A 57,671-nucleotide genomic window follows, 5' to 3' on the forward strand; every position below is an offset into this window, starting at 1 on the left:
GTCGCGCACGTCACGATCGACAACCCGCCGGTCAACGTCCTCAGCGTCGCAGTCATGACCGATGTGCGGCGCCTGCTCACCACGCTGGCCGGCGTCGACACCGTACGCGTGATCGTGTTCGACAGCGCGGACCCGGACTTCTTCCTCGCCCACGTCGACATGACCGCCACCCCGGACGCCCTCGCCGGACTCATGGCCGACCTGCCGGACGGCGTCAACGTCTTCCAGGCCGTCGGGGAGCAGCTACGCCGCCAGCCACAGGTGACCATCGTCAAGCTCGCAGGCAAGGCGCGCGGCGGCGGAGCCGAGTTCGTCGTGGCCGCGGACATGGCGTTCGCGGCGATCGGCAAGGCCGGGCTCGGCCAGATCGAAGCCCTCATGGGCATCGTCCCCGGCGGCGGCGCCACGCAGTACCTCACCGAGCGCGTCGGCCGTAACCGTGCCTTGGAGATCGTGCTCGGCGCCGACCTGATGGACGCCGAGACCGCCGAGCGGTACGGCTGGGTCAACCGAGCCGTCCCCGCCGACCAGCTCGACGAATTCGTCGACCGCCTCGCCGGTAACATCGCCGCGCTGCCCGACGACGTCGTCGCGGCAGCCAAGCGCACCATCGCCCTCCACGATCATTCTGACGGCCTGGCACAGGAGAACGACGCCTGGGCCGGGCTCGTATTCCGCCCCGCCACAGCACAGCTCATGAGCGCCGGGCTGGCCAACGGCGCCCAGACCCGGGACGGCGAACAGGACCTCGAGGGTCTGTTCCGCAATCTCGCCGGGTAGCTGAATGAGCGCCTGTGACAAGTCGAATGCCTTGCTGGTGACAACCAGACTGCTTCGATTGCTCCGCTTTCGCCAGCTCACGTGGCTCCGCAGGTGACGACTTGTGGGCTTCGGCTCAGAGGCCCCGGGGGTGAGCATGAAGAAAGCTCCTGGTAGACGGGTTCACGACCAAGATCACCAGTCCGCCAGGAGCTCTCGTGCTTGTCTACCCGTCCGCCATCGATCTGTCCAGCCGCACCCTGCAGCGTCTCGCCGGTCTCCTCGCGAGTCACCGGCGTCGGATCGGCTCCCGCTGGCGTCGCCTCACCTGCGGCCAGCAGGCCCTGCCCGTCCTGGCGCACCTGCGCTGCGGCGATACATACGCCCGCCTCGCGGCAGGATTCCGCATCGGGATCGCGACGGTCTACCGCTACATACGCGAGGCCGTCGACCTCCTGGCCCTGCTCGCTCCGACGCTGGAGCAGGCCATGCACACGGTCCGCAGAAAGGCGTACGTGATCCTCGACGGCACGCTCCTGCCGACCGACCGCATCACCGCCGACCGCCCGTACTACTTGGGGAAGAAGAAGCATCACGGCATGAACGTGCAGGTTCTCGCCGACCCGGCCGGACGTCTGATCTGGGCATCGGACGCGCTCCCGGGAGCCACGCACGACCTGACCGCGGCCCGGACCCACGACATCCCGGCCACTCTGGCCGCCGACGACATCAAGTGCTGGGCGGACAAGGCGTACCAGGGCGCGAGCCCCACCATCCGCGTTCCGTTCCGCGGCAGAAACCTGCGCGGCTGGCGCCAGCGTCACAACCGGGACCACGCCAGGATCCGCAGCCTCGGCGAACGTGCCATGGCGATGCGGGGAAAGGTGTCAGCGGGTCAGATGGGACTCATGAGAGGAGCCCAGACGATGCCTGCTCCGAGAAAGTATCCGCTGGAGTTGCGTGAGCGTGCGGTGCGGATGTACCGCGCTTCCGAGCCCGAAGCCTGTGATCCGCCGCATGGCCGAGGAGCTCGGCGTGCATCATGAGGCCCTGCGCGGGTGGATCCGTCAGGCCGAGGCGGACGCCGGCGAGCGCGGCGACCTGCTCACCACCGAGGAGAAGGAAGAGCTCGCCCGGCTGCGACGCGAGGCTCACGGTCCCGTCCCGCTACCAACGCCGCCCCTGTCTGCAACCGCAGGGCCTCCTGCACCGACGGCGACAGATGTCGCGCTTCCCTCCACGAGATCGCTCACAAACCACCGTTAAGGCGAATCTTGCATTTGCTTGAGTACGTTGACGGACTCTGTTGTCGGATCGAGACCTTGGCCAGCGTGTCGCTTGCCTGAGGTTCCCTCGTTGCTCGAGAGATGCTGATCAGCTGGTCAGGGCGAGTTGCTGGGGTTTTGGTTCGTTCGTTCGGCCGCTGCCTGCTCGGCATAGTGCTGCTCCTCGAACTCGACGGGCTGAAATAGCCGAGCCGTTTCTGGATGCGCCGACTCGACGTACACCCCTCAAGATTGGGACGACAGCTACTAAAAGATGGTCCATTCAGCGTGCCGGGTCCCGATCGGGTCCCGACCCTGCCTTCCTTCCTCAGCAGCCGAATCCGATGCTCGGCCCATCGTCGACTCTGTTGCTGCGTAGAGAGCGGCCGGGTGGACCCCGCCTAGCGCCACAACCAGATGGCCGTCGGGTCGCACCAATAGCACGGTGTGGGCAGCAGCGCCCGGGTAACTCTCGGCGACCAGCAGCTCGGCGTGGTGGGGCAGCGCCGTCACCGCCGCCGCCAGCCGGGGCATGATCCCGGCGGTCACCCAGTGCTTGCGGTCCCAGACACCCGTACCCGGCGCGATCAGCAGCACCAGCAGTGCCCCGCGCCCGAGCCGGTCGCGCAGCCGTACGAACGTGCCGTCCTCCGCCGTGACCCGCACGTCGGTGACGGGCGCCCCGGGCGGTGTGCCGACGGGCACCTCCCCGGCGAGCTGCCCGGGCGCGAGCGGCGAGTCGGCGTAGGCCCCGGACGCACCCAGCGCTCCACGCCCCAGGTGACCGTCCGCGAGCAGCGCGTCGTTGCCGCGGGACGAGCCGGGGACGTAGGAACGCAGGCCCCCGCCGCCCCGCAGCAGCGGCAGTACCTGGTCGGCGGCGCGCAACCGTGCGGCGATCGCCGTGCGCCGCTCCTGCTCGTAGCTGTCGAGCAGGGCCTCGCGCGGCCCGTGATGCCAGGCCAGGGCAAGTTTCCAGGCGAGGTTGTCGGCGTCCAGCAGCCCCTCCTCGAGCCCCTGCGTGCCCAGCGCGCCCAGCAGATGGGCCGCGTCCCCGGCGAGGAGCACGCGGCCCACCCGCCAGCGGCGGGCCAGCCGGTGGTGGACGGTGTGGACTCCGGTGTCGAGGAGTTCGTACGACGGGGGCGACCCGCCGGCCCAGCCGGTGAGGGTCTCGCGGACCCGGTTGACCAGCAGTTCGGGCGTGACCAGGTCCTTGCCGGGGGGCAGCAGCCAGTCCAGGCGCCACACGCCGTCCGGCAGGGGGCGGCCGACGATCTCGCCCGCCGACGGACCCGACGTACGCCACGGCGGCATCCGGTGGAGCAACGCCTCGTCGGTCCACGGGAGTTCCGTGCGCAGTGCGGCAACGGCGTATCGTTCCACCGCCGTACGGCCGGGGAAGCGGATGTCCTGGAGCTTGCGGACGGTCGAGCGGGGGCCGTCGCAGCCGACCAGGTAACTGCCGCGCCACCAGGTGCCGCTGGGGCCGCGGGTGTGGGCCGTGACGCCGGAGGTCTCCTGTTCGATGCCGTCCAGGCGGCTGCCGGCCGCGATCCTGACGAGCGGCTCGTGGGAGAGCGCCGTGCGCAGGACGCCGGTCAGCTCGTGCTGGGCGATGTGCAGCGGCGCCGGGTCGGTCTCGCCGAAACCGACCTCGCGCGTCACCTGCTTGCGCCGCATCGACCGCCATCCGGCCCAACGGACCCCCGGTCCCGTCAGCGGTGTGCCGGTCAGCCGCTCGACGAGGGCGACGGCGTCCTCGCGCAGGACGACGGTGCGTGCCGGACGCGGTTCGTCCTTGCCGGGCCCCTCGTCGAGGACGACACAGGGCACCTCCTGCCGCGCCAGCGCCAGGGCGAGCGTGAGCCCGACGGGCCCCGCTCCGGCGATGATCACCGGATCCACGGTGCGGTGCCCCCTGCCCGTGGCGGTGTCCCGGGGGACGCAGGTGAACAGGACGTTGGAGCAGGGTGCACGGTCACAGAACGTATGCAACCTATTGCCGCCGCCTGCGTCAAGCGACGGAGGCAGTGGCGATCACGCCACTGCCTCCGTCGATGGTCGTACGAGGTGACCGAGTGTCAAGCGTTTCCGGCGGCGCCGGTCGCGTCGGATCCGGCGACGCCGGCGTCGCCGGCCTTGAGTACCGCACCGGTCGACTTCTTGGCCCGCCGCAGCCGGCGCTCCAGCCAACTCGCGAAACTGGTGAGGAGGAAGTTGAGCGCGATGAAGAGGACGGCGACCACGGTGAAGCTGGCGATCACATTGGCACCGTAGTAGCCGCTCATCGTGTTGGCCGACGCGAGCAGCTCGGGGAAGGTGAGGACCGCACCGCCGAGCGCGGTGTCCTTCAGGATCACGACGAGCTGGCTGACGATGGCCGGCAGCATCGTGGTGACCGCCTGCGGCAGAAGGATGGTCCGCATCAGCTGGCCCTTGCGCAGGCCGATCGCCAGCGCCGCCTCGGACTGCCCCTTGGGCAGGGCGAGAATGCCCGCCCGGACGATCTCCGCGAGGACGGAGGCGTTGTAGAGCACCAGGCCCGTGACCACCGCGTACAGCGGACGGTCGTCCGAGCTGACGTTGGTGTACTCGGCGAAGAGCGCAAGGCCGAAGATCATCAGGACCAGCACGGGGATGGACCGGAAGAACTCGACCACGATCGCGGCCGGCACTCGTACCCACACGTGGTCCGAGAGCCGGGCGATGCCGAGGACCGCGCCGAGCGGCAGCGCGATGATCATCGCGAGGGCAGCCGCCTTCAGCGTGTTCTCCAGGCCCGGCCAGATGTAGGTGGACCACGCCTCGGAGCCGGAGAAGAACGGCTCCCACAGGGCCCACTCCAGCTGGCCCTTGTCCTTGAGTGTGCCGAACACCCACCACAGCAGGGCCGCGAGGGCGACCAGGAAGACGACCGTGAGGACGACGTTACGCCGCTTGGCCCGGGGGCCTGGGGCGTCGTAGAGAACGGAACTCATCGCTTCACCGCCACCTTCTTGCCCACCCAGCCGAGAATCAGGCCGGTCGGCAGCGTCAGAACCACGAAACCGAAGGCGATGACCGCGGAAATCAACAGCAGTTGTGCCTCATTCTCGATCATCTCCTTCATCAGGAGCGCCGCCTCGGCGACACCGATGGCCGCCGCCACCGTCGTGTTCTTGATGAGCGCGATCAACACGTTCGCCAAGGGGACGACGGAAGAGCGGAACGCTTGGGGCAGCACGACGTGCCCCAGCACCTGACCGAAACTGAGCCCGATCGCCCGGGCCGCCTCCGCCTGCCCGACCGGCACTGTGTTGATGCCGGAGCGCAGCGCCTCGCACACGAAGGACGAGCTGTAGAGGATCAGGCCGAGGACGGCGAGGCGGAAGTTGATCGTCTCGACGTCGTTCGCGCCGAGGGACACTCCCAGCGTCTGGTTGAGGCCCAGCGAGGTGAACAGGATGATCACGGTCAGCGGGATGTTCCGTACGATGTTCACGTACGCGGTCCCGAAGCCGCGCATCAACGGCACCGGTCCGACCCGCATGGCGGCCAGTATGGTGCCCCAGATCAGGGAGCCGACGGCCGAGAGTACAGCGAGCTGCACTGTCGTCCAGAAGGCCTCCAGCAGGTCGTAATCCTGAAGAAAGTCGAACACGATCTCCCGCGCTTCCGCGTGTAGGGATGCCCGCCCCGGTGCGCCGCCTTTTCCGGAGGACGGCGCACCCTGTCAGGCCCGGCCTCAGCTCTTGACGTCGCCGATCTTCGGCGCCGGCTCGTTCTTGTAGTTGGCCGGGCCGAAGTTGTCCTTCACGGCCTTCTCCCAGGCACCGTCGGCGAACATGGCCTCGAGCGCGTCGTTGATCTTGGCCTTGAGGTCGCTGCCCTTCTTGACGCCGATGCCGTAGTTCTCGTTGGTCATCTTGAAGCCGGCGAGCTTGAACTTGCCCTTGAACTGGGACTGCGCGGCGTAACCCGCGAGGATCGAGTCGTCGGTGGTCAGCGCGTCGATGGCGCCGTTCTGCAGACCGGGCAGACAGGCCGAGTAGGTCGGGTACGGCTGCAGCTGCGCCTTGGGCGCCAGCTTGTCCTTGACGTTCTGCGCCGACGTCGAGCCGGTGACCGAGCAGAGCTTCGCGTCGTTCAGGTCCTCCGGCGACTTGATCTCGTCGTCGTCGGCGCGGATCAGCACGTCCTGGTGGGCCAGCAGGTAGGGGCCGGCGAAGTCGACCTTCTCCTCGCGCTTGGGAGTGATCGAGTACGTCGCGGCGATGAAGTCGACGTCGCCGCGCTGCAGCATGGTCTCGCGGTCGGCGCTCTTCGACTCCTTCCACTCGATCTGGTCCTCGGTGTAGCCGAGCTTCTTGGCGACGTACGTGGCGACGTCCACGTCGAAGCCCTCGTAACCGTCCGGGGTCTTCTGGCCGAGGCCCGGCTGGTCGAACTTGATACCGATGGTGATCTTCTTGTCGCCGCCACCGGACGAGCCGCTGTCGTCTCCGTCGTCGGAGCCGCACGCGGTGGCGGTCAGGGCGAGGGCGAACACGGCGGCCGAGGCGGCGGTGACCTTGCGGAGCTTCATGGTGAACATCCTTTGGCTGTGATCGAGCTGTGATCGAACTGCGATCGGACGATCAGAGGGATCAAGTGATCGGATGCGGCCGACGGGGGTGGGCCGCCAGGGCGGGCGGCGCAGTACGCCGGGGCCGCGCCGGGAGCGTCAGTGGTGCAGGATCTTCGACAGGAAGTCCTTGGCGCGGTCACTGCGCGGGTTGCTGAAGAACTGGTCCGGCGTGGCCTCTTCGACGATGCGGCCGTCCGCCATGAACACCACGCGGTTGGCCGCCGACCGGGCGAAGCCCATCTCGTGCGTGACCACGATCATGGTCATGCCTTCGCGGGCGAGCTGCTGCATGACCTCCAGCACCTCGTTGATCATCTCGGGGTCGAGAGCCGACGTCGGCTCGTCGAACAGCATGACCTTCGGGTCCATGGCCAGCGCCCGCGCGATGGCGACGCGCTGCTGCTGACCGCCGGAGAGCTGCGCGGGGTACTTGTCCGCCTGGGCGCTCACGCCGACGCGGTCGAGCAGGGCGCGGGCCTTCTCCTCGGCCGTCTTGGCGTCGGCCTTGCGGACCTTGATCTGGCCCAGGGTGACGTTCTCGAGCACGGTCTTGTGCGCGAAGAGATTGAAGGACTGGAAAACCATGCCGACGTCGGCCCGAAGCCTGGCGAGCTCCTTGCCCTCCGCGGGCAGCGGCATGCCGTCGATCGCGATCGATCCTGAGTCGATGGTCTCCAGGCGGTTGATGGTGCGGCACAGGGTGGACTTACCGGACCCGGAGGGCCCGATGACCACGACAACCTCGCCGCGGGTGATCGTCAGGTCGATGTCCTGGAGCACGTGCAACGCGCCGAAGTGCTTGTTGACACTCTTCAGGACGACCAGTTCGCCGGTCGCGGCCACATCTTCCTTGGCCACCGATACTTTGGTCATCGCTCTCGGGCTCCGTCCTCCTCGGTTTCGGAGGACAGTAGTAACGCCGAACGACCTGCGTCTCTACATCTGAGGGGAATCTGAGCATCACGATCCGATAGCAATCGGACACGAGTCGTAGCACTTGTGAGCAGGGTGCATATCGGCCGGATAACTTCGAGCGGCCGCAACCGGAACCCTCTTGACGCCGTCCCCCTCCATCGGCGTCACTGCACAAGGCGCACGCGTGCGTGCATGCGTCTTTCTACCCACGTCAGGCGTACGGCCGATGAACCGAAGGAGGCCCGGATGAGACTGCTGCTCGTCGAGGACGACAACCACGTAGCCGCCGCCCTGTCCGCGATCCTCGCGCGGCACGGCTTCGACGTCACCCACGCGCGCAACGGCGAGGAAGCGCTCCAGGCACTCGTCCCCGAAGGCGACTGCTTCGGCGTCGTCCTGCTCGACCTCGGCCTGCCCGACCAGGACGGCTACGAGGTCTGCGGCAAGATCCGCAAGCGTACGAGCACTCCGGTCATCATGGTCACCGCCCGCGCGGACGTCCGCTCCCGCATCCACGGCCTCAACCTCGGCGCCGACGACTACGTGGTCAAGCCGTACGACACCGGCGAACTGCTCGCCCGCATCCACGCCGTCAGCCGGCGCACCGCCCACGAGGACGCCCCGGGGACCGCCCAGGCCGTGGTCCGCCTCGGAGCGGTGCACATCGAACTGTCGACGCGGCAGGTCAGCGTGGACGGTTCGGTCGTCCAGCTCACCCGCAAGGAGTTCGACCTCCTCGCCCTGCTCGCGCAGCGCCCCGGAGTGGTCTTCCGCCGGGAGCAGATCATCAGCGAGGTCTGGCGCACCAGCTGGGAGGGGACCGGGCGCACGCTGGAGGTGCACGTCGCCTCCCTGCGCGCCAAGCTGCGCATGCCCGCGCTCATCGAGACCGTCCGCGGCGTCGGCTACCGCCTCGTCGCCCCCACCGGATAGCGGGGCCGGGTGAGCACACGTCTGCTCCCGCTGCTCATCGTCCTGATGGCGGCCGTACTGCTCGCACTCGGCGTTCCGCTCGGCGTCAGCGTCGCCCGCGCGGAACAGCAGAAGGTCGTCATCGACCGCATAGACGACACGGCGCGCTTCGCCGCGCTCGCCCAGTTCGTCACCGAGGACGTGCCGGGCGGCTCGCGCCGGACGACCACGGACGAACGCCTGGAGACCCTGCAGACCGAACTCATCAGCTACTACGAGGTCTACGGCATCAAGGCGGGCGTCTTCTACCGCAACCACATCCCGATGGCCAACGCGCCCACGACCTGGTTCCTGCCCCAGGCCGGCGAGGTGCGCGACTCCTTCGACGAGGCGCTGCTCAGCCGCCGCAGCCACGACCCGCAGCAGGTGTGGCCCTGGGAGGACGGCCGGCTCGTCGTCGCCTCGCCGGTCATCCGGGACGGGGACGTGGTCGCGGTCGTCGTCACCGACTCGCCCACCGACTCGATGCGGTCGCGGACCCTGCGCGGCTGGCTGGTCATCGGCGCCGGAGAGATCGCCGCGATGCTGCTCGCCGTCGGCGCCGCGCTCCGGCTGACGGGCTGGGTGCTCAGACCCGTACGCGTCCTGGACGCCACGACCCACGACATCGCCACCGGACGGCTCAAGTCCCGGGTCGCGCCGGCCGGGGGACCGCCGGAGCTCAGACGCCTGGCCCGGTCCTTCAACGAGATGGCGGACCACGTGGAGGACGTGCTGGAGCAACAGCGCGCCTTCGTCGCCGACGCCTCGCACCAGCTGCGCAACCCCCTCGCGGCACTGCTGCTGCGCATCGAACTGCTCGCCCTGGAGCTCCCCGAGGGCAACGAGGAGATCGCCTCCGTCCAGACCGAGGGCAAACGCCTGGCCCGGGTCCTGGACGACCTGCTCGACCTGGCGCTGGCCGAGCACAGCCAGGCCGACCTGAAGGTCACCGACATCGGCGCGCTGGCCGCCGAACGGCTGGCGGCCTGGTCCCCGACGGCCGACGCCAAGGGCGTACGGCTGGTGGGGGACTGCCCGCCGACCACGGGCTGGGCCGACCCCGTGACGCTGTCCAGCGCCCTGGACGCGGTCATCGACAACGCGCTGAAGTTCACGCCGGTCGACGAGACCGTCCGGGTCACGGTGGCGTCCACCGGCAACGCCGCGACCGTCGTCGTCACCGACAACGGCCCCGGGCTGACCGACGAGGAACTCGCGCGCGTGGGTGACCGCTTCTGGCGCAGCGGCCGGCACCAGAACATCAAGGGCTCCGGCCTCGGCCTGTCCATCTGCCGGGCACTGCTCGCGGCGGGCGACGGCTCGATCTCCTTCGGTCACCACGAGCCGCACGGCCTCGAGGTGACGGTCACGGTGCCGAGGTCGGGGCCGGGGTCGGAGCCGGGGCCGGGCGTGCCGAAGGAGCCGGGTGCGCGGAAGGGGCCGGGCATGCGGAAGGGGCCGGAGCAGCCCTACGGCTTCACCGACCGGTAGTAGCGCCGGGCGCCCTCGTGCAGCTCCAGCGGGGCGGTGTAGATCGCGGTACGCAGGTCCACCAGCTGCGCGGAGTGCACGGTCGCCCCGATGCCGTCGCGGCTGTCGAGCACCGTCCTGGTCAGCCACTCGGTGAGCCGCGGATCCATGTCCGCGCGCGTCACCAGCAGGTTGGACACCGCCATCGTGGGCACCACCGCACCGTTCTGCACGGTGGGGTAGGCCGACTCCGGCATGTTGGTGGTGCGGTAGTAGCGGGTCGCGCCGCCGGATTCGTGCAGTTCGGTGACGAGGTCCTCACCGATCGGTACGAACCGGAAGGCGGAGGTCTCCGCGATCTGCCTGAGTCCGTCCGTCGGCACCCCGCCCGACCAGAAGAACGCGTCGAGCTCGTCGCCCAGCCGCCCGGGGCCGGTGTCGATCCCGTCCGCCCGGGGCGTGATGTCCTCCTCCGGGTCGATGCCCACGGCCTTCAGCAGCCGGGTGGCGATCAGCCGTACGCCCGAGTTCGGCAGCCCGATGGCCACTCGCTTGCCGCGCAGGTCGGCGACGGACTGGATGTCCGAGTCGCCCGGCACCACGAGCTGTACGTAGTCGTCGTAGAGACGGGTGACACCGCGCAGTTCCTCGGCGCCGGGACGGCCGTCGATCTTGTACGTCTCCACCGCGTCGGCCGCGGCGATCGTGAAGTCGGCCTCGCCGGACGCCACCCGCTCGACGTTCTCCTGCGAGCCCGCGCTGGTCGTCAGCCGCACCTTCAGACCCGGCATGTCCTTGCGCAGCTCGGTGCGCAGCAGCTCGCCGTACTTCTGGTAGACCCCCGCGCGGGTGCCCGTGCTGAAGGTGATCGTGCCGTCCGGCGGCTCCTCGCCCAGCGGCAGCAGCCACCACAGGAGCAGCCCGAGGGCGACGGCACCGGCGACGGCGCCCCGGACGGCCCGGCGCCTGCCGACACGGGAGAGCAGCGAGGACATGGACGCGATCCTGCCAGTCCGCAAACCCACTGACCAGGGCCGAGCTCACACGGCGACCGTTCGGGCGCGCGGGACCGGTTGTCGGTGGCGCTCGCTACAGTCGTCGACATGAGCTCCTCGCCCGCCGGCCTGGTCCGCGCCTTCCACCTCGCCTTCGGGCTGGACGTACGCACCACTCCGACCGAGGTCTCGCCCGGTCTGGCCGCCCACAGAGCCGAGCTGCTCGCCGAGGAGGCCGCGGAGGTCGCCGAGGTGTCGGTGGCCGGCCCGCTCGACCGGCTCGCGCACGAACTGGCCGACGTGGTCTACGTCGCGTACGGCACGGCTCTCGTCCACGGCATCGACCTCGACGCGGTGATCGCCGAGGTCCACCGTTCCAACATGACCAAGCTGGGCCCCGACGGCCGGGCCGGCCGCCGAGCCGACGGCAAGGTCCTCAAGGGCGAGCACTACGAGGCTCCGGACGTCCCGGGCGTACTGCGCCGGCAGGGGTGGGCACCGGGGACGCCGGAGACACCGGAGACACCTGGCGTCTGACAGGGGCGCGCGGGGCGGTCCGGGGGCCGCGACGTCGTCCCGCGGCCTGCCATGTCGGTACGGCGTCACGTCGTACGGCGGGACAGGGGCGGCGCATCGACGTGGTGGCCGGCCCGCACCGCGCGCCTCCAGGGTGCCCGCCGTGTCGACGTCGCAGTGCGACGACCCCGGCACCTGATGTACCGGGGTCGTGCGGGGTCCGGCGCCTGGGTACCGGGATCGTGTCGGGTCCGGCGCCGAACGCCGGGCCGTGGCGGGGTCAGTCGCCCACCGACGCCTCCGCCCCCGCCGTGCGAGGCGCCCCGCCGGTCCCACCGACTCCGTCGGCAGGGCCGGCGGGGCGGTCGGGATTGTCGCGGCGGCGGAAGAGACGGCTCGCCAGTGGCTCGGTGAAGCGGGCGGTGAGGGGGCCGAGGATGACCAGGATGAGGACGTAGGCCGTGGCCAGCGGGCCCAGGGACGGTTCGATGCCGGCCGAGACAGCGAGGCCCGCGATGACGATCGAGAACTCGCCGCGGGCCACCAACGCACCGCCCGTGCGCCAGCGGCCCTTGACGGAGATCCCCGCCCGCCGCGCCGCCCAGTACCCGGTGGCGATCTTCGTCACGGCGGTGAGCAGCGCCAGCGCGAGCGCGGGCAGCAGGACCGGGGGAATGCTGGCCGGATCGGTGTGCAGTCCGAAGAAGACGAAGAAGACCGCGGCGAACAGGTCCCGCAGCGGGCTCAGCAACGTGTGCGCGCCCTCCGCGACCTCCCCGGACAGCGCGATTCCCACGAGGAACGCACCCACCGCGGCCGACACCTGGAGCTGCTGCGCGACACCGGCGACCAGGATCGTCAGACCCAGCACCACCAGCAGCAGTTTCTCCGGGTCGTCACTGGAGACGAACCTCGAGATCAGGCGGCCGTAGCGCACCGCCACGAACAGCACCAGTCCCGCCGCGGCCAGCGCGACCGCCAGCGTGATGCTCCCGGTCATCAGCCCGGCACCGGCGACCAGGGCCGTGACGATCGGCAGGTACACCGCCATCGCCAGGTCTTCCAGGACCAGCACACTCAGGATCACCGGGGTCTCCCGGTTGCCGACGCGGCCGAGATCGCCGAGCACCTTGGCGATGACACCGGACGACGAGATCCACGTCACCCCGGCCAGTACGACGGCGGCCACCGGGCCCCAGCCCAGCAGCAGTGCGGCCACCGCGCCCGGCACCGCGTTGAACGCGCAGTCGACGAGGCCGGCCGGATAGTGGGACTTGAGGTTGGTGACCAGGTCACCGGCCGTGTACTCGAGGCCCAGCATCAGCAGCAGGAGGATGACGCCGATCTCGGCGCCGATGGCGACGAACTCCTCGCTCGCGCCCAGCGGCAGCAGCCCGCCCTCGCCGAACGCCAGACCGGCCAGCAGATACAGCGGGATCGGGGAGAGACGGTACCGGCCGGCGAACCGGCCGAGCAGCCCGAGCCCCAGGATGATGGAGCCGAACTCGATCAGCAGAACCGCGGAGTGCACCGGCTCACTCCTGCCCGAGTATCGTCGCGGCCGCGTCGACGCCCTCGCGGGTGCCGATGACGATCAGTGTGTCACCACCCACCAGACGGAAGTCCGGCGCCGGCGACGGAATGGCCTCGGCCCGCCGCAGCACCGCGACGATCGACGCGCCGGTCTCGGTCCGCATGCACGTCTCGCCCAGCAGCCGGCCGTTCCAGCGGGACGTCGCGGCCACCTCGATACGCTCGGCGACCAGCCCCAGATCCGTGGTGTAGAGCAGGTTCGCGCTGTGGTGGGACGGCTTCAGCGCGTCGATCAGCGCGCCCGCCTCCGATGCGGCCAGGCGGAGCGAGTGCGCGCAGGAATCGGGGTCGTCGGCCCGGTACACGTTCACCGTCCGGGCGCCGTCGCGGTGTGCCACCACCGACAGATGGCGGTGTTCGCGGGTCACCAGGTCGTACTGGACCCCGATACCCGGCAGCGGCGTCGCCCTCAGGCGTGGAGCTGACACGAGCTTTCCCCTCATTCGTCCTGCATCTCTTGCTTCGCTTCGTGCACGTACGTGACGTGCTCGCGACCTCGCCATGCTGTCATCCACACGTACGGTGGCGATATGGGTGTCGTGACGGATATACGCGGCCGGGTTCGAGCGGCGAAGGTGGTTGCGGCGGTGTCGTGCACGAAGGCCGGGAGGAGCGGGAAGAGGACCGTGTCGCTGTTCTGGCGGATCTTCCTGCTCAACGCCGCGGGCCTGGTCGTCGCCACCGCACTGCTGCTGGGACCGGTCACCGTGTCGACGCCCGTTCTGGCCGGCGAGGCGCTGGTACTGCTGGCCGGCCTCGCGGCGCTGCTGGCCGGCAACGCGGTCGTCCTGCGCGTAGGACTCACCCCGCTGCACCGGCTCGGCCGGGCCATGGCCACCGCCGACCTGCTGGTGCCCGGGGCCCGCCCCGCGGTCGCCGGGCCCGCCGAGGCGGCCCAGCTGATCGCGACGTACAACACGATGCTGGACCGGCTCCAGGCAGAGCGCGCCGCGGGCGCCGGCCGCGCGCTGCAGGCCCAGGAACGCGAACGCCACCGCATCGCCCGTGAACTCCACGACGAGGTGGGCCAGACCCTCACCGCCGTCCTCCTCCAGCTCAAGCGCGTCGCCGACCGGGTGCCCGGGGAACTGCGCGAGGAGGTGTCCCTGGCGCAGGAGGCCACCCGGGCCGGTCTCGACGAGATCCGCCGCATCGCCCGCCGCCTGCGTCCCGGCGTCCTGGAGGAGCTCGGCCTCGCCAGTGCCCTGCGCTCGCTCGCCACCGAGTTCACCCACCACGGGCTGACCGTCCACCACCATGTCCCCGGCGACCTGCCCCCGCTCGGCCCGGAGGCGGAACTCGTGATCTACCGGGTCGCTCAGGAGGGCCTGACCAACACCGCCCGCCACGCCGCCGGCGACCGCGCGGAGCTCAGCCTCCGCCCACTGCCCGGCGGCGTCGAACTGCTCGTACGCGACAACGGCACCGGCCTCGGAGAGGCCCCCGAGGGCGCCGGTATCCGCGGGATGCGCGAACGGGCCCTGCTGATAGGAGCCGAGATCCACTTCGAACCCGCCCCCGGACGGGGCACCGACGTACGCCTGCGTGTCCCGGTCCCGCGGGGGGACCGAACCGGAAACCGAGCCGAGGGCGCGTTCGGGGAGCCGGCCGGAAACCGAGCCCGCGGCGGAAACGGGGAATCAACCGGAAACCGAGCCCGCGGCGGAGTCGGAAGGCCGGCCGGAAATCCAGCCGGGGACGAGGCGGGGGCGCAGTCCGTGGCTCGGGCCGGGGACGGGGTCGGTACCGAGTCCGTGGTCCGGGCCGGGGACGGGGTCGGTACCCCGTCCGTGGACCGGGCCGGGGACGCGGTCGGTACCGGGTCCGTGGACCGAACCAGGGACGCGGTCGGGGACCGGTCCCCAGACCGAACCGGAGACCGTCCCTGATGTCCGCCCGGCCCCCGATCCGCGTCCTGCTCGCCGACGACCACACCCTCGTGCGCCGCGGAGTGCGCCTCATCCTGGACGGCGAACCGGACCTGACCGTCGTCGCCGAGGCCGGGGACGGCGCCGAGGCCGTCGCGGCGGCGCGGGCCACCGAGGTCGACCTCGCCGTCCTGGACGTCGCCATGCCCCGCATGACCGGCCTCCAGGCGGCCCGCGAACTCTCCCGCCGCCTGCCCGGGCTGCGCATCCTCATCCTGACCATGTACGACAACGAGCAGTACTTCTTCGAGGCCCTCAAGGCCGGTGCCTGCGGCTACGTCCTCAAATCCGTCGCCGACCGCGACCTGGTCGAGGCGTGCAGGGCGGCCGTACGCGACGAGCCGTTCATCTACCCGGGCGCCGAGCGGGCCCTGGTCCGCTCCTACCTGGACCGCCTGCACAGCGGCGACGGCCTGCCCGAGCGGCCCATCACCGAACGCGAGGAGGAGATCCTCAAGCTCGTCGCCGAGGGCCACACCTCGAAGGAGATCGGTGAGCTGCTGTTCATCAGCGCCAAGACCGTCGAACGGCACCGCGCCAACCTTCTCCAGAAGCTCGGCGTCCGCGACCGCCTGGAACTCACCCGGTACGCGATCCGCGCGGGCCTCATAGAGCCCTGACCACCGGGGATGACCATCAGCTCCGACCAGCCCCGACCGGCCTCGGTCCCGGTTGTCCACAGGCGGCCGGGGCCATCGCCGCCGACCGCCTACCCTTATGGCCATGAGCAGCATCGACCGGAGCCAGTCAGTGGGCGGCACACGCACCTATGAAGTACGCACCTACGGGTGCCAGATGAACGTCCACGACTCCGAGCGATTGTCCGGTCTGCTGGAGGACGCGGGCTACGTCCGCGCCCCCGAGGGGGCCGACGGCGACGCGGACGTCGTCGTCTTCAACACCTGCGCCGTGCGGGAGAACGCCGACAACAAGCTGTACGGCAACCTCGGCCGCCTCGCCCCGAGGAAGGCGAGCCGGCCCGGGATGCAGATCGCGGTCGGCGGCTGCCTGGCGCAGAAGGACCGCGACACCATCGTGAAGCGGGCGCCCTGGGTGGACGTCGTCTTCGGCACGCACAACATCGGCAAGCTGCCCGTCCTGCTGGAGCGCGCCCGCGTGCAGGAGGAGGCGCAGGTCGAGATCGCCGAGTCCCTGGAGGCGTTCCCGTCCACGCTGCCGACCCGGCGCGAGAGCGCCTACGCGGCCTGGGTCTCCATCTCCGTCGGCTGCAACAACACCTGCACCTTCTGCATCGTCCCCGCGCTGCGCGGCAAGGAGAAGGACCGCCGGCCCGGCGACATCCTCGCCGAGGTCGAGGCCCTGGTCGCCGAGGGTGTCTCCGAGATCACCCTCCTCGGGCAGAACGTCAACGCCTACGGCTCCGACATCGGTGACCGCGAGGCCTTCAGCAAGCTGCTGCGCGCCTGCGGCACCATCGACGGCCTGGAGCGCGTCCGCTTCACCTCCCCGCACCCGCGCGACTTCACCGACGACGTCATCGCCGCCATGGCCGAGACGCCCAACGCGATGCCGCAGCTGCACATGCCGCTCCAGTCCGGCTCCGACCCGGTGCTGAAGGCGATGCGCCGCTCCTACCGGCAGGAGCGCTACCTGGGGATCATCGAGAAGGTGCGCGCCGCCATCCCGCACGCTGCGATCACCACCGACATCATCGTGGGCTTCCCCGGCGAGACCGAGGAGGACTTCGAGCAGACCCTGCACGTGGTGCGCGAGGCCCGCTTCGCCCAGGCCTTCACGTTCCAGTACTCCAAGCGGCCCGGAACCCCGGCCGCCGAGATGGACGGCCAGATCCCCAAGGCGGTCGTCCAGGAGCGCTACGAGCGTCTCGTCGCCCTCCAGGAGGAGATCTCCTGGGAGGAGAACAAGAAGCAGGTCGGCCGCACCCTGGAGCTGATGGTCGCCGAGGGCGAGGGCCGCAAGGACGGTGCCACCCACCGCCTCTCCGGCCGCGCCCCCGACAACCGCCTGGTGCACTTCACCAAGCCCGCCCAGGAGGTCCGGCCGGGCGACGTGGTGACGGTGGAGATCAGCTACGCCGCTCCGCACCACCTCCTCGCCGAGGGCGAGGTGCTCGGTGTGCGCCGCACGCGCGCGGGCGACGCCTGGCAGAAGCGCAACGAGGCCGAGCGGGCCAAGCCCGTCGGTGTGATGCTGGGCCTGCCGAAGATCGGCGTTCCCGAGCCCCAGCCCGCCGTGGCGAGCGGCTGCGGCTGCGACTGACCGCAAGCCGGGCGGCCGCGGAGGGCGGTGCGGGGTTACGCTGCCGATCATGCTTGTCGCCGCCGCTGTCTGCCCCTGTCCGCCGCTCCTCGTGCCGGAGGTCGCCGCGGGTGCCGCACCCGAAATGGACGCCGTGCGTGCCGCGTGCACGGACGCGCTGGGCGTGCTCGCCGCCGCCCGGCCCGACCGGCTCGTGGTCGTCGGCCCAGGGAGCGGTGCCGACGCCGGGCTCGAGGCCTACCCGCAGGGCGCGCGGGGCTCCTTCCGCGGCTTCGGCGTGGATCTGGCGGTGAGCCTGGGCCCGGACCGCGCGCAGGGGGAGCAGACCGGGCCGCAGCTGCCGTACGGGCTGGCCGTGGGCGCCTGGCTGCTCGGACGGACCGGGTGGGCCGACGCCCCCGTCGAGGGCATCGGCGTGGGGGAGGCCCTCCCCGCCGGGCGCTGCGCCGCCGTAGGACGGGACGTCGCCGCTCGGGCCGGGCGGGTGGCCCTGCTGGTGCTGGGCGACGCCAGCGCGTGCCGCACGCTCAAGGCCCCCGGATACCTCGATGAGCGGGCGGCGCCCTTCGACGCGGAGGTGGGGCGTGCGTTGGGAGCGGCGGACGTGGCCGCTCTCGCGGCGCTGGACGTCGCACTGGCCCGCGAGCTCAAGGTGTCCGGCCGGGCGCCCTGGCAGGTGCTGGCGGGCGCGGCCGAGGGCACGGACCTCGCCGGCGCGCTGCTGTACGAGGACGCGCCGTACGGGGTGGGGTACGTCACGGCCACCTGGTCGTAGCCAGGGAGGGCGGCGGTCGTAGCCGGCGCGGCCACCGGCCGTCGGCAAGGCGTCGAAGGCATCGGCGGCGCGGCCGTGGGACGCCGTTCCCGCGCGAGCCGGCGGACGGCCCGGAGCTGAGCCGCTCGTGACCGTCCGCCGATGTGCCGGTGACCCGCCGGCGCCCCGGGGCGCGCGGGTCAGGAAGCCGGAGGCGGCCCGGCCGGCGGGCTGGTGCCCGGTGTGCCGCCGCTTCCGTCCGTGCCGCCGGCGTCCTTGTGGGCGAGGCGGTCCATGGCGCCCTTGGCCTTGCCCGTACCCGTCTGGATCCGGTCGCTGTACTTGCCCTTGGTCCTCTCGTCGACGGTCCTCGCCACCTTGTCGAGACCGCGGTCGATCTTGTCCCCGTGCTGCTGCGCGAGGTCGGAGACCTTGCCCTTCGCCGGTCCCAGCTTGGCCTTCAAGTTGTCCAGGAGACCCATGGTTCGCCTTCCCTCACGGGACAGTCAGGTGCGGGCGCCCTTGTCGGCCTCGTTGTCGACGGCCTCCCCGGCGGACTGCTGCTTGGGGATGCCGACGCTCTCCGCGTCGGCGGAGTCGGCGGCGTCGGTGGACTCGTCGGCCTCCGCGGGCTGAGCGGTGTTCCGGGGGCCGGCGTCGGCTGCGGCCGTGGCTTCCGCCGCGTTCTCCTCCGCCGCGCGCTCGGGCTCCGGGGTGACGGCGGCCGGCGTGTCGGCGGCCGTAGCCTCCTCCGTGGTCTTCGACCTCCGAAAAAGCCGTGCAAAAACGCCCATATCAACAACTCCATAGGTTACTCGTGCGGGCGAAATCCCGCGGCTTCCGGTGCGTCCGTTTGCGTGGCCGGGGCCATGGCCCCGGTGGTCCGGGGCGCGGGAACCTCGCAACGGGCAACGATCCCGGCCCCACGCCGTCACGTAACTCGTTCGAGGGCCGGGTGAGAGGTTTGCGAGACTGGTGCGGTGAGCAGCGCACCCCCCGCCCCCCGCGTCATCGCCGTAGTCGGACCCACCGCGGCCGGAAAGTCCGATCTGGGCGTCTTCCTGGCCCAGCGGCTCGGCGGTGAGGTCGTCAACGCCGACTCCATGCAGCTCTACCGTGGGATGGACATCGGTACCGCCAAGCTGACGCCCGAGGAGCGCGGTGGCGTCCCGCACCACCTTCTCGACATCTGGGACGTGACGGTCACGGCGTCCGTCGCCGAGTACCAGCGGCTGGCGCGGGAGCGCATCGACGCGCTGCTCGCCGAGGGCCGCTGGCCGATCCTCGTCGGCGGCTCCGGCCTCTACGTCCGCGGCGCCGTCGACAACCTGGAGTTCCCCGGCACCGACCCCGAGATCAGGGCCCGGCTGGAGCAGGAGCTGGAACTGCGGGGCCCGGGAGCGCTGCACACTCGCCTGGCCGCCGCCGACCCGGAAGCCGGGCAGGCCATCCTGCCCAGCAACGGGCGCCGGATCGTGCGCGCCCTGGAGGTGATCGAGATCACCGGCAGGCCCTTCACCGCCAACCTCCCCGGCCACGACTCCGTCTACGACACCGTGCAGATCGGCGTCGACGTGGCACGCCCCGAGCTGGACGAGCGCATCGCCCGCCGGGTCGACCTGATGTGGGAGGCGGGTCTGGTCGACGAGGTGCGCTCCCTCGAGGCGCAGGGGTTGCGCGAGGGGCGTACGGCGTCGCGCGCGCTCGGCTACCAGCAGGTACTCGCGGCTCTCGCCGGCGAATGCACGCTCGACGAGGCGCGGGCCGAGACCGTCCGTGCCACCAAACGCTTCGCGCGCCGTCAGGATTCGTGGTTCAGGCGCGATCCGCGGGTGCACTGGTTGAGTGGGGCTGTGGCGCATCGCACGGAACTTCCGCGGCACGCCCTGTCGTTGGTCGAACGACCGGTTACAGCCTGATCACGTGATGGCATCGGGACGCCCCGGCCGTCATCCGGTCCTTCGGCGGCGTGCCATCATCGAGCTTCGATCGACCTAGTGAGTCCTAGTTGGGAGGGCGCGTGGCGATGGAGGCCGGCCCTCACAACACCGCACCGAGCACCGAGCACGGCAGCGCCGACCACGGCGGGCCGGAGCCGGACGGAGGCGCTCTGAGCCCCGACGGGCCCGACGAGACGCAGGAGCGCGTGGCCACCGACGGCCCCGAGCCCGACGAGATGTACGGGGACGAGGTCGAGGTCGAACTGCGTCCGCAGCGACGACTGCGGATCTGGCAGCTCGCGCCCATCGTGTGCCTGGCCGCGGTCGGCTCCCTGATGTTCGCCTTCCCGCTCGCCTTCGACTTCGGCGACAGCGGCGCCGTGATCGCGATGCTGGGGCTGCTGATCTGCTCCTGCGCGGCCGGCTGGGGCATGATGGCCGCCCGCAGGGTCGGCTACACCTGGCCGGGCCTGCCGCAGCGCGCCTCGGGGCGCCGTGCCGACTGGCGGATGATCCTCGCGTACGCCCTGGCGGTCGCCGCCGTCGTCGTCCTGGCCGTGTGGCGGGTGGCCCGGCTGCGCAGCTGACGCGCGCCCGCCGCCGCGGGCCGGCGGCTCATGCGTGCGCCTGCCGCCGCGGTCCGGCAGCCCGCGCGCACGCGACAGCGTCCCGCTCCGCTCCGTCCGCTCCAGGTGGGGCACGGCGGCCCGCACGCGCCCGCGGCAGCGCACCGGCATGGACGACGGCCCCTCCTGGCAGCCCGGCGCGCCCGCACACGAGCCGCGCCCCTGTCCGCGCGCGCCCCGCTCCGCGTCGTCCGCCGGAGCCACGCCGTACGATCGAGGAATGAGCACGCGGATCGCCTTCCTCAAGGGTCACGGTACCGAGAACGACTTCGTGATCGTTCCGGATCCGGAGAACGCCATCGACCTGCCCCCCGCTGCCGCCGCCGCCCTCTGCGACCGCCGGGCGGGCATCGGTGGCGACGGGCTGCTGCACGTGGTGCGGTCCGCGGCGCACCCCGAGGCCAGGGGCATGGCGGCCGAGGCGGAGTGGTTCATGGACTACCGCAACGGCGACGGTTCCGTCGCCGAGATGTGCGGCAACGGCGTGCGGGTCTTCGCGCGCTACCTCCAGCACGCCGGGTACGCCACCGAGGGCGACCTCGCCGTCGCCACGCGCGGGGGCGTGAAGACCGTGCACATCGCCAAGACCGCGTCCGACGGCGGCTCCGCCGCGGGGGACATCACCGTCGGCATGGGCCGTGCGCTCCTCCCCGACGGCGACGTCGTGGTGAGCGTCGACGGGCGCAGCTGGCCCGCGCGGAACGTGAACATGGGCAACCCGCACGCGGTCGCCTTCGTCGCCGACCTCGCCCACGCGGGCGACCTGTACTCCCCGCCGCCCTACGAGCCCGCCACCGCCTACCCGGACGGCGTCAACGTCGAGTTCGTGGTCGACCGCGGCCCCCGCCACGTCGCGATGCGCGTGCACGAGCGCGGCTCCGGTGAGACCCGCTCCTGCGGCACGGGCGCGTGCGCCGTCGCCGTCGCCGCCGCCCGCAGGGACGGCGCCGACCCGGCGGTCACCGGCACGCCTGTGACGTACACCGTCGACGTGCCCGGCGGCACCCTGGTGATCACCGAGCGCCCCGACGGCGAGATCGAGATGACGGGCCCCGCGGTGATCGTCGCCGAGGGCGAGTTCGACTCCGGATGGCTGGAAGGGGTACTCGCCTGAACCACAGGCCCGGCCCACGGCACTCGGCCCAGGGCATCAGGCCATGACACTCAGTGCGAAAACGTAAATCCTCGGACCATCGCTCGAATGGGTGATCCGTTTCACGCTCGGCGAGAGGCGGTCGGCCGCACGTGATCGGCTCGATAGCATCAAGCACCGGCCCGGACGGGGGACCGACACCATCCCCTGAGCCGTGTCCGCCCTGGGATACCCCGTCCGCCGGTCCGTGCAGCCGGAGGTGCCCATGAATGCGGAGGCCGTGAATCCAGCGAGCCCAGGCCCTGTGACGCCCACAGCCACCGGCGCCGTCGTGCCGACGGCGCCGCGCCGGAAGGCCCGCCCCCGGATCGACCTGCGCCGCCTGGGCCGCGCCGCACTGCTCGGCTCCGCCGCCCGCGGCCGGCTGCCCGACGCCATCGGCCACGTCGCCGAGGCGCACCGCGCCCACCATCCCGACGCCGACCTCGACCCGCTGCGCCGCGCCTACGTGCTGGCCGAGTCGTCGCACCGCGGCCAGATGCGCAAGAGCGGCGAGCCGTACATCACCCACCCCCTCGCCGTGACCCTGATCCTCGCCGAACTGGGCGCGGAGACCACCACGCTGACCGCCTCCCTCCTCCACGACACCGTCGAGGACACCGACGTGACCCTCGACCAGGTCGGCGAGCAGTTCGGCGCCGAGGTCCGCTACCTCGTCGACGGCGTCACCAAGCTGGAGAAGGTCGACTACGGCGCCGCCGCCGAGCCCGAGACCTTCCGCAAGATGCTCCTCGCCACCGGCAACGACGTCCGCGTGATGTCGATCAAACTGGCCGACCGGCTGCACAACATGCGCACCCTCGGCGTCATGCGCCGCGAGAAACAGGAGCGCATCGCCAAGGTGACCCGGGACGTGCTCATCCCGCTCGCCGAACGGCTCGGCGTGCAGGCACTCAAGTCCGAGCTGGAGGACCTCGTCTTCGCGGTCATGCACCCCGAGGAGTACGAGCGCACCCGGAAGCTGGTCGACGAGAACGCCGCCCGCGCGGACGATCCGCTCGCCGCGGTCGCCGACGAGGTACGCGGCGTGCTGCGCGAGGCCGACATCCCCGCCGAAGTCCTCATCCGGCCCCGCCACTTCGTCTCCGTGCACCGTGTCTCCCGTAAACGCGGACCGCTCGGCGGCGCGGACTTCGGCCGCCTCCTGGTGCTCGTACAGGAGGACGCCGACTGCTACGCCGTCCTGGGTGAGCTGCACACCTGCATGACGCCCGTCGTCTCGGAGTTCAAGGACTTCATCGCCGTACCCAAGTTCAACCTGTACCAGTCGCTGCACACCGCCGTGGCCCGCGCGAAGGACGGCCAGGTCGTCGAGGTCCTCATCCGGACCCACCAGATGCACAAGGTCGCCGAGGCCGGAGTCGTCGCGCTCGGCAATCCCTACGCACCCCCGTCGGAGGAACAGACCACGGGCGACGGCGAGCGCGCCGACCCGACGCGGCCCGGCTGGCTCTCCCGGCTGCTCGACTGGCAGCGGGGCGCCCCCGACCCCGACACCTTCTGGTCCACCCTTCGCGAGGACCTCGCCCAGGACCGGGAGATCACCGTCTTCCGGCCCGACGGCGGCGCCCTCGGCCTGCCCGAGGGCGCGACCTGCGTGGACGCCGCGTACGCCCAGTACGGCGAGGACGCGCACGCGACCCTGGGCGCCCGGGTCAACGGCCGCCTGGCGACCATGAGCACGGTGCTGAAGGACGGCGACACCGTGCACCTGCTGATGGGGCAGGACCCCGCCTCCGAGCCCTCCAGGGAGTGGCTGGAGCACGCCCACACGCCCGCCGCGCGGATCGCCATCCAGCGCCGGCTCGCCGCCCACCCGGAGCCGGCGCCCGCCGAAGCGGAGGAGGCACCCCGAGGTCCCGCCGCCGGCGACGCGCCCGCCTCGCGCCCGACGTCCGAGGGACCGGCCGCCCGCCCCGCCTCCGCCGACGTCCTCGTCGACCCGCCGGGCGCGACCGTACGGCTGGCTGGCTGCTGCACCCCCGTACCGCCCGACGAGATCACCGGCTTCGCCGTGCGCGGAGGCGTGGTGACCGTGCACCGCTCGGAGTGCGCCGTGGTGGCGCGCATGAAGAGCGCGGGGCGCGCGGAGGTCGGCGTGCGCTGGGGGGAGAGCACCCAGTGCCGGGTCACCCTGCTCGCCGAATCGTTCGGCCGCCCGCATCTCCTGGCCGACCTCACGGAGGCCATGGCCGTCGAAGGCGCCGAGATCGTCTCCGCGACCGTCGAACCCCCCGACCGGCAGCGGGTCCGCCACACCTACACGGTCCTGCTCCCGGACGCGGCCCGGCTGCCCGCCCTCATGCGCGCGATGCGAGACGTGGCCGGGGTGTACGACGTGAGCAGATCACAACCGCAGACCACGGGCGCCTGAGCCGGACCGGCCGTAAGCCCACGGGCGCCTGAGCCGGACCGGCCGAAAGCCCAGGGGCGCCCTGAGGCGGACCGGCCGTAAGCCCATGGGCGCCTGAGGCGGACCGGCCGGAAACTCAGGCGTCCGAGCCGGACCGATCGTCAGGCCACTGCGCCGAGCCCGGACCGGCCACTGCGCCGAGCCCGGACCGGCCACTGCGCCGAGCCGGACCGGCCACTGCGCCGAGCCGGACCGGTCGCTGGACGCAGCCGGACCGGTCGCCGGGACGTACCCGTTCGAGTGCCCCGGGCGCGCGCCGTCGCCGCGGCGCACGCGCGCGCTGATAGCCGTGGGGCATGCTGCACACCCCTCACACCCCCGCACCGCCGAACCGCGCGCGAGCCCGCCGCCGGCTCAGGGCCGCCGCGCTGCTCGCCTCGGCCGTCTCCGTCTGCCTGGTCGCCGCGAGCGCCCCGCCGGCCCCCCTGGGCGTCGGCGACCGGCTCTTCCCGCACCTGGGCAACCCCGGCTACGACGTGTCGGCGTACGACCTCTCCTTCACCTACTCCGGCAGCAACAGCGAGCCGCTGACGGCCGTCACCACCATCGACGCCCGCACGACGGCCGCCCTGGACCGGGTCAACCTCGACTTCGCCCACGGAAGGGTCGACTCCGTCGAGGTCGACGGCGAGCGCGCCGGCTTCGTCACGGCCGGCGAGGACCTCGTCGTCACGCCCGCGGGCGGGCTCGACGCGGGCGAGCGGATGCGGATCACCGTACGGCACACCAGTGACCCCGTGTACCCGGAGGACCGCGAGGGCGGCTGGGTGCGCACCGCCGACGGCCTCGCCATGGCCAACCAGGCCGACGTGGCCCACCTGGTGTTCCCCTGCAACGACCACCCCTCCGACAAGGCCCGGTTCACCTTCCGGGTCACCGCCCCCGACGGGCTCACGGCCGTCGCGAACGGTCTGCCGGCAGGAGCGGACCGGTCCGGCGGATCGACCACCTGGACGTACCGGACCGGGCACCCCATGGCCACCGAGCTGGCCCAGGTCTCCATCGGCCGCTCCACGGTGCTGCACCGCACCGGCCCGCACGGACTGCCCGTCCGGGACGTCGTGCCGACGAAGCACCGCGCGGCGCTGGAACCGTGGCTGACGAAGACCGCCGGCCAGATCGCGTGGATGGAGGACAAGGTCGGGCGCTACCCCTTCGAGACGTACGGCCTGCTCATGGCCGACGCCACCACCGGTTTCGCACTCGAGACCCAGACGCTCTCCCTCTTCGAGCAGGATCTCTTCACCGAACCGGGCTACCCGAAGTGGTACGTCGAGTCGATCATGGTGCATGAGCTGGCCCACCAGTGGTTCGGCAACAGCGTCAGCCCGGCCGACTGGTCCGACCTGTGGCTGAACGAGGGACACGCCACCTGGTACGAGGCGCTGTACGCGGAGGAGACCGCGGACCAGTCCCTGGAAGCGCGCATGAAGGACGCCTACGGCGCCTCCGACCGCTGGCGCACGGCGGGCGGACCGCCTGCCGCCCCCGAGCCGCCCGCGCCCGGCGACAAGACCGGCATCTTCCGGCCCAACGTCTACGACGGCGCGGCCCTCGTGCTCTACGCCCTGCGCCAGGAGATCGGCCGCCCGGCCTTCGAGCGCGTCGAACGTGAATGGGTCACCCGGCACCGGGACGGCACGGCGACGACCGCCGACTTCGTCCGGCTCGCCTCCGAGATCTCCGGCCGCGGCCTGGACGACTTCTTCCAGGCCTGGCTCTACGGGGAGAAGACCCCGCCGATGCCCGGCCACCCGGACTGGAAGCCCACGGCGGCCGGCCAGGCGCCGAAGGCCGCCACCGAGAGGGCACACGGGAAATAAGCCGGTGACGAGACGGTCCGTGCCGTGCGACCATCATCGGGACGGCACGGCACGGCAGGGCGGCCGCGGGAATCTCCCCGGCGGCTCGTGCGTTGTGCTGAATGTCGCGGCACCAACGCCGCACGACTCGCTTCCCGGCTGCGTAAGGATCCAATGACCTTCTCTTCTTCCCCCTCCCAGGACACCAAGCGTCTCGCGCAGACCCATCCCGAGGGCCTTCGGGCCGATGCCCTGATGGAAGAGGACGTCGCCTGGAGCCACGACATCGACCCGAAGTGGGACGGCGAGCAGTTCGACCGCTCCGACCGCGCGGCGCTGCGCCGCGTGGCGGGCCTGTCCACCGAGCTGGAGGACGTCACCGAGGTCGAGTACCGCCAGCTCCGTCTGGAGCGGGTCGTCCTCGTCGGCGTGTGGACCTCGGGCACCGTGCAGGACGCGGAGAACAGCCTCGCCGAGCTGGCCGCCCTCGCGGAGACCGCCGGTGCGCTCGTACTCGACGGCGTCGTCCAGCGCCGCGACAAGCCCGACGCCGCCACCTACATCGGCTCCGGCAAGGCCGAGGAGCTGCGGGACGTCGTTCACGACACGGGCGCGGACACCGTCATCTGCGACGGTGAGCTCAGCCCGGGCCAGCTGATCCACCTCGAGGACGTCGTCAAGGTCAAGGTCATCGACCGTACGGCCCTGATCCTGGACATCTTCGCCCAGCACGCCAAGTCCCGGGAGGGCAAGGCGCAGGTCGCGCTCGCGCAGATGCAGTACATGCTGCCGAGGCTGCGCGGCTGGGGCCAGTCGCTGTCCCGGCAGATGGGCGGCGGCAAGGGCGGCGGCCTGGCCACCCGTGGTCCCGGTGAGACCAAGATCGAAACGGACCGGCGCCGGATCCGCGAGAAGATGGCGAAGATGCGCCGGGAGATCGCGGAGATGAAGACCGGCCGCGAGATCAAGCGCCAGGAGCGCAAGCGCCACAAGGTTCCGTCCGTCGCCATCGCGGGCTACACCAACGCGGGCAAGTCCTCGCTGCTCAACCGCCTCACCGGCGCGGGCGTGCTGGTGGAGAACGCCCTGTTCGCCACCCTCGACCCGACCGTGCGCCGTGCGGAGACGCCCAGCGGGCGGCTGTACACCCTGGCCGACACCGTCGGCTTCGTCCGGCACCTGCCGCACCACCTGGTCGAGGCGTTCCGCTCCACGATGGAGGAGGTCGGCGAATCCGACCTGATCCTGCACGTGGTGGACGGTTCGCACCCGGCTCCGGAGGAGCAGCTGGCCGCCGTGCGCGAGGTGATCAGGGACGTCGGCGCCACCGACCTGCCCGAGATCGTCGTGATCAACAAGGCCGACATGGCCGACCCGCTGGTGCTCCAGCGGCTGATGCGGGTCGAGAAGCGGTCCATCGCCGTCTCGGCACGCACCGGCCAGGGCATCGACGAACTGCTCGCCCTGATCGACAACGAGCTGCCGCACCCGTCGGTCGAGATCGAGGCGCTCGTGCCGTACACCCACGGCAAGCTGGTCGCCCGTGCCCACGACGAGGGCGAGGTGATCTCCGAGGAGCACACCCCGGAGGGCACCCTGCTCAAGGTCCGGGTGCACGAGGAACTGGCGGCGGAGCTCACGCCGTACGTTCCGGCGCCCGTGGCGCGTCCCGTGGGCTGACGTACACGCGGGAAGGCCCGCCTCCGCACATCGCGGAGGCGGGCCTTCGGCGTGCGGGGGGCCCGAGCCCCGCCGGTCCGGGGCGGCGGACCCCGCCTGCCCGGGGCCCGAGCCCCGTACAGTCCCGTGCGGTCACTGACCGCCGTACGTCCTGCTCATGTTCTGGTACATCGCCTCGGCCTCCGGGCCCAGCTGCGGGCCCGCCAGCCACGTGTTGTCCAGCGGGCCGATCGAGGTGTTCGACACCAGCTTGGTCTCGCCGTCCACCACCCTGAACCAGCCGCCGCCGGACGAACCACCGGTCATGGTGCAGCCGATGCGGTACATCGTCGGCAGGGACGGGCTCAGCGACAGCCGGCCGGGCCGGTCGACGCACTTGAACATCGTCAGACCGTTGTACGGCGGCGCGGCCGGGTAGCCCCAGGCGCCCATGTCGGCGACCTCGGCCGCGGAGGGAGCGGAGAAGTCCACCTCCAGCGCGGCGCCGACCGTCTCCTCCAGGGACTTGCTGCCCTGCTCCGGCTTCACGTGCAGCACGGAGTAGTCGTACGCGGCCCCGTCACCGCCGTTCTCCGCACCGCCCTCGATCCACTGGTTCGAGGTCGCAGCCCAGTCGGCCCACCAGGTCCCGTAGGGCGCCATCTCGGTGGTCGTCGCGCCCGCCAGTTCCGCCTCGGACTTGCCGAGGTCGTTGTACGACGGCACGAACGCGATGTTGCGGTACCAGCCGCCGCTGCCTCCGGCGTGCACGCAGTGGCCGGCCGTCCACACCAGGTTGGACCTGCCCGGGTGGTTCGCGTCCTTGATGACGGTGCCGGAGCAGACCATCGACCCCTCGGGGCCGTCGAAGAAGACCTTGCCGACCGGGGCGGCGTTGTCGTGGTACGGGGTCTTCTCGGCCACGGCCTCGACGGGCGCCGGCTCCGGGTCGGTGGCGCCCCGGTCGGCGGCGGTGTCCTTGGTCGTGACGGTCTTGTCGGCCTCCTTCGCGGCCCGCATACGGTCCGGCTTCCACAGACCCTCGATCACCGGGTTGACGAAGTCCTTGGCCTCACTGAGCCACTTGTCCTTGTCCCAGTCCTTCCAGCCGCCGTCCTTCCACTGGTCGACGTCGATGCCGTGCTCCTTGAGGCGGTCCGCGAGGTCGGCCGGGAGCTGGACCTTGCCGTCACCGGTGTCGCCGGTACCGGCGGCCTGGGAGGTGGCCCCGCTGGGCTTGGCATCGGTCTCGTCCTTCTCCGCACCGCCGCAGGCGGTCGCGGTGAGCGCCAGGGCGGCGACGAGACCGGTTGCGGCGAGTGCGGTGCGGCGCCGGTGCCGCGGTGCGGAGGGGTGCCGCGGTGCGGCGGGCGCAGGTGCGGAACGCATGATGGAACGACCCCCGTCGGAATGAGTGAATGTCAACGTACGCATGTCATGGGACGTGCGGTGGAGTGCCGGGCCCGCCCGACGCACTCCACCGCCCTCCGAGTTGAGCGCCGTGTCCGGCGCCCGGTCACTGACCGGCGAACTTGCCGCTCACCGCGTCGAACACACCCTTGGCCTCCTCGCCCAGCCGCGGACCGGCCAGCCAGCCGGCCGTCACCGGGCCGATCGAGGTGTTGGACACCAGCGCCGGCTCGCCGTCGGACCCGGCCGCGACCCAGCCGCCGCCGGACGAACCGCCGGTCATGGTGCAGCCGATGCGGTACATCGTCGGGTCCGAAGCGCTGAGCGAAAGCCGCCCGGGCTTGTCCTCGCACTGGAACAGCTTCTGACCGTCGTACGGCGGCGCGGCCGGGTAGCCGATCGCCTTCATGCTCTCGACCTGCGGCACGGCGGGCGCGTCGAAGTCCACCGGAAGCGCCGCGCCGACCGTCTCCTCCAGCGACTTGCCGTCGCTGCCCTTCTCCGGCGTCACATGGATGACGGCGAAGTCGTACGAGGCGCCGTCACCGCCCGTCGCGCCGCCCTGCTCGATCCACTGGTCCGAGGTCTGGGCCCAGTCGCCCCACCAGACGCCGTAGGGAGCGACCTCCTCCTTGGTGGCGTTCTGCAGTTCCTCGGTCGACTTGCCGGCGTCGTTGTACGACGGCACGAAGGCGATGTTGCGGTACCAGCCGCCCTTCTTGCCCGCGTGCACACAGTGGCCGGCCGTCCACACCAGGTTGGACTTGCCGGGGTTGGCCGGGTCCTCGACGACGGTCGCCGAGCAGACCATCGAGCCCTGGGGGGAGTCGAAGAGCAGCTTGCCCGCGGTGGCGGCGCTGTCGTGGTACTTGGGCGGCACGGCCTTCGCCTGCACCGGCTGCGGCTCCGGGTCGGTGACGCCCTGGTCACCGGAGAGGTCGCTGTCGTCGACCTCCTGCTCGGGCTGCTCGGCCTCCCGCATACGGTCCGGGTCCCACAGGTCCTCGATGATCGGGTTGACGAAGTCCTGCGCCTCGCGCAGCCAGTCGTCCTTGTTCCAGTTCTTCCAGGCGCCGTTCTTCCACTCGTCTACGTCGATCCCGTGTTCCTTGAGCTTGTCCTTGATGTGGTCCGGGATCCGGATCTCACCGTTGCCGCCGTCCGCGGTGGACGCGGAGGCCGAGGCGTCGCCGCCCGCCTCGGGGTCGCCGGACTCGCAGGCGGTGGCGGTGAGCGCGAGCGCCGAGACAAGCGCCACGGCGACCGGCACAGGAGACGTGCTGCGCCGCCCGCGCCTGTGCCCGCGCGTGGTGAACGACGGCCGTATGGATCGCATGGTGTTGACTTCCCCCTACTTACTGTGAACTGCACTGGAACGGCACCACACACTATTGGTTCGCTGTGGGGGAAGCCCGGTGGAACGGCAACGGTTTCGCTACGAGCAGGCCGCGGTTCGAGGAGCGGCCGAACGATGTGTGCCGAAGTGTTCCGTACGGCGCCGGTGGTGGCGAACGAGTCGGTGAAGTGCCGGACACCGGGGCACAAGGGGCGGTGGTCGCCTGCGCGGAGGCGGATGTGAGCGTGGCTGGGGAGTGCCTGCCCGTCCCACGCCGATGTCCTGTTGCCGGTGACGGGTGACGGGTGACGGGTGACGGCGGTGCAGTCCGGCAACCGGGGTCGCCGGGGCCCGGGTTGCGGCACGCGGAGCGAGGGCGGGCTGAGGGGAGAGCCGCCTTGTCCCGGCAGGTGGACGGCACGGTGACCTCATGTCCGGGGCCGTCGTCCCGCCGCGGCGAGGAACTCCGGGCAACCCGTAACCCGTAACCCGGAGGACGGTCCACGGTTGGTAGCGGTGGGGGCCTGCTGTCCGGGTGCGGTCCCCGTGCCGAGGGCGACCCGGCGCATCGGGTCGCGTCTGGACAGCGGGAGGTCGGAGAGCCGTGGCGGAAACCGCGTACAGGAGGTTTGCGTCCGGAAGCGGGAACGCCGGGCCGACCGCGGGTGAGGGCTTGGCCGATGAGGCGTCCGCGCGGGCGCGCACCGCACGGGAGAAGGCTGCGAAGCCCCGGCCGTCGCGTGAGCGGGCGGCACGTACCTGCGTACGGACTCTGCCGGTCGTGCCGGTCCGGGCCCGTGGTCTCACCATCGAGGGCGCGGACGGTCGCCGCTACCTGGACTGCGTCTCGGGAGCGGGGGCACTGGCTTTGGGCCACCATCACCCGGTGGTCCTCGAGGCGATCCGCAAGGTGCTCGACTCGGGCGTCCCCTTGCAGGTCATGAACCTCACGACCCCTGTCGAGGACGCCTTCGTCACCGAACTGCTGCGCACCCTGCCGCCAGGCCTCGCCGATCACGCACGCGTCCGGTTCTGCGGACCAGCCGTCACCGACCCGCTCGTCACCGCGGTCGGACTGGTCCGCGCCGCCACCGGGCGGAGTCGGGTGGTCACCTTCACCCACCAGGTCGACGGGCCGGTTCCAGAGGCCTGGACGGGGCCCGGCGACGCCTGCGGCACCCGCTCCACCCGGCTTCCGTACCCGGGTGACGAACTCGACTTCCGTGACCCGGGTGACGCACACCGCGCGGGCGCCGTCGCAGGCCAACGCGGGGACGAACGCGCCGCCGACGGGGCCGAGTCCGCCCTCGGCGACCGCCGGCCGGGGCGGAAACTGCCCGCAGGGGTGATCCTGGAACCGGTCCGCAGCGTGGACGGCGTGTTTCCCGCGTCGGACACCTGGATGCGGCGCATGCGGCGTATCACGGCCGAACGTTCCGTCCCGCTGATCGCCGACGAGACCGCGACGGGCGTCGGGCGGACCGGCGCCTTCTGGGCGGTCGAACACAGTGGAGTCCTCCCCGACGTCCTGATCCTCTCCGAGGCGGTCGGCGGCAGCCTGCCGCTGGCCGCGGTCGTGCACCACACCGACCTGTACGCGGGCGAACCCGGGAGCGGCACCTTCCGCGGCAACCAACTCGCCCTGGCCGCAGGAGCGGCGACCCTTGCCCACGTCCGCGAACACCGCCTCGCCGAGCACGCCGCAGCGCTGGGTGCACGGATACTGACCCGACTGCGCGGACTGGCCGAGGTGTTTCCGTTCGTCGGTGACGTGCGGGGACGGGGCCTCATGATCGGCATCGAGCTGGTCGCGCCGGACGGTGCGCCCGACACCCCCGCCGACGGCGTCCGCCCCGGTCCCGCCGCCGAACTCGCGGCCTCCGTCCAACGGGAGTGTCTGCGCCGTGGATTGATCGTGGACGTCACCGGCCCGGCCGCGAACGTCGTACGCCTGCTGCCGCCGCTGATCGTCACCGAGGAGCAGACGACGGCGGTCCTGGAGCGACTGGCCGACGCGGTCGAGGCGGTGGACCGAGGCCTCGGCGGCCACGCCCCGCCGGGCGGGGTGCGCGCTCCGCGTTGAGATCCGCCGCCCGGACACAGCACGTCAAGAGGACCCACGTTGCCCACGTCGCACACCGATCCCGCACCACATTCGGCACCCGCCGCCGTCACCGCACACACGCCCCCGCCCACACCGGTGTCTGCCGCCGCCCCCGGGCCCGCACCGGACCTCGCGCACCACGGCGACACCTATCCCGTGGCCCAGGCAGCGGCCGTGGAGAACCTCCTCCGCTGCTGGGCCCGCGAGAGCGACGTGCCCGCTCCCGGCAACGGTGTTCTCCACGTGCCGCTCCCCGCGAGCGGCACCACCCTGACCGTTCCCGTCCACTACTGGTCCCGGACGGGCCGGCACGTCTTCGGCCCGCCGCGCCTGGCCGGCGCCCCCGCCTCGGCTCCGTCCGTGGACGCGGTCACGGTCGCCGCTCTGCTCGCACGGGAGACGTCCCGCGACCCGGGGCCCGGCGAGGCCGAACTCGTCGTGGGAGTCGCCGACTCCGTCCGTCGTACCGCCGCGTTCCTGCGAGACCGCCGGGAACGAGCCTCCGACGGCTCCGGTCCCTTCGACGGCTCCGGTCCCTCCGGCGGCCCCGACCTCTTCCTCGCCGCCGAGCAGGCACTGCTTCTCGGGCATCCGCTGCATCCCACACCGAAGAGCCGCGAGGGCCTCACCGAGGCGGAGTCGCGGCTGTACTCACCCGAACTGCGCGGCTCCTTCCCGCTGCACTGGCTGGCCGTCGCACCCTCCGTACTCGCCACCGACTCGGCCTGGACGGAGCGCGGCAGGCCGGTCGCCGCGCCCGAGCTGACCGCACGCCTCGCCGGGGACGGGCCGGCGCCGCCGGACGGATACGCGGTCCTCCCCCTGCACCCCTGGCAGTTCCGCGCGGTACGGCACCGGCCCGGGACCGCGGCCCTGCTGGACGCGGGCCTGCTCAGGGACCTCGGTGTCCAGGGTGCGCCCTGGCATCCCACCTCCTCCCTGCGGACGGTTCACCGGACCGGCGCCCCGGCCATGCTCAAGCTCTCGCTGGCCCTGAACATCACCAACTCCCGCCGGGAAAACCTTCGCAAGGAACTCCACCGCGGAGTGGAGGTGCACCGTCTGCTGCGACGCGGCCTGTCCCGGCAGTGGCAGGCGGCCCACCCGGACTTCGACATCGTCCGCGACCCGGCCTGGCTCGCCGTCGACGGACCGGACGGCAGACCCGTGCGCGGGCTCGACGTCATCATCCGGCACAACCCGTTCCGGCCCTCGGACGACGTCTCCTGCGTCGCCGGTCTCGTCGCGCCGTGGCCGCACGGTCAGGCGGACGGTTCCGACCGGCGTTCCTCCCGCGCCCCGCGCTCCCGGCTGGCCGAGGTCGTCACCCGGCTCGCCGGGCGGACCGGCCGCCCCCGCACGGCCGTCGCCGCCGAGTGGTTCCTGCGCTACCTCCACCACGTCGTACGTCCCGTGCTGTGGCTGGATGCCCACGCCGGCGTCGCCCTGGAGGCGCACCAGCAGAACACCCTCGTCCTGCTGGACGCCGACGGCTGGCCCGCAGGCGGCCGCTACCGCGACAACCAGGGCTACTACTTCCGCGAGTCCCGGCGGGCCGAACTCGACGCCCGGCTGCCCGGCGTCGGCGCGTACAGCGACACGTTCGTCGCCGACGAGGTCGTCAACGAGCGCTTCACCTACTACCTGGCCATCAACAACGTGTTCGGTCTCATCGGCGACTTCGGTTCCCAGCGCCTCGCCGACGAGCGACTGCTGCTCGCGGCCTTCCGCCGCCTCCTCCGCCGGGCCGCCTCGGGCCCCGAGCCGCTGCGCAGTCCGCTGCCGGCCCACCTCCTCGACTCGCCCGTCCTCCGCTGCAAGGCCAACCTGCTCACCCGGCTGCACGGCCTCGACGAACTCGTCGGCCCGGTGGACACCCAGTCCGTCTACGTCACCCTCACCAACCCGCTGCACTCCTGAGCAGGCCCACGACCCTTCCTCCGTCTCTCTTCCCCCTCTCCTCTCCCGAAAGAGCGACACCGTGGCTTCCACCGACGCCGGCGCCGACGACACCCTGGACCTGCACCTTCCCGAGGAGTTCGTCGCCCTCTTCGGGAAGGAGGGGAACGACCTCGCCGGAGCGGAGACGCCACGGGCCGGTGACGACCTGCTCGACCGTGTCGCCGACTGGGGGCCGGTCCTCACCCCCGTGGGGGTGTTCCACCTGGCACCCGTGCGTGTCGGACAGCACGTGCCGCTCATCAGCCGCTGGATGAACGACCCCGCCGTCGCCGCGTTCTGGGAGCTGACCGGACCCGAGAGCGTGACCGAGGAGCACGTACGGGCGCAGCTCGCCGGCGACGGGCGCAGCGTCCCGTGCGTCGGCGTGCTGGACGGCGTGCCGATGAGCTACTGGGAGATCTACCGGGCCGACCTCGACCCGCTGGCCCGGCACTGCCCCGTCCGGCCGCACGACACCGGCCTCCACCTCCTGATCGGCGATGTCGCCGACCGCGGGCAGGGCGTCGGGACCACGCTGATCGGCGCCGCCGCCGACCTGGTCCTCGCGAGGCGGCCCGCCTGCACGCGTGTGCTCGCCGAACCCGACGTCCGCAACACGGCCTCCGTCGCCGCGTTCCTCGGCGCCGGGTTCCGGTTCTCAGCCGAGGTCGACCTGCCCGCCAAGCGGGCCGCCCTCGTGATCCGCGACCGGACGCCGTGCGAACTGCCGTAGCGTCGTGCGGCCCGGTTCGACGGCTTGATCAGTGCCGCCCCCACGCGCGGACCGGCCCCTCACCCGCCAAGGAGCCCACCCTTGCCCCCGCCCTCCCCGCAGCCCGTCACTCCTTCCTGTCCCTCCGGTCCCTGTCACCCCTCTGGTTTCTCCGGTCTCTTCTGCCCCTCCGGTTCCCTCTTGCTGCTCTGGCCCCTCCAGCTTCTCCGGCCCCTCCAGCTTCTCCGGCCCCTCCAGCCTCTCCAGGCCACCCCTTCGGCCTCGCCCGCACGATTGTCAGTCCCGGGCCGTAGGGTGGTCGCGCTATGACGAAGCCCTCACTCCCCGAACTCCTGCACGCCGCCGTCACCGCCGTCGGCGGCACGGAGCGTCCCGGCCAGGTAGCCATGGCCGAAGCCGTCGAGGAAGCCATCGACGGCGGCTCCCATCTGCTGGTCCAGGCCGGCACCGGCACCGGCAAGTCGCTGGGCTATCTGGTGCCCGCGCTGGCACACGGGGAGCGGGTCGTCGTGGCCACCGCGACCCTGGCCCTGCAGCGCCAGCTGGTCGAGCGGGACCTGCCCCGCACGGTCGACGCGCTCCATCCCCAGCTGCGCCGCCGCCCGGAGTTCGCGATGCTCAAGGGCCGGTCGAACTACCTGTGCCTGCACCGACTCCACGAGGGAGTCCCGCAGGACGAGGAGGAGGGCCTCTTCGACCAGTTCGAGGCCGCCGCCCCCACCAGCAAGCTGGGCCAGGACCTGCTGCGGATGCGCGACTGGGCGGACGAGACCGAGAGCGGCGACCGCGACGACCTGACGCCCGGTGTCTCCGACCGGGCCTGGTCGCAGGTGTCGGTGTCCTCCCGGGAGTGTCTGGGCGCCTCGAAGTGCGCCTACGGCGCCGAGTGCTTCGCCGAGATGGCTCGCGAGCGCGCCAAACTCTCCGACGTCGTCGTCACCAACCACGCGCTGCTCGCCATCGACGCCATCGAGGGCGCCCCGGTCCTGCCGCAGCACGAGGTGCTGATCGTCGACGAGGCGCACGAGCTGGTCTCCCGGGTCACCGGGGTGGCCACCGGTGAGCTCACGCCCGGCCAGGTCAACCGCGCGGTGCGGCGGGCCGCGAAACTCGTCAACGAGAAGGCCGCCGACCAGCTCCAGACCGCGGCCGAGGGGTTCGAGCGGCTGATGGAGCTGGCGCTGCCGGGCCGGCTGGAGGAGATCCCGGAGGACCTCGGCTACGCGCTGATGGCGCTGCGCGACGCCTGCCGTACGGTCATCTCGGCGATCGGCGCGACCCGCGACAAGTCCGTGCAGGACGAGGACGCCGTCCGCAAGCAGGCGCTGGCCTCCGTGGAGTCCGTGCACGACGTGGCGGAGCGGATCACGAACGGCTCCGAGTGGGACGTCGTCTGGTACGAGCGGCACGACCGCTTCGGTGCCTCCCTGCGGGTCGCCCCCATGTCCGTCGCCGGCCTGCTGCGCGAGAAGCTCTTCGCGGACCGCTCGGTCGTCCTGACCTCCGCGACCCTGAAGCTGGGCGGCGACTTCAACGGCGTCGGAGCATCCCTCGGCCTCGCCCCGGAGGGCACCGAGGGCGACGACGTCCCCCAGTGGAGGGGCTTCGACGTGGGGTCTCCCTTCGACTACCGCAAGCAGGGCATCCTGTACGTCGCCAAGCACCTGGCCCGCCCCGCCCGCGACGGCGACCGCGGCGACATGCTCGACGAGCTGACGGAGCTGATCCAGGCCGCGGGCGGTCGCACGCTGGGGCTGTTCTCCTCGATGCGGGCGGCTCAGCTGGCCGCCGAGGAACTGCGCTCCCGCATCCCGGAGTACCCGATCCTCCTCCAGGGCGAGGAGACACTCGGTGAGCTGATCAAGAACTTCGCCGCCGACCCGAAGACCTGCCTCTTCGGCACGCTGTCGCTCTGGCAGGGCGTGGACGTCCCCGGGCCGAGCTGTCAACTGGTCGTCATGGACAAGATTCCGTTCCCGCGCCCGGACGACCCCTTGATGAGCGCCCGCCAGAAGGCGGTGGAGGAGGCCGGCGGTAACGGTTTCATGGCGGTCGCCGCCACGCATGCCGCGTTGCTGATGGCCCAGGGAGCGGGCCGCCTGGTCCGGGCGTCGGGCGACCGCGGCGTGGTCGCCGTACTGGACCAGCGACTGGCGACGGCCCGGTACGGAAGCTATCTGAAGGCGTCGCTGCCCGATTTCTGGTTCACCACGGACCGCAACCAGGTCCGCAAGTCACTCGCCGCGATCGATGCGACGGCACGGCAGACGGAAGCGGAGACGGCGGCGGAGGGCGGCTGAGCGCGGTCTCCTGCACGGCGGTCACCGGGGCCTGGCCCTCCACACAGCGCAGGGCCCCGGAACCGGCGCAGAGGTTCCGGGGCCCGGTCGGGTCGGCGGGTCGCTGTCGTGGCGTACCCGCCCGCCGTGGCGCTCAGACGCGGCGCAGTACGGCCACCACCTTGCCGAGGATGGTCGCGTCGTCACCGGGGATCGGCTCGTACGCCGAGTTGTGCGGGAGGAGCCAGACGTGGCCGTCCTCACGCTTGAAGCGCTTGACGGTGGCTTCGCCGTCGAGCATCGCGGCCACGATGTCGCCGTTCTCGGCGACCGGCTGGCGGCGGACGGTGACCCAGTCGCCGTCGCAGATGGCGGCCTCGATCATCGAGTCGCCGACGACCTTCAGGACGAACAGCTCGCCGTCACCGACCAGCTGCCGGGGCAGCGGGAAGACGTCCTCGACGGATTCCTCGGCGAGGATCGGTCCGCCGGCGGCGATGCGCCCGACGAGCGGGACGTACGACGCGGCCGGCTTGCCGGCGGTGTCCGTGGGCTGCACGGAGGAGGCCTGGTCGGAGCCGCGCACCTCGTAGGCGCGCGGGCGGTGCGGGTCGCGGCGCAGGAAGCCCTTGCGCTCCAGCGCCATCAGCTGGTGTGCGACGGAGGAGGTGCTGGAGAGGCCGACGGCCTGGCCGATCTCCCGCATGGACGGCGGGTACCCGCGCCGCTGTACGGAGTCGCGGATGACCTCGATCACCCGGCGCTGGCGGTCGGTGAGTCCTGAACTGTCCGCCCGGATGCCAGGAGGTCGGCCTGGCAGGGAGCGCTTGTGCCCCTCTGGATTCACGGCGTCGCTCATCGCGTGCACCGGCTCAGGTCGGCCCTGGGGGCGGTCCTGGGCAGTGATGGCGGCACTGTCGGCGGTGGTGGTCACGTCGGCCCCTCTCGATGGTCTCCCTGCTGCACAACGGTAGTAGCTTTCGAAAGGTTGCGCCAAACACACGTTCGAGTGAAAAATCGCGAATCGGTCGCCCGGTTGGCGTGTCGGGGTGTATGGCTTGCGCGATGCCTACGCGTTGTCTGGCGGACGAAAGGGTCCATTGCGGTACTCTTCACCGCCGTGGTGGCAACCTCGGGGGTGTCGCTCCAGTCTGCCATCCGGCGTTCCGTTCGACGGCGTGGGTCCCCTCATCCTTGCGGTAGCCCCACGCCCCCTTCTCGCGGTGCTCACGGTATCTCCGCATGCCCCGGCCGGCCCGGTCGCGCGTGCCCGCGCCCGCCCGGCCTCCGGGCCGTACCGCGCCTGCGCGTGCCCGTGCGGTGCCCGTGCGCGCCGCGTCGTCCGGGCCGTTCGGCGCCTCCGCGTCCGGCGCCTGTACGTACGGGAGCGATACGGGTGCAGGGCGTGTATGTGTGAGTCAATCCCCACATCTAGTGGTTGGATTGCATCAGCAGCCCACAAGTTGTGGTCCCCCGGGTCTTCGGCCCTGTCGCGATCGCCTATGCTGGGGGCTGCTTCGAGGGGCCTGAAGGGCCTCCCGAGGCCATTGAGTCTGCTGTGAGGAGGGTTCGGAGATCATGCACTGCCCCTTCTGCAGGCACCCCGACAGCCGTGTCGTCGACAGTCGTACGACCGACGACGGCACGTCGATCCGCCGGCGCCGCCAGTGTCCTGACTGCTCCCGTCGTTTCACGACCGTGGAGACGTGCTCGCTCATGGTGGTGAAGCGGTCCGGGGTCACCGAACCGTTCAGCCGTACCAAGATCATCAACGGTGTGCGCAAGGCCTGCCAGGGCCGGCCCGTCACCGAGGACGCGCTCGCCCAGCTCGGCCAGCGGGTCGAGGAGGCGGTGCGGGCCACCGGAAGTGCCGAGCTGACCACCCACGACGTGGGGCTGGCCATACTCGGTCCCTTGCAGGAACTCGACCTCGTCGCCTATCTGCGATTCGCCTCCGTCTACCGGGCGTTCGACTCGCTCGAGGACTTCGAGGCCGCGATCGCGGAGCTCAGGGAGGCGACGGGGCGCCCCGGCGGAGACGGCGACGACGCCGGTGCGGGGAGCCAGGAGAACGACCGCGGGTCCGCGGGGGCGGCACAGGTCCCCGAGCCCGCGGGCGCCGCCGACTGACCGGCGGGCCGGACCCGGACTTCGGCGCCCGGGCCCGGCCGGACGGCGGCGAGTGACAAAGACCTGTTGCGGGCGGAGCGAGAGATGCCCGCAATACAAGACAGAACACGTGCCACGGGAACAATCGGGGCACTTCAGGGCGTTTTCGCCCGTACATGGGAGGCGGCATGACAGAGACGGCGAGCGGTCCGGCACGGAGTTCCCGCGCCAAGGGCACCAAGGCGGGCAAGGGACTCCGCGTCGAGCGCGTCCACACCACTCCCGGAGTCCACCCCTACGACGAGGTGGCCTGGGAGCGTCGTGACGTCGTCATGACCAACTGGCGCGACGGCTCGGTCAACTTCGAGCAGCGTGGCGTCGAGTTCCCCGAGTTCTGGTCGGTGAACGCGGTCAACATCGTCACCAGCAAGTACTTCCGGGGCGCCGTCGGCACCCCGCAGCGCGAGGTGAGCCTGAAGCAGCTCATCGACCGCATCGTGAAGACGTACCGGAAGGCCGGTGAGGACCACAAGTACTTCGCCTCGCCCGCCGACGCCGAGATCTTCGAGCACGAGCTGGCCTACGCCCTCCTGCACCAGATCTTCAGCTTCAACAGCCCCGTCTGGTTCAACGTCGGCACGCCCCAGCCGCAGCAGGTCTCCGCCTGCTTCATCCTGTCCGTCGACGACTCCATGGAGTCGATCCTCGACTGGTACAAGGAAGAGGGCATGATCTTCAAGGGCGGCTCGGGCGCCGGTCTGAACCTCTCCCGGATCCGCTCCTCCAAGGAGCTGCTCTCCTCCGGCGGCAACGCCTCAGGACCGGTCTCCTTCATGCGCGGCGCCGACGCCTCCGCCGGCACGATCAAGTCCGGTGGCGCCACCCGCCGCGCCGCCAAGATGGTCATCCTCGACGTCGACCACCCCGACATCGAGGACTTCATCGAGACCAAGGTCAAGGAAGAGGAGAAGATCCGCGCCCTGCGCGACGCGGGCTTCGACATGGACCTGGGCGGCGACGACATCACGTCCGTCCAGTACCAGAACGCCAACAACTCGGTCCGCGTGAACGACACGTTCATGAAGGCCGTCCAGGACGGCGGCAAGTTCGGTCTGACGTCCCGCATGACCGGCGAGGTCATCGAGGAGGTCGAGGCCAAGGCACTCTTCCGCAAGATGGCCGAGGCCGCCTGGGCCTGCGCCGACCCGGGCATCCAGTACGACGACACCATCAACCACTGGCACACCTGCCCGGAGTCCGGCCGCATCAACGGCTCGAACCCCTGCAGCGAGTACATGCACCTGGACAACACGTCCTGCAACCTCGCCTCGCTGAACCTGATGAAGTTCCTGAAGGACGACGGCAAGGGCAACCAGTCCTTCGACGCCGAGCGCTTCGCGAAGGTCGTCGAGCTCGTCATCACCGCGATGGACATCTCCATCTGCTTCGCGGACTTCCCGACCCAGAAGATCGGCGAGAACACCCGCGCCTACCGCCAGCTCGGCATCGGCTACGCCAACCTCGGCGCCCTGCTGATGGCGACCGGCCACGCGTACGACTCCGACGGCGGCCGCGCCCTGGCCGGCGCCATCACCTCGCTGATGACCGGCACGTCGTACCGGCGCTCCGCCGAGCTCGCCGCGATCGTCGGCCCGTACGACGGCTACGCCCGCAACGCGCAGCCGCACCTGCGGGTCATGAAGCAGCACTCCGACGAGAACGCCAAGGCCGTCCGCATGGACGACCTGGACACGCCGATCTGGGCCGCCGCCACCGAGGCCTGGCAGGACGTGCTGCGCCTCGGCGAGAAGAACGGTTTCCGTAACGCCCAGGCGTCCGTCATCGCCCCGACCGGCACCATCGGTCTGGCGATGTCCTGCGACACCACCGGCCTCGAGCCCGACCTCGCCCTGGTCAAGTTCAAGAAGCTGGTCGGCGGCGGCTCGATGCAGATCGTCAACGGCACCGTCCCGCAGGCCCTGCGCCGCCTGGGCTACCAGGAGGAGCAGATCGAGGCGATCGTCGCCCACATCGCCGAGCACGGCAACGTGATCGACGCCCCCGGCCTCAAGCACGAGCACTACGAGGTCTTCGACTGCGCCATGGGCGAGCGCTCCATCTCCGCGATGGGCCACGTCCGCATGATGGCCGCCATCCAGCCGTGGATCTCCGGCGCCCTCTCCAAGACGGTCAACCTGCCGGAGTCGGCGACCGTCGAGGACGTCGAGGAGGTCTACTTCGAGGCCTGGAAGATGGGCGTCAAGGCGCTCGCCATCTACCGCGACAACTGCAAGGTCGGCCAGCCCCTCTCCGCCAAGACCAAGGAGAAGTCCGCGACGGACGCCGTCGCGGAGAAGGCCGAGGCGACCATCCGCGAGACGGTCGAGAAGGTCGTCGAGTACCGTCCGGTACGCAAGCGCCTCCCGAAGGGTCGTCCCGGCATCACCACGTCCTTCACGGTCGGCGGCGCCGAGGGCTACATGACCGCCAACTCCTACCCGGACGACGGTCTCGGCGAGGTCTTCCTGAAGATGTCCAAGCAGGGTTCGACCCTCGCGGGAATGATGGACGCCTTCTCCATCGCGGTCTCCGTCGGCCTCCAGTACGGCGTGCCGCTGGAGACGTACGTCTCGAAGTTCACCAACATGCGCTTCGAGCCGGCCGGTATGACGGACGACCCGGACGTGCGGATGGCGCAGTCGATCGTCGACTACATCTTCCGCCGCCTGGCGCTGGACTTCCTGCCCTTCGAGACGCGCTCCGCGCTCGGCATCCACTCCGCCGAAGAGCGTCAGCGTCACCTGGAGACGGGCTCGTACGAGCCGTCCGACGACGAGCTCGACGTCGAGGGCCTGGCCCAGTCGGCGCCGCGCGCCCAGGAGCTGAAGGCCGTCGCCACGCCGAAGGCCGAGGTCGAGGCGGCCAAGCCCGCTCCGCAGCAGGCGCACACCAGCGCCGAGCTGGTGGAGATGCAGCTGGGCATCCAGGCCGACGCTCCGCTGTGCTTCTCCTGCGGCACGAAGATGCAGCGCGCCGGTTCCTGCTACATCTGCGAGGGCTGCGGCTCGACCAGCGGTTGCAGCTGACCCGTAGGTCCACATGAGTAAGGGGCGTCCGCCAAGGCGGACGCCCCTTACTCATACGCGGCTGCTCATACGCGGCTGCTCATGCGCCGGGCGCCGTCAGGGGCGGCGTGTCGCACCCATCGTGGCGGCGAACGCCGCGCGATCCCCCTCGAAACCGTGCACGCCGGCCCGGAACTCCCATGCCCCCGTCTCGTCCCGGACGAACTCGGCGACCGTCGCCGCCGACGCGCCCAGGACACCGCTGAAGTCGTCCGTGGCAAGGTCGGTGTGGCCCTCACGGATGCGCAGGCCCGGGTTGCCCACGTCCCCGAAGGTCCGGTCCTCGGTGCGCTGCTGGATCGCGACGCCCACCACCACGCGCGCGTACCGCGCGTCGAGCCGCTCCAGCTCCAGCGTCATGACCTCGTCGAAGCCGAAGCCCTTGCCGTCCCGGCTGTCCCGGTTCAGATAGATGGTGCCGTCGGGGGAGCGGCTGTCGAAGTGCACCACATAAGAGGGGTCGCCGTACGGATCACCCACCGGATAGGTCCCGGCGACGAGGTCCAGGTCGGCGGCTGGCTGCCCCGCCGGACTGGGGTCCCACCGCAGTGCGACCTCGACCTTGCGAATGCCCTTGTTGAGGCCGTTCACGAACATCCCCTTCCCTGGTCCCGCGCCCCTGCCCGGCCACTTCAACTGCCGAGTGGTGACGGTCGGTTGCCCATCCTGCCACGCGCAGCGAGCCTGCTGCGGGCAAGCGGTCCCGCGGAGAGTGACCGGTACCACGTTCCCTGGCCTACCATGGCGCGGTGCTGGTCAAGTGGATTCGCTGCACCGTGGTGGACCGCCGCGGTTTCGAGCGGGGGCAGCGGAAGTGGGCGGGGCTTCCGGGGGAGCCGGGTTTTCGGGGACAGGGGGGTGGCTGGAGCCGGGGGCGGCAGGACGTGGCGCATGTCTTCGCCTTCTGGGAGAGCCGTGCCTTCTACGACTCGTTCATGGCCCGTTCCCACGACCGGCTCGCCTCGGCCCAGGCAGGCACCTTCAAGGACGCCCAGGTAAGGCTCTTCGACTACCGGTTCGACGTGAAGACCGGGTTCGAACCGCGCTTCACCGACGCCGACCTGCTGCGGGTGGCGCTCTGTCGCGTCCACGAGGAGCGGGCCGAGCACTACGTCCTCATGCAGGAGAAGGTCTGGAACCCCGCGATGGCCGGTTCGCCCGGTATGGTCCGCGGGCTGTTTGGCGAGGCACCGGGGAACGAGTACCTGGTGCTGTCCATGTGGCGGTCGGCCGCCGAGCACGGCAAGTACCGCGCCGAGAGGGTGGAGCGGCTCGCCCTGCGCGCTCAGACGGAGGCCGACATCGCGGCACTGACCGGGGACATCGTGCAACTGGAACCCTCGTGGACCGTTGAGATCGGATCCTGACCGAGTGCCCCTGCGCCCGACGGGTGCCGACCCGGATGTGGAAACTGTGTGACGTACGCCGTACGGGGCCCGTTCGAGTGCTTGGTTCCGTCCCTTTCGATCTAGGGTTCTGACATGGCACGACCACGGCGCATCGTTCTTGTCCGGCACGGCGAGTCGACGGGAAATGTCGATGACTCCGTGTACGAGCGCGAGCCCGACCACGCGCTGGCCCTCACGGAACGGGGCCGGGCGCAGGCAGAGGAGACGGGCAAGAGGCTGCGCGAGGTGTTCGGCCACGAGCGGGTCAGTGTGTACGTCTCCCCGTACCGCCGGACCCACGAGACACTGCGCTCTTTTCGCCTCGACCCCGGACTCATACGGATACGGGAGGAGCCCCGGCTGCGTGAGCAGGACTGGGGCAACTGGCAGGACTGCGACGACGTGCGCCGGCAGAAGGCCTACCGGGACGCCTACGGCCACTTCTTCTACCGCTTCGCCCAGGGCGAGTCCGGTGCCGACGTGTACGACCGGGTCGGCGGTTTCCTGGAGAGCCTGTTCCGCAGTTTCGAGGACTCCGACCATCCGCCGAACGTCCTCCTGGTGACCCACGGCCTGGCGATGCGACTGTTCTGCATGCGGTGGTTCCACTGGACGGTCGCGGAATTCGAGTCGCTGTCGAACCCCGGGAACGGCGAGATGCGCATGCTCGTTCTCGGTGACGACGGCAAGTACACCCTTGACCGTCCCTTCGATCGCTGGCGAGATCCGGAACCGTACGGGATCACCGGATAGAGTGGCAGGGCGATGACCGCTCATTCATCTCCCGACGGGCGCCTGGACCGGGCCCTGTCCAGCCTGCGCGGACTGTCGGTGGGCGACGCGCTGGGCTCACAGTTCTTCGTGCCGGCGAACTACCCGCTGCTGAAATGCCGCGAGCTGCCCCCCGGTACCTGGCAGTGGACGGACGACACGGAAATGGCGTGCTCCGTGGTCTCCGTCCTGGCCACCCACCACCGCATCGACCAGGACGCGCTGGCGCTCTCCTTCGCCCGGCACCACGACTTCGACCGCGGCTACGGCCCCGCCGTCAACCGGCTGCTGCGACTGGTCCGGGAAGGCGGTGACTGGCGGGAGCTCGCCGCCGCGCTGTTCAACGGCCAGGGCTCCTGGGGCAACGGCGCCGCGATGCGCATCGCGCCGCTGGGCGCCTGGTACGCGGACGACCCGGAGCAGGCGACCCATCAGGCGGAGATCTCGGCCTACCCCACGCATCAGCACCGCGAGGCGGTGGTCGGCGCCATGGCGGTCGCCGCGGCCGCCGCACTGGCCGCGGACCCCGGCGGCCCTCCCACCCCCCACGCGCTCCTGGACGGGGTGATCGCCCTGGTGCCGAAGAGCGCGGTCGGCGCCGGACTGCGACGAGCCCGGGACATGCTCGACTACGGCGACGCGACCACGGTCGCGGCGGTGCTGGGCTGCGGCAGGCGTACCACCGCACACGACACGGTTCCCTTCGCCCTCTGGTCCGCGGCGCGCTCCCTCGGAGCTTACGAGCGCGCCTTCTGGACGACCGCCCAGGTCGGCGGGGATGTGGACACGACCTGTGCCATCGTGGGCGGGGTGGTCGCCGCGGGCGAGACCGGAGCGCCGCCGCCCGAGTGGGCGGGGCGGGTCGAGGCGTTGCCCGAGTGGATGTCGGCGCAGGCTTAGCGGACTCTCCGTATGTGGCGGGAACTCTGCGTGACCGCTCGTCCGTTGTCGTGACAACCGTTGTGCGAGGCGTGAGCCTGGCCGGGAGTGTCACGAGGGGGTAGCGCATGGGGTGGTTGCCGCTGGTGTCGGTCGTCGCGCTGCTGTTCTTCGTCCTGCTTTCCCGGTCCGGCACCCTGTCGACCGGGAGCCGACGGCGCGGGTACCGGCGAGCGCCCATGGCGCCCGCCGGTGGACACCGCCCGGCCCGGAGTACCGCGCGGTCAGCCCATTCCCGGCCCGGCCGAGCCGGACAGCGCCTCCAGGTCGCTCTTGCGTACCCGGATCACCAGCCATGCCGTGGCCAGGGCGAGTACGGCCATCGCGGCAGCCGGCATGAAGGCAGCCGATATACCCTGCGCCAGCACTTCGTGTCCCCAGGGCGCCGGCAGCTGGTGCGTCTGGGCGAATTCCGCCTTCTGCTCCGCCGAGCCGTTGGTGAGGAAGTCCGCCCCCTGCTTCTCCGCCTCCTCCTTGGTGGCCGTGCCGAACATCGTCGTCAGGATGGCGAGGCCGATCGAGCCGCCCACCTGCTGCATCGCGTTGAGCAGGCCGGACGCCGCGCCCGCCTCGTGCTGGGCGACCCCGGAAACGGCGGTGAGCGTCAGCGTCACGAAGTTCAGTCCCATGCCGAACCCGAAGATCAGCATCGGCCCGAGGACGCCGCCGACGTAGGTGCTGTCGGAGCTGATGAGGGCCTGCCAGCCGAGCCCGATCGCGGCGAGCGCCGAGCCCACGAGCATGAACGGCTTAGGGCCGAACACCGGCAGGAAACGCTGCGACAGGCCCGCGCCGAGCGCGATCACGACCGTGACCGGCAGGAAGGCCAGACCAGCCTGGATGGGGGTGTAACCCAGCACGTTCTGAACGAACAGCACGATGTAGAAGAACATGCCGAACATCGCCGCGGCCAGGCTCAGCATGATCACGTAGGTGCCGGAGCGATTGCGGTCGGCGAACATCCGCAGCGGGGTGATCGGCTCCTTGGCCCGCGACTCGATGAACACGAAGGAGAGCAGCAGGACCACCGCGGCCGCGAAAGAACCGATGGTCAGGCCGTCCCGCCAGCCCTCGTCCGCGGCGCGGATGAAGCCATAGACGAGGGACGCCATACCCGCTGTCGAGGTCACCGCCCCGGCGATGTCGAAGCGTCCGGAGTGCCGCTCGGACTCGCTGATGTACAGCGGGGTGAGCACGGCGATCAGTACGCCGATCGGCACGTTGACGAAGAGCACCCAGCGCCAGTCGAGCCACTCGGTGAGCATGCCGCCCGCCAGCAGGCCTATGGCGCCGCCGCCTGCGGAGACGGCGGCGAAGACACCGAAGGCCCGGTTGCGTTCCGGCCCTTCGGGGAAGGTGGTGGTAATGAGGGCGAGCGACGTGGGCGACGCGATCGCGCCTCCCACACCTTGCAGGACGCGCGCCGCCAGGAGCTGCCAGGGCTCCTGGGCGAAGCCGCCGAGCAGCGAGGCGAAGGTGAACAGCAGGATGCCGGTCATGAAGACCCGGCGACGGCCGAGGATGTCACCGGCACGGCCACCGAGCAGCAGCAGACCGCCGAAGGTGAGTGTGTAGGCGCTGACGACCCAGGTGAGGTCGGTGGTGCTGAAGCTGAGCGCCTCTTGAATGTGCGGGAGGGCGATGTTCACAATCGTCGCGTCGAGTACCACCATGAGTTGGCAGGCCGCGATGACGGTGAGCGCGATGCCGGGACGCCCCTCCCGGCGGGCCGCTCCCGGCTTCTGGTCTCGGATCAGGGAAGAGGTTGCCACTATGTGTCCCCCACGAATGACTTAGTGAACGACCGCGTTCACTGTTGCTTCAACGTTAGTGACTCCCGGACAGTGAACGCAAGCGTTCACTTGATGTGCTGTCCTGCGGCCCGTCCCCCGTTGTGGCCGTACGCCGCCTTCCCTCTCCCCGAACGTCTGATTTCCCCGCACCCTGGAGACCTTCGACATGGTTGCTTCGCACTGGGCGGCCGCCTCCGCCCGGACGCCCTCCCGCCGGCGTGGGGCGGTCCTCGAACGCGCCATCCTCGACGCCGCGCTGGAACAGCTCGGCACCGTCGGCTGGAACGGCCTGACGATGGAGGGCGTGGCCGCCGGAGCCCAGACCGGCAAGGCGGCGGTCTACCGCCGCTGGCCGTCCAAGGAGGATCTCGTCGCGGACGCGCTGCGGTCCGGGCTGCCGCGCTTCGACGCGGTGCCCGACTTCGGGAGTGTGCGCGAGGATCTCCTGGTGCTGTGCCGGAGGGCCCGCGACGCGATGTACTCCCGCCCTGGATTCGCGTTGCGATCAGTGCTTCACGAATGCGACAGCGTGCAGGCGGAACGCTTCCATGCGGTGATCGTCGCAGGGGTGATCGAGCCGACCCTCACGATGCTCCGCGAGGTCGTCAACCGTGGAATAGAGCGGGGAGAGGTCCGGCGGGAAGCGTCCAACGGATACGTCTTCGACGCCATCCCGGCGATGATGATGTACCGGTCAAAGGTTTGTGGAAGTGAATGGACGGACCAGGAGATTGAGGAGATGATCGACCAGCTGATGGTTCCGCTGCTGCGGCCGGACGCTGTCTGATCCCGGGCTTCGCGGGCCCGGGTCCCGTTTGGGGAGCCGGGGTGTCGCCGGAGGTTCGGGGCAGCGTAGGCTAAGGACGCCATGCCGTACGAACCACCTACTCACACCGTCGAGCGCTCTCTCCGCGCTACGACCGGAGCAAAGATCATTGCCGGTGTCGATGAGGTGGGGCGCGGTGCGTGGGCCGGTCCGGTGACCGTCTGCGCCGCGATCACCGGACTGCGTCGGCCCCCGGCCGGCCTCACCGATTCCAAGCTGCTCACCATCAAGCGACGCACCGAACTCGCCGTGGAACTGCAGACCTGGGTGACGTCCTACGCGCTGGGGCACGCCTCTCCGGAGGAGATCGACGCCCTGGGAATGACCGCGGCGCTGCGACTGGCGGCGGTCCGTGCCCTGGAGGCCCTGCCGATCCGCCCCGACGCCGTCATCCTCGACGGCAAGCACGACTATCTCGGGGCGCCTTGGAAGGTCCGCACGGTGATCAAGGGCGACCAGTCCTGCGTGGCCGTCGCGGCTGCTTCCGTGCTCGCCAAGGTCCAGCGCGACAAAATGATGGCCGAACTGGGTATCGACCATGCAGACTTCGGTTTTGCGGACAACGCCGGGTATCCGTCGCCCGTGCACAAGTCCGCGCTGGAGGAGCGGGGGCCCACCCCGCACCACCGGTTGTCGTGGGCGTATCTTGATGCGCTGCCCCAGTGGCGGCACCTCAAGAAGGTCCGTAGCGGGGTGGACGGAAGCGTTCCGGAAATCGAGGGTCAGCTCGGCTTCGATTTCTGAAAGTTCCGCTCGCAGGCATGTGCCACCCGCCGACGCGAGCCGCACCAACGTTTGATAAAAATCAGCTCATGCCTCTCAGTCCCGAGGAGCCTCAGATTCACGAGAAGGCCCAGGGTCCCCGCGCCACTCCGGCCAGCGGCCGCACCGCGTCGACCCCCCGCCCCGTACCCGGCCCCCGTCCCGCGGCACCGCCGCGCCCCGGCCGCCCCGGCCCCGCGCGGCCGGCGCCTCCGACGCAACGCGCGTCGCGCGACGCCACCGCGGCCAAACCCGGCCCGTCCGGCCCGGCTGCTCCGGCAGCCACCCCGGCCGCCCCGCAGATCCAGCTGGTCCCGGCCTCTCCCGAAGGCGCGCTCGACGCCGCCGAAGAGGCTGTGGACCTTCTGCTGGACTCGGGTCGCACCCCCGGTGACGTGCTGGTGATCACCACCGGCGAACCACACCCGTGGGCCGCCCACGAACTGTCCTTCGGCGATGCCGCCTACTGGGCGCAGCACGACGCGGGCGACGACGTCTTCTACGCGGACGCCGCCGTCGCGGACCGTGCCACGTCGCGGGCCGTGGTCGTGGTCGTGATCAACGGAGGCCCCGAAGCCGCCGCTGTCACCGCCCTGTCCGTGGCCCACTCCCGGGCCGGTGCCCTGCTGATCGTCTGCGGTGACCCGCAGCGGATCAACTCGGTGCTGGGCGCGGGCGTCTGAGTCCGTACCGTCGCGTGCGGGGGCGCCGGTGTGACGCATGGGCCGCCGGACCGGCCCCCGCACAGGGTGCCCTCGCGTGCCGGCGCGATTGGCGTCCGCCGGGCGGCGTACGGGCGTAGCCAGGTGTTTCCTCTGCCTGGACATCAGCCTGGACGTCGCGGCGCGGTGCCGGAGCACCCCGTGTCCGTGATGCTCAGCGAGCGGCCGCCCGGCGCAGCACGTCCGATGGAACACCGCCGGTCCGCGGTGACGGGGGAGGTGTCTCCGACGTGGCGAACGGCTCCGGCGTGGACGCCGTGTTCGGCCGGCGCCCGCCGCGGCCCTCGCCGAGGACCTGCCAGCCGTCACGGGTCAGCGTGATGTACGCGCCGCAGCGCAGCCCGTGCAACGTGCACGCGTCCCGCAGTCCCCACATCCACGCGCCGTCCTCTTCGGTCCAACGCGCGTCGCCCTCGCGGCAGTAGAGCAGTACGGCGGTGCGCACCGGAGTGCGGCGGCGCAGGTCGTGCGGGATCACCCGGCGCAACTGGGAGAGCAGCGCGTTGCGGAACATCCATCCGTCGGCCGGGGTCCGGTGGCTGGTGAACGAGGCGCTCGCACGCAGTCGTTCGTCCGGATCGAGTACGGCCACGACCGCGGTCGCCGGCTTGGGGCGGTGCCGCGAGTGCAGCCCGCTGACGACCTCCCGCGGATTCCGCAGCAGCGGGATTCCGGCAGCTGCCCACTCCGCCGGTTCGAGCATGCGAGTGGCGGAAGCGGCGGACGACGACAACGATGCCGCCGAGGACGGAGCGAATCCGAAGGTCACGTTCCTCCCTTCGGCTACGCGCCCGCACTGCGGGCGGGGGGTCGGATGTGAGGGAGCCCGCACCGCAGTGAAGCCCTGCCGGATGACGGACGAGCCGTGCGGGGAGCGGACTTCAATTCTTCCTGTCGAACTTGGATGCGGCAACGAGCAATTGGGACCGACGGTCGTTATCGGATGATGTGCGTCCTATATCCCTACCCAGAGCGCCGCCGGGGGACGCACGGAACGCGCCACCCGGGGTCGCGCGGAACTCCGGTCCCGCCTGCGCCCGCGGCGGGCGATCACCCCTGCACGGCCAGGACCATGGGCAACACTGCCTGGGCGCCGGCGCGGCGGAGCAGCCGGGCCGCCACCGCGAGGGTCCAGCCGGTCTCGGTGTAGTCGTCCACGAGCAGGACCGGGCCTTCGAGGCCGGCGAGCGCGGCGGCGAGGGCGGGCGGCACCGTCAGCGCGCCGTCGAGTGCCTTGAGCCGCTGCGCGCTGTTGCTGCGCGACGCTCTGGCAGCCTCACCCGTGTACTCGACCGAACCGAGCAGTGGCAGCCGGCCGACCTCGGCGATGCGGGATCCGAGGGAGTGGACCAGTTGCGGCCGGGTGCGCGAGGCGACGGTCACCACTCCGACGGGACGTGGCCGGCCGTCGACCGCCCCCGAGGCCCAGCCGCCGGGTCCCTTCGCCCAGTCGGACAGTACTGTCACGACGGCCTTCGCGACATCGTCGGGCACCGGGCCGTCGGGCGTCTGGGCCGAGAGCATCGGTCGCAGCCGGTTGCCCCAGCCGATGTCGGACAGACGGCCCAACGCCCGGCCCGGCCCGGCCTGTTCCCCGGCCGGGATGCGCCCCTTCAGATCGACGCCGATCGCGGGAAGCCCGGTCGGCCACATGCGGCGCGGCTCCACCTCGACGCCGGCCCGGCCGAGATCGACCCGCGCGGCGTCGAGAGCGTCGGTGGAGGTGTCCGCGGTGAAGCGCGGACCCGCGCAGTTGTCGCAGTGGCCGCAGGGCTTGGCCCCCTCGTCGTCCAGTTGGCGTTGCAGGAACTCCATCCGGCAGTCCGTCGTCGAGGCGTAGTCGCGCATCGCCTGCTGTTCGGCTCTCCGCTGCCGCGCCACCCAGTCGTAACGCTCCGCGTCGTACGTCCACGGTCGCCCGGTCGCGATCCAGCCGCCCTTGACCCGCTTGACCGCTCCGTCCACGTCGAGGACCTTGAGCATGGTCTCCAGGCGGGAACGGCGCAGCTCCACCAGGGGCTCCAGAGCGGGCAGCGACAAGGGGCGTTCCGCGTGGGCGAGAATGTCGAGCGTGCGGCGCACCAGGTCCTCCGACGGGAAGGCCAGCGAAGCGAAGTACTCCCAGATCGCTTCGTCCTCCTTCCCCGGCAGCAGGAGCACCTCCGCGTGCTCGACACCACGCCCGGCCCGGCCGACCTGCTGGTAGTACGCGATGGGGGAGGAAGGCGAGCCCAGGTGCACCACGAAACCCAGGTCGGGCTTGTCGAATCCCATGCCCAGCGCCGAAGTGGCGACCAGTGCCTTGACCCGGTTGGCTAGCAGGTCGTCCTCGGCCTGCTGCCGGTCGGCGTTCTCGGTCTTGCCGGTGTAGGAGGCGACGGTGTGGCCGCGCTGCCGCAGGAAGGCGGTGACCTCCTCGGCGGCGGCCACGGTGAGCGTGTAGATGATTCCGGATCCCGGCAGCTCGTCGAGGTGGTCGGCGAGCCAGGCCATCCGGTGCGCGGCGTCGGACAGCCGCAGCACGGCCAGGCTGAGGCTCTCCCGGTCCAGCGGCCCGCGCAGCACCAGCGCGTCCGACGTGCCGCCGGTGCCGAGTTGCTCCGCCACGTCGGCGGTCACGCGTGCGTTGGCGGTGGCGGTGGTAGCCAGGACGGGCACGCCGGCCGGGAGGTCGGTGAGCATGGTGCGCAGCCGCCGGTAGTCCGGGCGGAAGTCGTGGCCCCAGTCGGAGATGCAGTGGGCCTCGTCGACCACGAGCAGACCGGTCGCGGCGGAGAGCTTGGGCAGCACCTGATCGCGGAAGTCCGGATTGTTGAGCCGCTCGGGACTCACCAGCAGTACGTCGACCTCGCCCGCGGCGATCTCGTCCTGGACGGCGTCCCACTCCTCGGTGTTGGAGGAGTTGATGGTCCGGGCGCGGATGCCGGCCCGGGCCGCGGCCTCCACCTGGTTGCGCATCAGCGCGAGCAGCGGGGAGACGATCACCGTGGGCCCGGCACCGCGGTCACGCAGCAGCGCGGTCGCCACGAAGTAGACCGCGGACTTGCCCCACCCCGTGCGCTGGACGACCAGGGCCCGGCGCCGGTCGGCGACCAGCGCCTCGATCGCCCGCCACTGGTCCTCCCGCAGCCGGGCGGCGCCGGAGGCGTCCCCGACGAGGCGGGCGAGGACCGTGTCGGCCGCTGTCCGGAGATCCGCGTTGCTCGTGTGCTCCATGCGTTCCATACAACAGGACAGGACTGACAGCCGGGCGATGGGGCGTGCGGGGCGGGCGCGGCCGTCGGGCGGAGCGAGGTGGACGCGGCCGTCGCGGGGACCGCGTATGACGTGTCCCTGATTGCAGTTATCCACAGGGCAAAGCGGAACTTCCTGATCCGCGAGATCGTCGGCCCATGACGAACCACAGCGAAACGACCGGGTCCTCCGAGAACGGCGACGCCTCGAAGCCCGTGAAGCCGGGCCGTGCCGCCCGCACCCCGTACGACGGCCCCGGCGACGAGCACCAGGTCACTCTGCGTACCCCCGCCGAACTGGCCGACGCCCTGCCGTACCTCCTCGGATACCGCCCCGAGGACAGCATCGTCCTGGTCGCCCTGCGCGACAGGGACGGGCGGGGCCGTTTCGGCGGCCGGGCCCGGCTCGGCATTCCGGCGGACGTGGACGACTGGGCGGGCGCGGCCGGACAACTGGTCCACGGCCTGGTGACCGGCAGCGAGCGACGAGGAGTGCGGCCCGAGCAGATGGTCGCCTACCTCTGTCAGGAACCGGCGCGGGGTGAGACCGGCCGAGAGGTGATGGAGCGACTGCGGCCGCTGGCCCAGCGGCTGCGCGTCGCATGCGGCACCCTCGACGTACCCGTGGTCGAGGCGCTGTGCATCTCGGCCGGGCGCTTCTGGTCGTACTGCTGCGACGACGTCGTCTGCTGCCCGGCCGAGGGGACCCCCATGGGACTGCCGGGCACGTCCGTGCTGGCCGCGGCGGCCACCTACGCCGGTATCCAGGTGCGTGGCTCACTGAGCGAGCTGCGGGCAAGGCTGCTCCCCCGGGAGGGCGCCGCGGCACTCGAACAGGAGGCGGCACTGGACGCGGCCGCCATGGTGCTGGTCTCCCGGATTTTCGACGACACCGGCCGTTCGCACGTGGCCGAGGAGACGCTGGACCTGGCGCAGCGGGTCATGCGACGCCTCGCCGAGGCACCGCCCGTCTCCGGCGTTCCGGCCGAGGATCTGCGCGACGACCAACTGCTCGGTCATGACGAGACGGCGGCGCTGATCCTCGGCCTCCAGGACCGCACGACACGTGACCGCGCGGCTGAGTGGATGGAGGGTGACGAAGCGGGCCCCGCGCTGCGCCTGTGGCGGGCCTTGGCCCGCCGCTGCGTCGGACCGTACGGCGAACACGCGGCCGCGCCCCTCACCCTCGCGGGATGGGTCGCCTGGTCCACCGGCGACGAACTGGAGGCCCGAGAGGCTCTGGCCATGGCACTCGGCGCAGATCCGGACTATCTCTTCGCCCGGCTCCTGCACCAGGCGTGCAACGAGGGCCTCGATCCCGAGTCGGTCCGCCGCTGTCTGCGTGCGGAGCGTGGGGGCCGTGCGGGCCAGGAAGGCGGCGTATCGGGTGGTGAAGAGCAGGCCCGCGGGTCCTCGGACAGCGAGCTGACCGAGGCCTCGTCCGCTCCGCAGACGCACGGTGGCCGTCGGCGCCGCACGCGCTCCGTCGCCCCGGTCGGCGGAATCCGTCGTCGTGCGAGGACGCAGGCTCGTGAGCCGGGCGCGGAAAGCGGGCGTCCCCGCATGTCGGCGGGCGGCGACCGCCGGGGCAGCGCGCGGACTGGCCGTACGCGGTCGCGCTCCTCGGGAGCGGGAGCGGGAGCGGGGGCCACGGGCCGGAAGGACGCGTGCGCGGAGGGGGCGGGCAGGGGAGAACCAGGCACCGAAGGGGGCGGCGAGCGACTCCGATGAGACGGTCGGGTGCGTCAGGTCGATGGCGCTGCGCCGGGCAGGAGGCAGGCTCCGGTCAGTGAGGGAAGACGGCAAGCCGCGACGCGGTGGCCGACTGGGTGCCATGTCGACCAGGAATCCTCCTGCTGTCCTGCTGTCTTCCTGTCCTGCTGCTTTGCCTTGCCCCGCTGTCGCCCTCCGGTCGTGGCCGTTCAGCATGTACCGGCGTTCCAGGTGGGAGACGGCTCGCGGCTCGCGCCCCCGCCGACCGGGCGACCACCTCGGGCGTGACCCGGGGGACACCCCCTCCGTTCACCTGAGTGGCGTAACGCGCGGACCGTCCGGGACGCCGCGTCGCACCGCACCTGTCAGGCCGAACCATCACATACGGCGCCGTTCCCCCTGAGGCGCAGAGAGAACTGAGAGGGAGCCTTCCCGTGCACGAGCCGACTCCACCGTCCGCCGCCACGGACAGCGTTGCCGCCGGCCGAAGGGCGACGCTGCCGTCCTTCGCCGCGTCCGTGGCGCCTGTCAGCGAACGCGGCTCGGGGCAGGGCAGGAACCTTGGCCCGCCGATGGTCCGACCCCGGTCGGCGCCGCCCCTCCCCCCGACACGGTCGAGTGCGGAGCCGGTCGCTCCTCGGAGCGCGCCGCCTGCGATGCCGCACAGGGCCGGGGACCTGCCGCCCATCCACCGAACCATGATCGGAGTGGCCCTCCCCGCTCTCGTGATCTCCACGGAACAGGGGCAGCTGACCGGCCTCGGCTTGGAAGGCTTCTACCGTGCCGGTCGGCGCCTGCTCTCCCGGTGCCGTCTTCGCGTGGCCGGGCGGGAGCCGGTTCCGTCGCAGGCCCGGATGACAGGCGCCGACCGCGCCCTCTTCGTGGGAACGCTGCGGACGACGTCCGCGCCGGGGCCGGACCCGGACGTCGTGGTCGAGCGGACCCGGGACGCCGATGGAACGGAGCGGATAACGCTGCGTAGTTGGGCACACCGCCCGCTGCGGCTGCCGGTAGAGGTGGCCCTCGGTACGGACTTGGCGGACCTGGGATCGATCGCCGCGGGCAGTGCGGGCCCCGACCTGCCGGCCAGCGTCCACGCTTCCGGTCTGCGGTGGTCCTGTGCCGCGGGCAGTGTGTCGGTCACAGCAGTCCCGCCGCCCGCCGACGCGCTGGCCGCCGCGGGACTGCTGCGGTGGGAGTTCGTACTGCCTCCGGGCGGCAGCACGAGCGTCGAGCTGCGCGTACGACCGGACGGTGCGGGCCCGCTCCGGGCGGTGGGCCGCACGGCGGCCGACCCGCTGGCCTCCGCACACGCCGCCGGTGACGACCCGGCAGTCACGGCCCTCCTGCGGACCAGCATCGAGGATCTCCGAGCCCTGATGCTGCGCGATCCCGCGCACCCCGCCGACGTCCATCTCGCGGCCGGTGTCCCCTGGCGCTGCGGCCCGGCCCCCGCCGAGGCACTCGCCGCCGCCCGGATGGCGCTTCCCCTCGGCACCCGGCTGGCCGCGGGTACGCTGCGCGCCCTGGCCCGCACCCAGCATCGCGGCCCCGGCCCGCGGGCCGGCATGATTCCCGGACCCAGACGTGACGCCGGCCCGCACCTGCCACCGGGCTGCACCGGCACCGAGGCGACCCTCCTCTTCCCCGTGCTCCTCGCGGAGGCCCGCCGCTGGGGGCTCGGCGAGCACGAGACGCAGGAGCTGATGCCGGCGGCCGAGCGCTGTCTGAACTGGCTGCGCACCACCGCCGGGGACGGCACGTACGTACCCGATCCGCACCCCGACGGCCCCGTCCGCTGCGAAACCCAGGCCCACGCCCACCGCGCCGCCCTGCTCGGGGCCGAGTTGCTCGACGCATTCGGCAGACCGGGCGGTGACGGACTGCGGCAGTGGGCCCGGAGGCTGCGGACGGCGTTCCGGCGGGATTTCTGGATCGACAACCCGGCGGGCGGGCGGCCGGCGGCGGCCCAGGCCCCGGACGGACGCCTCGTGCCGCACCTGAGCGCGGCCGCGGCTCACCTCCTCGACACCGGACTGCTCGGCGGGGGCATCGCGGCCCCGGGCCTGCTCGACGCGGTGCAGACCGGCCAACTCGCCCGCCTGCTGGGCAACCCGGCCATGGACTCGGGCTGGGGTCTGCGCGGACTGGCCTCGAAGGAAACGGGATACAACCCCTTCGGGCACCGCGCGGGGGCAGTGCGCGTCCAGGAGACGGCGGTTGCGGTGGCGGGTCTGGCCACCGCCGGTCACGAGAAGGAGGCGGGCTCACTGCTGCGCGGCCTACTGGCCGCGGCGGGCACCTTCGGCCACCGCCTGCCGGAGATGTACGCGGGGGAGCAGCACACCGGTGCGAGCGCTCCCCTGCCGCATCCTGCGGCCTGCCGTCCCGCCGCCACCGCTGCCGCCGCCGGGGTGCTGCTGCTGACGACGCTCGTCGGCATTCGTCCCGACGCCCCGGCCAGGACCGTCACCCTGCGCCCCGTACGCAGCGCACCGCTGGGGGAGCTCGGGCTGACGGGGCTGCGGGTCGCCGGCGCACCCTTCTCCGTGCGGGTCGGCCGGCTCGGCCTGGCCATGGTCGAAGAGGCCGCCGACGAACTGCAGCTAGGAGCCTGACCTGGAATGACGTGGCCTCGCACGGGGACCGGGAGCGAGCGGTGAGATGTACGCCGGAGCGAAGTGGGACAGCCACCGAAGCGGACGGCGAAGGGAGTGTTTATCGTCAGGCAGACGACTATGATCGCCGCATGCCCTACGACCCGTCAGCCTTTCCGCCCTTCGCCGTCACCGTGGACCTGGTCGTGCTGACCGTGCGCCGCCACTCCCTGTGCGCGCTGGCGGTGCGCAGGGGCGAGCCGCCGTTCCAGGGCCGCTGGGCCCTGCCCGGTGGTTT

The 57,671-nt window shown here is 71.4% G+C and carries 46 protein-coding genes and 2 pseudogenes (1 of these 48 running past the window's edge); 31 read left to right on the plus strand and 17 right to left on the minus strand.

The genetic code is table 11. From position 1 onward, the window contains the following. The 3 genes and pseudogenes from ACP4J0_RS07475 to ACP4J0_RS07485 all read left to right on the plus strand — a co-directional run. Positions 1-780, plus strand: a 780-nt coding sequence (locus ACP4J0_RS07475) for an enoyl-CoA hydratase/isomerase family protein (protein WP_426597823.1), incomplete at its 5' end; no start/stop codon positions are given. 197 nt (positions 781-977) lie between these two features. Next, positions 978-1,631, plus strand: a pseudogene (locus ACP4J0_RS07480) (transposase family protein); the annotation flags it as partial. 145 nt (positions 1,632-1,776) lie between these two features. Next, positions 1,777-2,025: a transposase gene (locus tag ACP4J0_RS07485; RefSeq protein ID WP_426597824.1), complete on the plus strand. Its 249-nt coding sequence runs from the start codon at positions 1,777-1,779 to the stop codon at positions 2,023-2,025. Between the two features lie 266 nt (positions 2,026-2,291). Here ACP4J0_RS07485 and ACP4J0_RS07490 read toward each other — a convergent pair whose 3' ends face one another. The 5 genes from ACP4J0_RS07490 to ACP4J0_RS07510 all read right to left on the minus strand — a co-directional run bounded on the left by ACP4J0_RS07490 (position 2,292) and on the right by ACP4J0_RS07510 (position 7,506). Further along, on the minus strand, positions 2,292-3,932 hold the full coding sequence (locus ACP4J0_RS07490) for an FAD-dependent monooxygenase (protein ID WP_426597825.1): 1,641 nt from the start codon (positions 3,930-3,932) through the stop codon (positions 2,292-2,294). Between the two features lie 176 nt (positions 3,933-4,108). Continuing rightward, a complete protein-coding gene (locus ACP4J0_RS07495) occupies positions 4,109-5,005 on the minus strand; it encodes an amino acid ABC transporter permease (protein ID WP_426597826.1) in 897 nt (298 codons plus the stop codon). Then, entirely contained in the window at positions 5,002-5,667 is a 666-nt protein-coding gene (locus tag ACP4J0_RS07500; protein ID WP_426521780.1) for an amino acid ABC transporter permease, read from the minus strand. Before ACP4J0_RS07500 ends, ACP4J0_RS07495 begins: the two co-directional genes overlap by 4 nt. 84 nt (positions 5,668-5,751) lie before the next feature. Continuing rightward, complete coding sequence (locus tag ACP4J0_RS07505; RefSeq protein ID WP_426597827.1) at positions 5,752-6,591, minus strand: glutamate ABC transporter substrate-binding protein; 840 nt, start codon at positions 6,589-6,591, stop codon at positions 5,752-5,754. 138 nt (positions 6,592-6,729) lie between these two features. Next, complete coding sequence (locus tag ACP4J0_RS07510) at positions 6,730-7,506, minus strand: amino acid ABC transporter ATP-binding protein (protein ID WP_426521782.1); 777 nt, start codon at positions 7,504-7,506, stop codon at positions 6,730-6,732. Positions 7,507-7,794: 288 nt separating this feature from the next. On the opposite strand from ACP4J0_RS07510, the gene ACP4J0_RS07515 reads away from it, so the two are divergent. Both ACP4J0_RS07515 and ACP4J0_RS07520 read left to right on the plus strand, forming a co-directional pair. Further along, the gene (locus ACP4J0_RS07515; RefSeq protein ID WP_426597828.1) at positions 7,795-8,481 is read left to right on the plus strand and encodes a response regulator transcription factor; all 687 of its coding nucleotides are present in this window, start codon (positions 7,795-7,797) and stop codon (positions 8,479-8,481) included. 9 nt (positions 8,482-8,490) lie between these two features. Next, on the plus strand, positions 8,491-9,993 hold the full coding sequence (locus ACP4J0_RS07520) for a HAMP domain-containing sensor histidine kinase (RefSeq protein WP_426597829.1): 1,503 nt from the start codon (positions 8,491-8,493) through the stop codon (positions 9,991-9,993). Here the strand turns inward: ACP4J0_RS07520 and ACP4J0_RS07525 are convergent. Next, positions 9,972-10,967, minus strand: coding sequence for a TAXI family TRAP transporter solute-binding subunit (locus tag ACP4J0_RS07525; RefSeq protein ID WP_426597830.1), 996 nt, complete (start codon positions 10,965-10,967; stop codon positions 9,972-9,974). The two genes, ACP4J0_RS07520 and ACP4J0_RS07525, sit on opposite strands and share 22 nt — an antisense overlap. Positions 10,968-11,075: 108 nt before the next feature. On the opposite strand from ACP4J0_RS07525, the gene ACP4J0_RS07530 reads away from it, so the two are divergent. After that, positions 11,076-11,504 carry a MazG nucleotide pyrophosphohydrolase domain-containing protein gene (locus tag ACP4J0_RS07530; protein ID WP_426597831.1) on the plus strand — a complete coding sequence of 143 codons (429 nt, stop codon included), beginning with the start codon at positions 11,076-11,078 and terminating at the stop codon, positions 11,502-11,504. 259 nt (positions 11,505-11,763) lie between these two features. Here ACP4J0_RS07530 and ACP4J0_RS07535 read toward each other — a convergent pair whose 3' ends face one another. After that, entirely contained in the window at positions 11,764-13,014 is a 1,251-nt protein-coding gene (locus tag ACP4J0_RS07535; RefSeq protein ID WP_426597832.1) for a cation:proton antiporter, read from the minus strand. A 4-nt stretch (positions 13,015-13,018) separates the two neighbouring features. Continuing rightward, the gene (locus ACP4J0_RS07540; RefSeq protein ID WP_426521788.1) at positions 13,019-13,504 is read right to left on the minus strand and encodes a cation:proton antiporter regulatory subunit; all 486 of its coding nucleotides are present in this window, start codon (positions 13,502-13,504) and stop codon (positions 13,019-13,021) included. Positions 13,505-13,606: 102 nt separating this feature from the next. Here ACP4J0_RS07540 and ACP4J0_RS07545 point away from each other — a divergent pair. The 4 genes and pseudogenes from ACP4J0_RS07545 to ACP4J0_RS07560 form a co-directional block, all read left to right on the plus strand. Beyond that, positions 13,607-14,650: pseudogene (locus ACP4J0_RS07545) on the plus strand (sensor histidine kinase); the annotation flags it as partial. 314 nt (positions 14,651-14,964) lie between these two features. Next, the gene (locus tag ACP4J0_RS07550) at positions 14,965-15,624 is read left to right on the plus strand and encodes a response regulator (protein ID WP_426597833.1); all 660 of its coding nucleotides are present in this window, start codon (positions 14,965-14,967) and stop codon (positions 15,622-15,624) included. A gap of 103 nt (positions 15,625-15,727) precedes the next feature. Then, on the plus strand, positions 15,728-17,245 hold the full coding sequence (gene miaB / locus ACP4J0_RS07555; protein ID WP_426597834.1) for a tRNA (N6-isopentenyl adenosine(37)-C2)-methylthiotransferase MiaB: 1,518 nt from the start codon (positions 15,728-15,730) through the stop codon (positions 17,243-17,245). A gap of 49 nt (positions 17,246-17,294) precedes the next feature. After that, positions 17,295-18,020 (plus strand): class III extradiol dioxygenase subunit B-like domain-containing protein, encoded by a 726-nt coding sequence (locus tag ACP4J0_RS07560; protein ID WP_426597835.1) that lies wholly within the window; start codon positions 17,295-17,297, stop codon positions 18,018-18,020. Between the two features lie 179 nt (positions 18,021-18,199). Here ACP4J0_RS07560 and ACP4J0_RS07565 read toward each other — a convergent pair whose 3' ends face one another. Both ACP4J0_RS07565 and ACP4J0_RS07570 read right to left on the minus strand, forming a co-directional pair. Then, complete coding sequence (locus ACP4J0_RS07565) at positions 18,200-18,481, minus strand: antitoxin (protein ID WP_426597836.1); 282 nt, start codon at positions 18,479-18,481, stop codon at positions 18,200-18,202. Positions 18,482-18,505: 24 nt separating this feature from the next. Further along, on the minus strand, positions 18,506-18,793 hold the full coding sequence (locus tag ACP4J0_RS07570) for a hypothetical protein (protein ID WP_426597837.1): 288 nt from the start codon (positions 18,791-18,793) through the stop codon (positions 18,506-18,508). Between the two features lie 186 nt (positions 18,794-18,979). On the opposite strand from ACP4J0_RS07570, the gene miaA reads away from it, so the two are divergent. The 6 genes from miaA (at position 18,980) to hflX (ending at position 27,613) form a co-directional block, all read left to right on the plus strand. Continuing rightward, complete coding sequence (gene miaA / locus ACP4J0_RS07575) at positions 18,980-19,918, plus strand: tRNA (adenosine(37)-N6)-dimethylallyltransferase MiaA (RefSeq protein WP_426597838.1); 939 nt, start codon at positions 18,980-18,982, stop codon at positions 19,916-19,918. Positions 19,919-20,025: 107 nt separating this feature from the next. After that, complete coding sequence (locus ACP4J0_RS07580) at positions 20,026-20,526, plus strand: hypothetical protein (protein WP_426598012.1); 501 nt, start codon at positions 20,026-20,028, stop codon at positions 20,524-20,526. 259 nt (positions 20,527-20,785) lie between these two features. After that, positions 20,786-21,679 (plus strand): diaminopimelate epimerase, encoded by an 894-nt coding sequence (dapF, locus tag ACP4J0_RS07585; protein WP_426597839.1) that lies wholly within the window; start codon positions 20,786-20,788, stop codon positions 21,677-21,679. Between the two features lie 244 nt (positions 21,680-21,923). Next, entirely contained in the window at positions 21,924-24,092 is a 2,169-nt protein-coding gene (locus ACP4J0_RS07590) for a RelA/SpoT family protein (RefSeq protein WP_426597840.1), read from the plus strand. A gap of 335 nt (positions 24,093-24,427) precedes the next feature. Further along, positions 24,428-25,954 carry a M1 family metallopeptidase gene (locus ACP4J0_RS07595; protein WP_426597841.1) on the plus strand — a complete coding sequence of 509 codons (1,527 nt, stop codon included), beginning with the start codon at positions 24,428-24,430 and terminating at the stop codon, positions 25,952-25,954. Between the two features lie 153 nt (positions 25,955-26,107). After that, entirely contained in the window at positions 26,108-27,613 is a 1,506-nt protein-coding gene (hflX, locus tag ACP4J0_RS07600) for a GTPase HflX (protein ID WP_426597842.1), read from the plus strand. A 132-nt stretch (positions 27,614-27,745) separates the two neighbouring features. Here hflX and ACP4J0_RS07605 read toward each other — a convergent pair whose 3' ends face one another. Continuing rightward, entirely contained in the window at positions 27,746-28,981 is a 1,236-nt protein-coding gene (locus tag ACP4J0_RS07605) for a trypsin-like serine peptidase (RefSeq protein WP_426597843.1), read from the minus strand. Positions 28,982-29,108: 127 nt separating this feature from the next. Then, positions 29,109-30,338, minus strand: coding sequence for a trypsin-like serine peptidase (locus tag ACP4J0_RS07610; protein ID WP_426597844.1), 1,230 nt, complete (start codon positions 30,336-30,338; stop codon positions 29,109-29,111). A 604-nt stretch (positions 30,339-30,942) separates the two neighbouring features. Between ACP4J0_RS07610 and ACP4J0_RS07615 the strand changes: the two genes are divergently transcribed. The 4 genes from ACP4J0_RS07615 to ACP4J0_RS07630 all read left to right on the plus strand — a co-directional run bounded on the left by ACP4J0_RS07615 (position 30,943) and on the right by ACP4J0_RS07630 (position 37,416). After that, entirely contained in the window at positions 30,943-32,421 is a 1,479-nt protein-coding gene (locus ACP4J0_RS07615) for an aminotransferase class III-fold pyridoxal phosphate-dependent enzyme (protein WP_426597845.1), read from the plus strand. 117 nt (positions 32,422-32,538) lie between these two features. Further along, positions 32,539-34,362, plus strand: coding sequence for an IucA/IucC family protein (locus ACP4J0_RS07620; RefSeq protein WP_426597846.1), 1,824 nt, complete (start codon positions 32,539-32,541; stop codon positions 34,360-34,362). Positions 34,363-34,423: 61 nt separating this feature from the next. Next, positions 34,424-35,116: a GNAT family N-acetyltransferase gene (locus ACP4J0_RS07625; RefSeq protein ID WP_426597847.1), complete on the plus strand. Its 693-nt coding sequence runs from the start codon at positions 34,424-34,426 to the stop codon at positions 35,114-35,116. A gap of 305 nt (positions 35,117-35,421) precedes the next feature. Then, the gene (locus tag ACP4J0_RS07630) at positions 35,422-37,416 is read left to right on the plus strand and encodes an ATP-dependent DNA helicase (RefSeq protein WP_426597848.1); all 1,995 of its coding nucleotides are present in this window, start codon (positions 35,422-35,424) and stop codon (positions 37,414-37,416) included. Between the two features lie 133 nt (positions 37,417-37,549). Here the strand turns inward: ACP4J0_RS07630 and lexA are convergent, their stop codons facing one another. Further along, positions 37,550-38,329: a transcriptional repressor LexA gene (gene lexA, locus ACP4J0_RS07635; RefSeq protein WP_426597849.1), complete on the minus strand. Its 780-nt coding sequence runs from the start codon at positions 38,327-38,329 to the stop codon at positions 37,550-37,552. A 644-nt stretch (positions 38,330-38,973) separates the two neighbouring features. Between lexA and nrdR the strand changes: the two genes are divergently transcribed. Both nrdR and ACP4J0_RS07645 read left to right on the plus strand, forming a co-directional pair. Then, complete coding sequence (gene nrdR / locus ACP4J0_RS07640; RefSeq protein WP_426597850.1) at positions 38,974-39,525, plus strand: transcriptional regulator NrdR; 552 nt, start codon at positions 38,974-38,976, stop codon at positions 39,523-39,525. A 167-nt stretch (positions 39,526-39,692) separates the two neighbouring features. After that, the gene (locus ACP4J0_RS07645) at positions 39,693-42,590 is read left to right on the plus strand and encodes a vitamin B12-dependent ribonucleotide reductase (protein ID WP_426597851.1); all 2,898 of its coding nucleotides are present in this window, start codon (positions 39,693-39,695) and stop codon (positions 42,588-42,590) included. A gap of 96 nt (positions 42,591-42,686) precedes the next feature. Here the strand turns inward: ACP4J0_RS07645 and ACP4J0_RS07650 are convergent, their stop codons facing one another. Next, the gene (locus ACP4J0_RS07650; protein WP_426597852.1) at positions 42,687-43,220 is read right to left on the minus strand and encodes a TerD family protein; all 534 of its coding nucleotides are present in this window, start codon (positions 43,218-43,220) and stop codon (positions 42,687-42,689) included. Positions 43,221-43,378: 158 nt separating this feature from the next. Between ACP4J0_RS07650 and ACP4J0_RS07655 the strand changes: the two genes are divergently transcribed. The 3 genes from ACP4J0_RS07655 to ACP4J0_RS07665 all read left to right on the plus strand — a co-directional run bounded on the left by ACP4J0_RS07655 (position 43,379) and on the right by ACP4J0_RS07665 (position 45,688). Further along, positions 43,379-43,996 carry a YdbC family protein gene (locus tag ACP4J0_RS07655; protein WP_426597853.1) on the plus strand — a complete coding sequence of 206 codons (618 nt, stop codon included), beginning with the start codon at positions 43,379-43,381 and terminating at the stop codon, positions 43,994-43,996. 114 nt (positions 43,997-44,110) lie between these two features. Then, on the plus strand, positions 44,111-44,770 hold the full coding sequence (locus ACP4J0_RS07660) for a histidine phosphatase family protein (protein ID WP_426597854.1): 660 nt from the start codon (positions 44,111-44,113) through the stop codon (positions 44,768-44,770). A gap of 12 nt (positions 44,771-44,782) precedes the next feature. Beyond that, complete coding sequence (locus ACP4J0_RS07665) at positions 44,783-45,688, plus strand: ADP-ribosylglycohydrolase family protein (RefSeq protein ID WP_426597855.1); 906 nt, start codon at positions 44,783-44,785, stop codon at positions 45,686-45,688. A gap of 263 nt (positions 45,689-45,951) precedes the next feature. On the opposite strand, the gene ACP4J0_RS07670 is transcribed toward ACP4J0_RS07665, so the two are convergent. Further along, positions 45,952-47,499: an MFS transporter gene (locus tag ACP4J0_RS07670; protein ID WP_426597856.1), complete on the minus strand. Its 1,548-nt coding sequence runs from the start codon at positions 47,497-47,499 to the stop codon at positions 45,952-45,954. 187 nt (positions 47,500-47,686) lie between these two features. Here ACP4J0_RS07670 and ACP4J0_RS07675 point away from each other — a divergent pair, with 187 nt between their 5' ends. The 3 genes from ACP4J0_RS07675 to ACP4J0_RS07685 all read left to right on the plus strand — a co-directional run bounded on the left by ACP4J0_RS07675 (position 47,687) and on the right by ACP4J0_RS07685 (position 49,791). Then, positions 47,687-48,307 carry a TetR/AcrR family transcriptional regulator gene (locus ACP4J0_RS07675; RefSeq protein WP_426597857.1) on the plus strand — a complete coding sequence of 207 codons (621 nt, stop codon included), beginning with the start codon at positions 47,687-47,689 and terminating at the stop codon, positions 48,305-48,307. An 81-nt stretch (positions 48,308-48,388) separates the two neighbouring features. Continuing rightward, positions 48,389-49,090 (plus strand): ribonuclease HII, encoded by a 702-nt coding sequence (locus tag ACP4J0_RS07680; RefSeq protein WP_426597858.1) that lies wholly within the window; start codon positions 48,389-48,391, stop codon positions 49,088-49,090. Between the two features lie 68 nt (positions 49,091-49,158). Beyond that, entirely contained in the window at positions 49,159-49,791 is a 633-nt protein-coding gene (locus tag ACP4J0_RS07685) for a hypothetical protein (protein WP_426597859.1), read from the plus strand. 193 nt (positions 49,792-49,984) lie between these two features. Here ACP4J0_RS07685 and ACP4J0_RS07690 read toward each other — a convergent pair whose 3' ends face one another. Both ACP4J0_RS07690 and ACP4J0_RS07695 read right to left on the minus strand, forming a co-directional pair. After that, positions 49,985-50,599, minus strand: a complete 615-nt coding sequence (locus tag ACP4J0_RS07690; protein WP_426597860.1) for a hypothetical protein — start codon at positions 50,597-50,599, stop codon at positions 49,985-49,987. A gap of 281 nt (positions 50,600-50,880) precedes the next feature. Continuing rightward, a complete protein-coding gene (locus ACP4J0_RS07695) occupies positions 50,881-53,046 on the minus strand; it encodes a RecQ family ATP-dependent DNA helicase (RefSeq protein ID WP_426597861.1) in 2,166 nt (721 codons plus the stop codon). Positions 53,047-53,222: 176 nt separating this feature from the next. Between ACP4J0_RS07695 and ACP4J0_RS07700 the strand changes: the two genes are divergently transcribed. From ACP4J0_RS07700 to ACP4J0_RS07710, 3 genes are all read left to right on the plus strand, one after another. Further along, positions 53,223-54,794: a DUF4192 domain-containing protein gene (locus tag ACP4J0_RS07700; protein WP_426597862.1), complete on the plus strand. Its 1,572-nt coding sequence runs from the start codon at positions 53,223-53,225 to the stop codon at positions 54,792-54,794. Between the two features lie 680 nt (positions 54,795-55,474). After that, positions 55,475-57,394 (plus strand): glycogen debranching N-terminal domain-containing protein, encoded by a 1,920-nt coding sequence (locus tag ACP4J0_RS07705; protein WP_426597863.1) that lies wholly within the window; start codon positions 55,475-55,477, stop codon positions 57,392-57,394. A gap of 131 nt (positions 57,395-57,525) precedes the next feature. After that, on the plus strand, positions 57,526-57,671 hold the beginning of the coding sequence (locus ACP4J0_RS07710; RefSeq protein ID WP_426597864.1) for an NUDIX hydrolase. Its footprint extends 613 nt past the window's final position; the window shows 146 of its 759 coding nt (coding positions 1-146); its start codon is at positions 57,526-57,528; its stop codon lies off the right edge, out of view.

The sequence above is a fragment of the Streptomyces sp. WG7 genome (assembly GCF_049975785.1).
GTDB lineage: Bacteria > Actinomycetota > Actinomycetes > Streptomycetales > Streptomycetaceae > Streptomyces.

Coding starts and splice junctions, on each gene's coding strand:
- ACP4J0_RS07485 (WP_426597824.1), top strand. CDS start 1,777: ATGGCCGAGGAGCTCGGCGTGCATCATGAGGCCCTGCGCGGGTGGATC.
- ACP4J0_RS07495 (WP_426597826.1), bottom strand. CDS start 5,005: ATGAGTTCCGTTCTCTACGACGCCCCAGGCCCCCGGGCCAAGCGGCGT.
- ACP4J0_RS07505 (WP_426597827.1), bottom strand. CDS start 6,591: ATGAAGCTCCGCAAGGTCACCGCCGCCTCGGCCGCCGTGTTCGCCCTC.
- ACP4J0_RS07510 (WP_426521782.1), bottom strand. CDS start 7,506: ATGACCAAAGTATCGGTGGCCAAGGAAGATGTGGCCGCGACCGGCGAA.
- ACP4J0_RS07515 (WP_426597828.1), top strand. CDS start 7,795: ATGAGACTGCTGCTCGTCGAGGACGACAACCACGTAGCCGCCGCCCTG.
- ACP4J0_RS07525 (WP_426597830.1), bottom strand. CDS start 10,967: ATGTCCTCGCTGCTCTCCCGTGTCGGCAGGCGCCGGGCCGTCCGGGGC.
- ACP4J0_RS07530 (WP_426597831.1), top strand. CDS start 11,076: ATGAGCTCCTCGCCCGCCGGCCTGGTCCGCGCCTTCCACCTCGCCTTC.
- ACP4J0_RS07550 (WP_426597833.1), top strand. CDS start 14,965: ATGTCCGCCCGGCCCCCGATCCGCGTCCTGCTCGCCGACGACCACACC.
- miaB (WP_426597834.1), top strand. CDS start 15,728: ATGAGCAGCATCGACCGGAGCCAGTCAGTGGGCGGCACACGCACCTAT.
- ACP4J0_RS07560 (WP_426597835.1), top strand. CDS start 17,295: ATGCTTGTCGCCGCCGCTGTCTGCCCCTGTCCGCCGCTCCTCGTGCCG.
- ACP4J0_RS07565 (WP_426597836.1), bottom strand. CDS start 18,481: ATGGGTCTCCTGGACAACTTGAAGGCCAAGCTGGGACCGGCGAAGGGC.
- ACP4J0_RS07570 (WP_426597837.1), bottom strand. CDS start 18,793: ATGGGCGTTTTTGCACGGCTTTTTCGGAGGTCGAAGACCACGGAGGAG.
- ACP4J0_RS07580 (WP_426598012.1), top strand. CDS start 20,026: ATGGAGGCCGGCCCTCACAACACCGCACCGAGCACCGAGCACGGCAGC.
- dapF (WP_426597839.1), top strand. CDS start 20,786: ATGAGCACGCGGATCGCCTTCCTCAAGGGTCACGGTACCGAGAACGAC.
- ACP4J0_RS07590 (WP_426597840.1), top strand. CDS start 21,924: ATGAATGCGGAGGCCGTGAATCCAGCGAGCCCAGGCCCTGTGACGCCC.
- ACP4J0_RS07595 (WP_426597841.1), top strand. CDS start 24,428: ATGCTGCACACCCCTCACACCCCCGCACCGCCGAACCGCGCGCGAGCC.
- hflX (WP_426597842.1), top strand. CDS start 26,108: ATGACCTTCTCTTCTTCCCCCTCCCAGGACACCAAGCGTCTCGCGCAG.
- ACP4J0_RS07605 (WP_426597843.1), bottom strand. CDS start 28,981: ATGCGTTCCGCACCTGCGCCCGCCGCACCGCGGCACCCCTCCGCACCG.
- ACP4J0_RS07610 (WP_426597844.1), bottom strand. CDS start 30,338: ATGCGATCCATACGGCCGTCGTTCACCACGCGCGGGCACAGGCGCGGG.
- ACP4J0_RS07630 (WP_426597848.1), top strand. CDS start 35,422: ATGACGAAGCCCTCACTCCCCGAACTCCTGCACGCCGCCGTCACCGCC.
- nrdR (WP_426597850.1), top strand. CDS start 38,974: ATGCACTGCCCCTTCTGCAGGCACCCCGACAGCCGTGTCGTCGACAGT.
- ACP4J0_RS07645 (WP_426597851.1), top strand. CDS start 39,693: ATGACAGAGACGGCGAGCGGTCCGGCACGGAGTTCCCGCGCCAAGGGC.
- ACP4J0_RS07660 (WP_426597854.1), top strand. CDS start 44,111: ATGGCACGACCACGGCGCATCGTTCTTGTCCGGCACGGCGAGTCGACG.
- ACP4J0_RS07665 (WP_426597855.1), top strand. CDS start 44,783: ATGACCGCTCATTCATCTCCCGACGGGCGCCTGGACCGGGCCCTGTCC.
- ACP4J0_RS07675 (WP_426597857.1), top strand. CDS start 47,687: ATGGTTGCTTCGCACTGGGCGGCCGCCTCCGCCCGGACGCCCTCCCGC.
- ACP4J0_RS07680 (WP_426597858.1), top strand. CDS start 48,389: ATGCCGTACGAACCACCTACTCACACCGTCGAGCGCTCTCTCCGCGCT.
- ACP4J0_RS07685 (WP_426597859.1), top strand. CDS start 49,159: ATGCCTCTCAGTCCCGAGGAGCCTCAGATTCACGAGAAGGCCCAGGGT.
- ACP4J0_RS07695 (WP_426597861.1), bottom strand. CDS start 53,046: ATGGAGCACACGAGCAACGCGGATCTCCGGACAGCGGCCGACACGGTC.
- ACP4J0_RS07700 (WP_426597862.1), top strand. CDS start 53,223: ATGACGAACCACAGCGAAACGACCGGGTCCTCCGAGAACGGCGACGCC.
- ACP4J0_RS07705 (WP_426597863.1), top strand. CDS start 55,475: ATGATCGGAGTGGCCCTCCCCGCTCTCGTGATCTCCACGGAACAGGGG.